At 70.3% G+C, this 57,671-nt stretch carries 38 protein-coding genes and 1 pseudogene (1 of these 39 running past the window's edge); 14 read left to right on the forward strand and 25 right to left on the reverse strand.

Translation table 11 applies throughout. The features are described 5' to 3' along the window. Positions 1–534 precede the first annotated feature (534 nt). Complete coding sequence (locus VF632_RS15215) at positions 535–1,134, reverse strand: TetR/AcrR family transcriptional regulator (RefSeq protein WP_331023768.1); 600 nt, start codon at positions 1,132–1,134, stop codon at positions 535–537. Positions 1,135–1,252: 118 nt separating this feature from the next. Here VF632_RS15215 and VF632_RS15220 point away from each other — a divergent pair, with 118 nt between their 5' ends. Genes VF632_RS15220 through VF632_RS15230 form a run of 3 tightly spaced genes read left to right on the forward strand, consistent with a single transcriptional unit; the run spans position 1,253 to position 5,894 of the window. Further along, the gene (locus VF632_RS15220; RefSeq protein WP_331023769.1) at positions 1,253–4,021 is read left to right on the forward strand and encodes a response regulator; all 2,769 of its coding nucleotides are present in this window, start codon (positions 1,253–1,255) and stop codon (positions 4,019–4,021) included. A 17-nt stretch (positions 4,022–4,038) separates the two neighbouring features. Then, positions 4,039–4,443, forward strand: a complete 405-nt coding sequence (locus VF632_RS15225) for a response regulator (RefSeq protein WP_331023770.1) — start codon at positions 4,039–4,041, stop codon at positions 4,441–4,443. Continuing rightward, complete coding sequence (locus tag VF632_RS15230) at positions 4,440–5,894, forward strand: sensor histidine kinase (RefSeq protein ID WP_331023771.1); 1,455 nt, start codon at positions 4,440–4,442, stop codon at positions 5,892–5,894. Before VF632_RS15225 ends, VF632_RS15230 begins: the two co-directional genes overlap by 4 nt. A gap of 275 nt (positions 5,895–6,169) precedes the next feature. Here the strand turns inward: VF632_RS15230 and VF632_RS15235 are convergent, their stop codons facing one another. Together VF632_RS15235 and VF632_RS15240 are read right to left on the reverse strand one after the other, a co-directional pair. Next, complete coding sequence (locus tag VF632_RS15235) at positions 6,170–8,035, reverse strand: M1 family aminopeptidase (RefSeq protein ID WP_331023772.1); 1,866 nt, start codon at positions 8,033–8,035, stop codon at positions 6,170–6,172. Positions 8,036–8,211: 176 nt separating this feature from the next. After that, entirely contained in the window at positions 8,212–10,143 is a 1,932-nt protein-coding gene (locus tag VF632_RS15240; RefSeq protein ID WP_331023773.1) for a S41 family peptidase, read from the reverse strand. Positions 10,144–10,394: 251 nt separating this feature from the next. Here VF632_RS15240 and VF632_RS15245 point away from each other — a divergent pair, with 251 nt between their 5' ends. Beyond that, complete coding sequence (locus tag VF632_RS15245) at positions 10,395–10,811, forward strand: hypothetical protein (RefSeq protein ID WP_331023774.1); 417 nt, start codon at positions 10,395–10,397, stop codon at positions 10,809–10,811. Here VF632_RS15245 and VF632_RS15250 read toward each other — a convergent pair. From VF632_RS15250 to VF632_RS15270, 5 genes are all read right to left on the reverse strand, one after another. Continuing rightward, a complete protein-coding gene (locus VF632_RS15250) occupies positions 10,808–11,971 on the reverse strand; it encodes a DUF1501 domain-containing protein (RefSeq protein ID WP_331023775.1) in 1,164 nt (387 codons plus the stop codon). The genes VF632_RS15245 and VF632_RS15250 overlap by 4 nt on opposite strands. Before the next feature lie 2 nt (positions 11,972–11,973). After that, complete coding sequence (locus VF632_RS15255) at positions 11,974–13,356, reverse strand: DUF1800 domain-containing protein (RefSeq protein ID WP_331023776.1); 1,383 nt, start codon at positions 13,354–13,356, stop codon at positions 11,974–11,976. Positions 13,357–13,567: 211 nt separating this feature from the next. Next, positions 13,568–20,293, reverse strand: coding sequence for a LamG-like jellyroll fold domain-containing protein (locus tag VF632_RS15260; protein ID WP_331023777.1), 6,726 nt, complete (start codon positions 20,291–20,293; stop codon positions 13,568–13,570). Next, positions 20,290–20,676 (reverse strand): hypothetical protein, encoded by a 387-nt coding sequence (locus VF632_RS15265; protein ID WP_331023778.1) that lies wholly within the window; start codon positions 20,674–20,676, stop codon positions 20,290–20,292. The genes VF632_RS15260 and VF632_RS15265 overlap by 4 nt, the downstream gene beginning before the upstream one ends. Next, the gene (locus VF632_RS15270) at positions 20,676–22,661 is read right to left on the reverse strand and encodes a hypothetical protein (protein ID WP_331023779.1); all 1,986 of its coding nucleotides are present in this window, start codon (positions 22,659–22,661) and stop codon (positions 20,676–20,678) included. Before VF632_RS15270 ends, VF632_RS15265 begins: the two co-directional genes overlap by 1 nt. A gap of 933 nt (positions 22,662–23,594) precedes the next feature. Between VF632_RS15270 and VF632_RS15275 the strand changes: the two genes are divergently transcribed. Then, positions 23,595–24,527 (forward strand): ADP-ribosylglycohydrolase family protein, encoded by a 933-nt coding sequence (locus tag VF632_RS15275; RefSeq protein ID WP_331023780.1) that lies wholly within the window; start codon positions 23,595–23,597, stop codon positions 24,525–24,527. 108 nt (positions 24,528–24,635) lie between these two features. Here VF632_RS15275 and VF632_RS15280 read toward each other — a convergent pair whose 3' ends face one another. The 5 genes and pseudogenes from VF632_RS15280 to VF632_RS15300 all read right to left on the reverse strand — a co-directional run bounded on the left by VF632_RS15280 (position 24,636) and on the right by VF632_RS15300 (position 29,211). Next, a complete protein-coding gene (locus VF632_RS15280) occupies positions 24,636–25,889 on the reverse strand; it encodes a lipase family protein (protein ID WP_331023781.1) in 1,254 nt (417 codons plus the stop codon). Positions 25,890–26,166: 277 nt separating this feature from the next. Continuing rightward, positions 26,167–26,472, reverse strand: a complete 306-nt coding sequence (locus VF632_RS15285; RefSeq protein ID WP_331023782.1) for a P-II family nitrogen regulator — start codon at positions 26,470–26,472, stop codon at positions 26,167–26,169. Next, positions 26,469–26,804 (reverse strand): annotated as a pseudogene (locus VF632_RS15290) (sodium-dependent bicarbonate transport family permease); the annotation flags it as partial. The gene VF632_RS15285 and the pseudogene VF632_RS15290, both read right to left, overlap by 4 nt. A 24-nt stretch (positions 26,805–26,828) precedes the next feature. Next, entirely contained in the window at positions 26,829–27,779 is a 951-nt protein-coding gene (locus VF632_RS15295) for a TerC family protein (protein ID WP_331023784.1), read from the reverse strand. A gap of 451 nt (positions 27,780–28,230) precedes the next feature. Beyond that, entirely contained in the window at positions 28,231–29,211 is a 981-nt protein-coding gene (locus tag VF632_RS15300; RefSeq protein WP_331023785.1) for a LysR family transcriptional regulator, read from the reverse strand. Positions 29,212–29,377: 166 nt separating this feature from the next. Between VF632_RS15300 and VF632_RS15305 the strand changes: the two genes are divergently transcribed. From VF632_RS15305 to VF632_RS15320, 4 genes are all read left to right on the forward strand, one after another. Then, on the forward strand, positions 29,378–30,091 hold the full coding sequence (locus VF632_RS15305) for a carbonic anhydrase (protein ID WP_331023786.1): 714 nt from the start codon (positions 29,378–29,380) through the stop codon (positions 30,089–30,091). A 258-nt stretch (positions 30,092–30,349) separates the two neighbouring features. Next, positions 30,350–30,739: an HIT family protein gene (locus VF632_RS15310; RefSeq protein WP_331023787.1), complete on the forward strand. Its 390-nt coding sequence runs from the start codon at positions 30,350–30,352 to the stop codon at positions 30,737–30,739. Further along, a complete protein-coding gene (locus tag VF632_RS15315) occupies positions 30,736–31,779 on the forward strand; it encodes a hypothetical protein (protein ID WP_331023788.1) in 1,044 nt (347 codons plus the stop codon). Before VF632_RS15310 ends, VF632_RS15315 begins: the two co-directional genes overlap by 4 nt. A 148-nt stretch (positions 31,780–31,927) precedes the next feature. Next, positions 31,928–32,521 carry a hypothetical protein gene (locus VF632_RS15320; RefSeq protein ID WP_331023789.1) on the forward strand — a complete coding sequence of 198 codons (594 nt, stop codon included), beginning with the start codon at positions 31,928–31,930 and terminating at the stop codon, positions 32,519–32,521. A gap of 61 nt (positions 32,522–32,582) precedes the next feature. Here the strand turns inward: VF632_RS15320 and VF632_RS15325 are convergent, their stop codons facing one another. The 4 genes from VF632_RS15325 to VF632_RS15340 all read right to left on the reverse strand — a co-directional run bounded on the left by VF632_RS15325 (position 32,583) and on the right by VF632_RS15340 (position 37,400). Beyond that, positions 32,583–33,347, reverse strand: a complete 765-nt coding sequence (locus tag VF632_RS15325; protein WP_331023790.1) for a LytTR family DNA-binding domain-containing protein — start codon at positions 33,345–33,347, stop codon at positions 32,583–32,585. Beyond that, positions 33,344–34,441: a sensor histidine kinase gene (locus tag VF632_RS15330; RefSeq protein WP_331023791.1), complete on the reverse strand. Its 1,098-nt coding sequence runs from the start codon at positions 34,439–34,441 to the stop codon at positions 33,344–33,346. Before VF632_RS15330 ends, VF632_RS15325 begins: the two co-directional genes overlap by 4 nt. Then, positions 34,438–35,811, reverse strand: coding sequence for an amidohydrolase family protein (locus tag VF632_RS15335; RefSeq protein ID WP_331023792.1), 1,374 nt, complete (start codon positions 35,809–35,811; stop codon positions 34,438–34,440). Before VF632_RS15335 ends, VF632_RS15330 begins: the two co-directional genes overlap by 4 nt. A gap of 254 nt (positions 35,812–36,065) precedes the next feature. After that, a complete protein-coding gene (locus tag VF632_RS15340; protein WP_331023793.1) occupies positions 36,066–37,400 on the reverse strand; it encodes an alpha-amylase C-terminal beta-sheet domain-containing protein in 1,335 nt (444 codons plus the stop codon). Positions 37,401–38,028: 628 nt separating this feature from the next. Between VF632_RS15340 and VF632_RS15345 the strand changes: the two genes are divergently transcribed. The 4 genes from VF632_RS15345 (at position 38,029) to VF632_RS15360 (ending at position 43,152) form a co-directional block, all read left to right on the forward strand. After that, positions 38,029–38,229, forward strand: a complete 201-nt coding sequence (locus VF632_RS15345; RefSeq protein WP_331023794.1) for a hypothetical protein — start codon at positions 38,029–38,031, stop codon at positions 38,227–38,229. Positions 38,230–38,357: 128 nt separating this feature from the next. After that, positions 38,358–39,023 (forward strand): DsbA family protein, encoded by a 666-nt coding sequence (locus tag VF632_RS15350; protein ID WP_331023795.1) that lies wholly within the window; start codon positions 38,358–38,360, stop codon positions 39,021–39,023. A 56-nt stretch (positions 39,024–39,079) separates the two neighbouring features. Beyond that, entirely contained in the window at positions 39,080–39,496 is a 417-nt protein-coding gene (locus VF632_RS15355) for a PDZ domain-containing protein (RefSeq protein WP_331023796.1), read from the forward strand. A gap of 113 nt (positions 39,497–39,609) precedes the next feature. After that, positions 39,610–43,152, forward strand: a complete 3,543-nt coding sequence (locus tag VF632_RS15360) for a carboxypeptidase-like regulatory domain-containing protein (RefSeq protein WP_331023810.1) — start codon at positions 39,610–39,612, stop codon at positions 43,150–43,152. A gap of 377 nt (positions 43,153–43,529) precedes the next feature. On the opposite strand, the gene VF632_RS15365 is transcribed toward VF632_RS15360, so the two are convergent. Then, positions 43,530–44,012: a hypothetical protein gene (locus VF632_RS15365; RefSeq protein ID WP_331023797.1), complete on the reverse strand. Its 483-nt coding sequence runs from the start codon at positions 44,010–44,012 to the stop codon at positions 43,530–43,532. Positions 44,013–45,730: 1,718 nt separating this feature from the next. Further along, positions 45,731–47,032 (reverse strand): hypothetical protein, encoded by a 1,302-nt coding sequence (locus tag VF632_RS15370; RefSeq protein WP_331023798.1) that lies wholly within the window; start codon positions 47,030–47,032, stop codon positions 45,731–45,733. Between the two features lie 292 nt (positions 47,033–47,324). On the opposite strand from VF632_RS15370, the gene VF632_RS15375 reads away from it, so the two are divergent. Continuing rightward, positions 47,325–49,505 (forward strand): carboxypeptidase-like regulatory domain-containing protein, encoded by a 2,181-nt coding sequence (locus tag VF632_RS15375; RefSeq protein WP_331023799.1) that lies wholly within the window; start codon positions 47,325–47,327, stop codon positions 49,503–49,505. A 91-nt stretch (positions 49,506–49,596) separates the two neighbouring features. On the opposite strand, the gene VF632_RS15380 is transcribed toward VF632_RS15375, so the two are convergent. The 6 genes from VF632_RS15380 to VF632_RS15405 form a co-directional block, all read right to left on the reverse strand. Continuing rightward, a complete protein-coding gene (locus tag VF632_RS15380) occupies positions 49,597–50,814 on the reverse strand; it encodes a cytochrome P450 (protein WP_331023800.1) in 1,218 nt (405 codons plus the stop codon). A gap of 138 nt (positions 50,815–50,952) precedes the next feature. Beyond that, complete coding sequence (locus VF632_RS15385; RefSeq protein ID WP_331023801.1) at positions 50,953–52,410, reverse strand: hypothetical protein; 1,458 nt, start codon at positions 52,408–52,410, stop codon at positions 50,953–50,955. A 115-nt stretch (positions 52,411–52,525) separates the two neighbouring features. After that, positions 52,526–53,668: a Gfo/Idh/MocA family protein gene (locus VF632_RS15390; protein ID WP_331023802.1), complete on the reverse strand. Its 1,143-nt coding sequence runs from the start codon at positions 53,666–53,668 to the stop codon at positions 52,526–52,528. A gap of 515 nt (positions 53,669–54,183) precedes the next feature. Next, positions 54,184–55,704, reverse strand: coding sequence for an argininosuccinate lyase (argH, locus tag VF632_RS15395; RefSeq protein WP_331023803.1), 1,521 nt, complete (start codon positions 55,702–55,704; stop codon positions 54,184–54,186). Then, positions 55,701–56,957 carry an ATP-grasp domain-containing protein gene (locus VF632_RS15400; protein WP_331023804.1) on the reverse strand — a complete coding sequence of 419 codons (1,257 nt, stop codon included), beginning with the start codon at positions 56,955–56,957 and terminating at the stop codon, positions 55,701–55,703. Before VF632_RS15400 ends, argH begins: the two co-directional genes overlap by 4 nt. Further along, positions 56,954–57,671: the 3' portion of a cysteine synthase family protein gene (locus VF632_RS15405; RefSeq protein ID WP_331023805.1), read on the reverse strand. 347 nt of this gene lie beyond the right edge of the window; 718 of the gene's 1,065 nt are visible here — the last part of the coding sequence; its start codon lies beyond the right edge, outside the window; it ends in the stop codon at positions 56,954–56,956. The genes VF632_RS15400 and VF632_RS15405 overlap by 4 nt, the downstream gene beginning before the upstream one ends.

Here is a 57,671-nt window from a genome sequence, read left to right on the forward strand (position 1 = left end):
CGACGGGTTTGACGCGGCCTCAAACCTACGCTCCCACGGCATTTTTGCAGACTGCGCCTTGTATTTCGGCCCTGACACCCCTATCAGAGATGTGGGTAATGGGTAGCCCGCTTGCGGGAGAGGGGGCCGGGGGGAGAGGGCAGCCGGGGACTGCGCCGGAACCATCGAAGCGCCCCACACCCGCCATCACCCTCCGCCAGCGCATCGACAGCCATCGAAGCGCGCGGCACTGGCTCCCTTCCCCCGCGCAGTTTGCGGGGGAAGGGCTGGGGATGGGGGGCGCCCGTCGTCCACGCCGAGTCCAGCCAAACCCGCCGAGAAGGCCTGCACGGGCGAATGAATTCGCTGCAACAACCACACGAAGTCCGCCTGCGCGGACTGGCCTGTTCTCGTGTGAGGAGGACCGTGCGGCGCGTCCGGAGTGTGTGGCGGATCCCTCGGTCGCTGCCGAGTACGGCGGATGGGCAGGTCCGATGGGGCCGCTCCGTCGGGATGACAGGGGCCCGCCCCGCTCACCCCCCGCTCATCCCCGGATCACCCCCGCTGGCCCACGATCCCGCGCACGGCCGCCAGGTACTCGCCGGTGTCGAAGTGCTCCGGGTCGATCATGGCCTGCACGGCGCACCCGTGAATCCAGCTCACCGCCATCGCCGCCAGCCCGTCGGCGGTAGCACCCGGGAACGCCGCCGGCTCCGCCCGCAGCAGCGCCTCCATGATGGCGTGGAACGCCCGCCGGTAGCGCTCCAGCTCGGCGCTGATGCGCACCCGGATGGCGTCGTCGCGCGCGCCCATCGCCCAGAACTCCAGGAACAGCCGCGTGTGCCGGGGCTCGCGCGCAAGCCGCTCCATCTCCTGCCGCAGCACCGCGTCCAGCCGGTCCATGGCGTGGGGAAGGTCGGCCACCTCCAGCGGAACGCGAAACACCGGCGTGGTGGCGATCAGCCAGTCGAGCAGCTCGTGAACCAGCCGCTCCTTGCGCTGAAAGTGAAAGAGCACCAGCGCGTGGCTGAGCTCCGCCTCGGCCGCCACCGCCCGGATGGTCAGCCCGCCGATGCCGTCGCGCACCGCCACCTCGAACGCCGCCCGCAGGATCTGCTCGCGCCGCACGTCTTCCGAAGCCCGCTTCCCCGGCATCTCTCCCCCCGTCTGTCCCAGGAATTTTATTGACCGTTTGGTAGATATACGTTAGCTTGAATTTACCGGTTGGTCAATACACTCCGTCCGGTGTTCCGAAACGAGAGAAGAGGGCCGGATGCTGAGACGGAAGCCACGTGGGGCGGAGCTGGAGGCGTACGCGCAGGACATCGTCGACACGGTGCGGGAGCCGCTGCTGATCCTGGACGCCATGCTGCGGGTGCGGAGCGCCAACCGGGCCTTCTACCAGACGTTCCGCGTCTCGGAAGAGGAGACGGAGGACCGGCTGATCTACGAGCTGGGCAACGGCCAGTGGGACATCCCCGACCTGCGCGGGCTACTGGACGACGTGATGAAGACCAGCTCGGTGTTCAACGACTTCGAGCTGGAGCACACCTTTCCCACCATCGGCCGGCGGGTGATGCTGCTGAACGCGCGCAAGCTGCGCGCCGGAAGCCACGCCGAGCTGGTGGTGCTCGCCATGGAAGACGTCACGGAGCGCCGCAGCGCCGAGGCCGACCTGAAGGCCATCGAAACCTATGCCCGCGACATCGTCGACACGGTGCGCGAGCCGCTGCTGATTCTGGATCCCGAGCTTCGCGTGCACAGCGCCAACGGGGCCTTCTACCACACCTTCGAGGTGTCGCCGGAGGAAACCGAGAACCGGCTGATCTACCAGTTGGGCAACGGCCAGTGGGACATCCCCGACCTGCGCACCCTGCTCGACGAGGTGATGGCCACCAGTTCGGTGTTCAACGACTTCGAGCTGGAGCACACCTTTCCCACCATCGGCCGGCGGGTGATGCTGCTGAACGCCCGCAAGCTGCGCGCGTCGAGCCACGCCGAGCTGGTGGTGCTGGCCATGGAGGACGTCACCGAGCGCCGCCGGGCGGAGGCCGACCTGCAGGCCATCGAGACGTACGCCCAGGACATCGTCGACACGGTGCGCAAGCCGCTGCTGATTTTGGACCCCGACCTGCGTGTGCACAGCGCCAACCGCGCCTTCTACCAGACCTTCGAGGTGTCGGCCGACGAGACCGAGACGCGGCTGATCTACGAGCTGGGCAACGGCCAGTGGGACATCCCCGCGCTGCGCACCCTGCTGGAAGACATCATCCCCGCCAGCTCCGTCTTCAACGACTTCGAGCTGGAGCACGACTTTCCCGACATCGGGCGCCGGGTGATGCTGCTGAACGCGCGCCGGCTGCAGGCGGGGCACCACGGCGAGCTCCTCGTGCTGGGGCTGGAAGACGTCACCGAGCGTCGGCGCGCCGAGGAAGAGGTGGGGATGGCGCGCGAGGCGGCCGAGACGGCCAACCGCACCAAGAGCCTGTTCCTGGCCAACATGAGCCACGAGCTGCGCACCCCGCTGAACGCCATCCTGGGCTACTCGGAGATGCTTTTCGAAGAGGCCGAGGAGCGCGAATTGACGGAGTTCGCCGCCGACCTGCAGAAGATCGGCACGGCGGGCAAGCACCTGCTGGCGCTGATCAACGACATCCTGGACCTGTCCAAGATCGAGGCGGGCAAGATGGAGCTGTTCCTGGAAGACTTCGAGGTGGGCGCGCTCATCGAAGAGGTGTCTTCCACCATCCAGCCGCTGGTGCAGGCCAACTCGAACACGCTGAACCTGGCCATCGCCCCGGGGCTGGGCTTCATGCACGCCGACCAGGTGAAGGTGAGGCAGGGGATGTTCAACCTGCTTTCCAACGCGGTGAAGTTCACCCAGTCGGGCACCATCACCGTCGACGCCCGGCGCGAGCGGATGGATGGGCGCGAGTGGATCGTCTGCCGGGTGACGGACACGGGGATCGGCATGACGTCGGAGCAGATCGTGAAGCTGTTCCAGGACTTCACCCAGGCCGACGCCAGCACCACGCGCAAGTTCGGCGGCACGGGGCTGGGGCTGGCGCTCACCCGGCGCTACAGCCAGATGATGGGCGGCGACGTCACCGTCAGCAGCGAGCCCGGCGTGGGAAGCGTGTTCACCATCAAGCTTCCCGCCCTGGTCATCGGCGCCGACCCCGGCCCGGTGGCCGCGCCCGCGCTGGGCTCGGTGGACGGCGCCGGGCCGGCCATCCTGGATTCGCTCCCCGCCGACGCCAGCTGCGTGCTGGTGATCGACGACGACGCGGTGCAGCGCGACCTGATGCAGCAGTTCCTGGGCAAGGAAGGCTACCGCGTTTTGGTGGCCAGCGATGGCGAGGAGGGACTGCGGCTGGCCCGCGAGATGCAGCCGGCGGCCATCACCCTGGACGTGATGATGCCCGGGATGGACGGCTGGAGCGTGCTCACCGCGCTGAAGTCCGAGCCGGCGCTGCGCCACATCCCCGTGGTGATGCTGACCATGGTCGACGACCCCAACCGGGGCTTTTCGCTGGGCGCCGCCGAGTTCGCCACCAAGCCGGTGGACCGCCGGCGGCTTTCGCGCCTGCTGAAGAAGTACACCTGCACCGATGGCCCCTGCGCCGTGCTGGTGGTGGACAACGACGAGGCCACCCGCGCCCTGATGAGGGGCATGCTACAGGCGGAGGGGTGGAAGGTGACGGAGGCGGCCAACGGGCGCGAGGCGCTGGTGGTGATGGAAGAGGCGCGTCCCCGGCTGATCCTGCTGGACCTGATGATGCCGGAGATGGACGGCTTCGAGTTCACCGAAGAGGTGCGCAGCCGCCCGGAGTGGCGCGGGGTTCCCATCGTGGTCGTGACGTCGCACGACCTGAGCAACGGCGAGCGGCAGCGGCTGAACGGCTACGTGCAGACCATCGTCCAGAAGGTGGGCGACGAGCCCCAGGGGCTGCTGCACCGCGTTCGCGACCTGCTGGGCGACAACGGCGCCCAGCGCCCCATGATCACGAGAAAGGAAGAGCGGCGCGCGGTTCCCGCGTGAGCGCTCTTGACGATGCTATGACCAAGATCCTCCTGGTGGAAGACAACGAGATGAACCGCGACATGCTGTCGCGGCGGCTGGAGCGCAAGGGCTACCTCGTGGTGCTGGCGGTGGACGGGGAAAGCGGGGTGGAGATGGCCCGCACCCAAGGCCCCGACCTGGTGCTGATGGACATGAGCCTTCCCGTGATGGACGGCTGGGAGGCCACCCGCCGGCTGAAGGCCGATGCAGCCACGCGCGGGATTCCCGTGATCGCCCTGACCGCCCACGCCATGTCCAGCGACCGCGGCAAGGCCATGGAGGCCGGCTGCGACGACTACGACACCAAGCCGGTGGAGCTGCCGCGGCTGCTGGGGAAGATCGAGGCGCTGCTGGGCAGGGCGGGCGCGCTGGCGCCTTCGGGAGCGGAGCCGCGGGCGTGACGGCCCCCGCCCGCCGCGCCGACGACGCGCCCCGGCACGCGCTGCCGCCCGGGCTGATCCACGACCTGCGCACGCCGCTGGGCCAGATCATCGGCTACGCCGAGCTGCTGGTGGAGCGCGCGGAGGATGGCGAGGGGAAGAGCCTGGCGCCCGACCTTCAGAAGGTGAAGGCGGCGGGCTACCGCATGCTGCGGCTGATCGAGGACAACTTCTTCGGGGTCCGCCCGGCCGCGCCCGTCGCCGAAGCCGATCCCGCCGCCGAGTCCACGGAGCCCATCGAGGCCAAAAAAACCGCCGAGCCAGGTTCCGGCGCGGTGCGCGTGCCGCTGGCGCGGTTCATCCTCGACAACACCGAGTCCATCCTGGCCGAGTGGGAGGCGTTCGCACGCACGTGCACGCCGGCCAGCGGCGGGATGGACATCGTGGCGCTGCGCGACCACGCCGCCGAGATGCTGAAGGTGATCGCCGCCGACCTGGGCACGGAGCAGGGCGGGGACGAGCAGTCGGAAAAGTCCAAGGGGAATGCGCCCGCGGCCGAGGCCTCGGCGGCCACCGCGGCCGAGGAGCACGGCGCCGACCGGGCCGGGAGCGGGTTCACCATCGAGCAGATGGTTTCCGAGTACCGCGCACTGCGCGCCAGCGTCATCCGGCTGTGGACCAAGGCCCACGGCGAGCTCACCCCCGCCGACGTGGACGACCTCACGCGGTTCAACGAGGCGGTGGACCAGTCGCTGGCGGAGTCAGTCTCGCGCTACACCGAGGAGCTCGACAACTCCAAGGAGATGTTCCTGGCCATCCTGGGGCACGACCTGCGCACGCCGCTGGGGGTGGTGTTCACCTCCGCCCGCTTCATGCTCGACACGGGCGAGCTCGCCGAGCCCCACCTGACGCTCATGGGGCGCATCGCCAGCAGCTCCACCCGCATGGTGCACATGGTGGGCGACCTGCTGGACTTTACGCGGAGCCGGCTGGGCGGGGGAATTCCCATCGTCCGCGGCGACGTGAGCATGGGCAAGGTGGTGCACGAAGTGGTGGACGAGCTTGCCGCGCTTCACCCGGAGCGGCCCATCGAGGTGCACGCACGCGGCGAGGAGCGGGGCGAGTGGGACGCGGCGCGGATCGCCCAGGTGCTGGGCAACCTGGTGGGCAACGCGCTGGAGCACGGCTCCGAGGGCACGCCCGTCACCGTCACCGTAGGCGGGCGGGACGAGGAGATCACCGTGGCGGTGCACAACCGCGGGCCCGCCATCCCCCCCGAGCAGCTGAAGAACATCTTTCACCCCATGAAGCCGCGCGAATCCACGTCCAGCGCCGCCAGCGGCCCGTCCGGCAGCCTGGGGCTGGGGCTGTACATCGCCGAGCGCATCGTGCACGCCCACGCGGGGACCATCGAGGTGGCTTCGGACGCGGGCGGCACCACGTTCACCGTGCACCTTCCCCGCACCGGCTGAGCGCGGGTCAGCGCAGGTCGCAGCGGCCCCGCACCCCCTGTTGGACGGACGCGAGGCGGGATAGGGCGTTTCGACTGTTCCCGGCGCAGGCCCCCGACCGCCCTCTCTCCCCGACCCTCTCCCCCGCAAGCGGGGGAGAGGGAGGATTCGAGCGCGCTTCGGTACGTTCGGCGTGGGTGCAGGTGAAGCCCCGAATGGACTGCGCCAGCGGCCCGGGTCGGGGCTTTCCGCTGTTCCAGCCGCGGGTTCACCTTTCCGGCGCCGATGCCGCGCGCCTACCGCCCCCCCGGGCGTTCCGCGAGCCACCGTGCGGCGAGCTGCCGCACCGCGGGCGCCGGGTCGTCACGCGCGGCGCGCTGAACCGCGGGAACGGCCTCGGCGCATTCCGGGTCCACGCTCGCTGGCGCGCATTGACCGGAGAGCGCCGCCAACGCTTCGGCGCGGCCGGGTGCGTCGGGCTCGCGGGCCAGCTGGTGCACCAGCATCGGCACCGACCGAGGGTGAACGGGCCGCCGTGGCAGCGCGAAGTCCTCGTCCACCCGCACCGAGGTCACTTCGCCCGGGATCGCGAAGTCCACGGCCTGCTCGCGCGGGCCGGCCTTCACCCGCCGACGCGTGCGGGTGCCGCCCGACTCCACCGCCACGACGACCGTGACGGCCGCATCGCTCCGCAGAAAGACGCGAACGCGGCCATCCCCCACCTCGTGCCGCGCTACGACCGGTGGCGGGTCGGGCGAGTCCAGCCAGGCCGCGAAAAGGGCGCCGAGGCTGCGGCCGCCGTGGCGCTCCATGGCGCGCTGAAGGTCTTCGGTCCGCACCACTCCCGTCGCGAGCCCCGCCCGCGTGTAGTCGCGGAACCCGCGCCAGAACGCGTCGTCGCCCAGTTCCGACCGCAGCAGGTGCATGAACAGGGCGCCGCCGCTGTAGGTGATGGGGCCGCCTGCGTCGGAGGGCACCGTCCACCCGGCGTGGCGCACGGCACGGCGGCCGGCCTGCAGTGCCCGCTCGTACCGGCCGCGGGCCAGGATGATCTCCCGCTCGTACGCGTCTCGCCCCCACCTGCGTTCCTTGTACGCGGCCACCATGAAGGTGGTGATCCCCTCGTTGAGCCAGAAATCCGTCCAGTCTCCGGCCGTCAGCGCGTTGCCCCACCAGGCGTGGGCAAGCTCGTGCGCAACGAGGTGGTCCTCCGTGGAATCCCGGAGCACCGCGCGGCCGTAGGCGGTGTCCATGATGGACATCTCCACCAGTTCCTGGGCGCCCGCGCCGGGCATCAGCACCTGCAGGTAGCGGCTGCCGGGATAAGGGGCGCCGGCGGCCCGGGTGAAGAACGCCAGGGCCGGGCCCGTCGCCTGGAACACCCGGTCCAGCTCCGCCGGAGTGAATCCCACGCCGTAGTAGCCCAGCGCCACCGGGTGCCCCTCCGCACGGCTTTCCGCGAACCGGGCGGCGGCGAACCCGAAGAGGTAGCTGCTCATGGGCGATGCCTGCTCCCACACGTAGCGGTGCAGCCCGCCCGCCAGCTCGTCACGCCGGAGCAGCCGGCCGCCGGACACGGCCTGGAGTTCGGACGGCAGGGTCACCTCCAGGCGGAGCGCCGCCTTGTCTCCCGGCCACGGATTGGAAACCATCCATGATCCCGTATTGAACGCGGTGTGTACGCGTCCCGGTCCGAACACCATCCCCCGCTCCGGCCGGCCATCGTAGGTGATCCGCACGGGGAAAGCCCCCCGGCCCGCGGCAGCCGGAACGGCCACGTGCAGCTCTGGTCCTTCGTGGACGTACTCCGCCGGCGAGCCGGCCGCCAGCACCTGTGTGATCCGGAGGCCTCGCGCCTCGAGCGTGATCCTGCGGACAGCGGGATCGCGTGTCCGCAGCAGGATCTCCACCTCTCCGGCAATCGAGCGCTCGCCTGGAAACACCCGGAGCGAGGCATCGTATCGCTCCACGTCGTACGGAGGTACCCGGTCCGACCGCGCCGCGACCAGTTCACCGGGCGCCGCGGGCGGCTCGTCGGCCCTCCCGCCGTGAACGCATCCAGCGATGCCGAGGGCTGCCCACAGCGAGAGCACGCGGGCGAGCACCCGAGGACTGCGCGCCTGGTGGAGCGGTGGTATGTGAAGGTTGTAATGCAAGGTCACCGGGTCTTACGCCGAAAGGAATGCCGCTGCCGACGCGCATGCCGGACCGTGGCCAGGCAGCATTCCCACCCGCACCACGCGGGCCGTCAGGGAGACCGCGGCCCGGCCCTCTCGGCAAGCCGCGCGTAGCGGGGTATACGTCGGGGCGGTTGGGATGGACACGTGTTCTGCGTCGCTCATGACGGACCGGCACGGTCGTTCAGGGCGCGCAGGGCGGCCCGCGCGTCGGCGTGTTCCGGCTCCAGGCGGAGTGCCGATTCGTATTCGCCCCGCGCGGCGGCGAAGTCGCCGCTCGCCTCCATGATCATTCCCAAGCGCCAGTGGGCCGCGGCGTGGGAGGGGAGATCGGCGCGGCGAGGGCGGGCGAGGTAGGCGCGCAGAGCTCGTGCGCCGCTCTCGAGACGCTGGCCGGAGAGCGCGGCCATCCGCCCCACGTGGTAGAGCGCGGCGACGTCTCCGGAGTCGCGCGCAAGCATCCGGTCCCCCACCGTGAACGCCGCGTCCCACCGCTGTCCCGCCCCGTGCACGAAGGCAAGGCCGCGCAGCGGAGCCACGCTGTCCGGCGCCAGCCGCGATGCCTCTCCGAACCACCGCTCCGCCTCGGGAAGCCGGTTCGCCTCCTGGTGCGCCGTGCCCAGCAGCAGGGCCCCCGCGTATGGCTGCTCCGCCCGGATGCGCTCCGCGACGGTGGTGAGCGCGCGGTCGGAAGCAACCGCGACGTGCGGCCTCACCCCGTTCCCCTCCAGCCGCGTGCCGTCCGCGGCAAAGTAGTCCGCCTCCGGAAAGATCATCACCCACCCGTCTCCCACGGGGTGCGGGGGCGCCGAGAGCATGCCACCCCCGGTCCGCTCTCCCACCAGCGTGGCCCGCCCGGTCGTCTTCAGGAGGTGTGCCAGGGGCTCGGAGGCACTCCCGGAGGTCTCATCCACCAGCAGGAACACGCGGCCGCCGAAGTGCGGCGACCGGGGCGGCACCACGCCCCGTAGCGCCCCGTGCTGGCGAACCCCGTAGGTCACCGACCGGGCGTCTCCACCCGAGAGGACGGGAATGGCCGCGAGTTCGGCAGGGGTGGGACGCCCGCGGTGGGTGCGGTACCAGCCCGGTCCCAGGAACACCCCCCCGTCCACGCGATCGCGCACCAGGTGCGCCAGGGGAGACATGGAGCTCACGTCGCCGCCCCGGTTGCCACGGATGTCCAGGATCAGCGTGTGCGGGGCGGCCGAGTCGATGCGCACGAAAGCCCGGTCCACCGCCGCCGTCACCCCGGACCACCTCGTTACGCGCAGCCGCGCCACCCCGGGCGCGGGAAAGGAGAGGCTGACCAGCGCGTCGGGGTTGCGGTTCTCGGTGAGCAGCGAGTCGAGCGGGGTGGCGGCGATGCGCGGGTCGCGGAACAGCTCCAGATGCGACATGTGAAGCCGCGGCAGCAGCGCGTAGAACACCGCCATCGCGTGCACGTCGTCGGGCACCGATGCGAAGCGCGCGTCCAGTTCGCGGAAGAAGGAGCGCCACTCGGGCCGGTTGAGCAGCTCGGGATCGTAAATCCCCGCCGCGATGGCGCTGCGCATGCGCGCCGCAAGCGCGGGGTAGTCGCGCACCGGGCGCAGGTCGGCGGCGGGAACGGCCTCGAACGTCCCCGCCGGCGAGCCCGAGGTGCGCCGCAGCTCGCCGCGCATGCGCCCGTCGGCCAGAACGCCGGAAAGGGTACGCTCTCCAAGGCTGAGCGCGACCATTCTCCCCGTCACCATCACCTGCCCACCCCGCGAAGTGGCGGTTCCACTCTCCACCCGCACCAGGGCGCCGCGCGGCGGGAGCTTTCCCAGAAGGCGCCCCACGGTCGCGCGGGGCCACCCCGCCAGCTCGCCCGCAGCGCCGGGACGTGAGAATGCCTGCCAGCCTCCCGTGCCCGCCGGCTCCACCGCCAGCCTCACCACCATCTCGCCTCCACCGGCCGGGCGAAGCGTGAACAGCCACGACCCGGCCGGGATCGATGCCGCGGCGGAGGGGGTCCCCGCCCGCACGGTGGATGAACATGCGGCTGTGGCGGTCGCCAGCGCGCACGTGGCCAGGAGCAGCGGAATCAGAGGGCGACGGAGAAGGTTGATCATTCGCTCGAATGGGGTGCAGGGCAACAGCCAGGTGCGCCAACTGTGGCGTGCCCTCGCGCCGCGCGCAATTCCCGGTCGCCCAACCGGCCATCCGCGCCCCCGACCGGGCCGCACGGTCGCCGGATGGCGGGCCCGAGACCCAAGGCCAAAGCGGCGTTAAATGGACAGGGATTGCACGGCACCACATTTCGGCCGTAGCGTGAGGCGGCGGCGGACGGCCGCGTGATGAAGCCCGTCAACGGTACGCGTGGATGATCAGGAATTCGGAACACCTCCGCCCCGGCGATACGCAGGAGCGGAACGGCCAGCGCTGGGTGGTGGAGGCGGCCGAAATGCAGGACGGGATGATGCAGGTCCTTTGGCGTTGCGGAGAGGAGCGGCGCTGGGACGAGTTTCCGCCGGGTGTGGCCGTCGTGGTGAGCCCGGCGGATTCGGCCGAGCGCGTCCGGCGCGTAAAGCAGGCGTCCGATCTGGTTGAAGGGGACCGCCTGGTGGGCCCGGGCTGGCCGCCCTACGAAGCCGCCGCGGTGGAGCGCGCACCCACCCGCATCGTGGTGGAGTGGACCAACGGCTCGGCCCTGCGGGTGAAGGAATACGATCCCAGCGAGGGCGTGCTCGTAGAAACGCTGGCGATCCGGCCCGGAACGGGCAGCCGTCCGGCGGGCTAGCGCATCAGCTCGTAGCGGCCCCGCACCCCTTCCGATCCCGGAAAGATGCGGTCGGCCTGCGCGGCCGTGAGGTCGAAGGTGCCGGCGACGGCGGCCTTGAGCACCGCGCGGGTGTCGAGCGTGGGGCGCAGGTCGCGTCCCTCGTACAGGGCCGTGTCGCCCAGCCCCGGCCAGTCGGCGAGGACGGCGGAGCGCGCAACCTTGGGTCCGATCAGGAATCCCGCCCCCGCCGTCCCATGGTCCGTTCCGCGCGAGCCATTGGGACGCGCCGTGCGGCCGAACTCCGTCATCACCACCACGGTCGTGTCCGCCCAGGCGTCCTGCATCTCGGCGCGGAACGCCACCAGCCCCTCCGCCAGCTGCCCGAGCAGGCGGTCCAGCGCCCCGCCCGCCAGCCCCTGGTTGGCGTGCGTGTCCCACCCGCTGAACTCCACCGCCGCCACGTTGGGCCCCGTGCTCTGCCGCAGGATGCGCGCGGCCGACCGCAGCAGCGGCGTCACGCCCCCGCGCCGCGCGCCGGCGCCGGCCATCTCCTCCTCGCCCACCAGCTCCTGCTGCTGAAGCGCCGCCTCGAAGCGGTTGTGCAGCGTGCCGTCCGCGCGGTACAGCACTGCCAGGCGGTCCAGGTACTCGTCGGTCACCGCGCCCAGCTGCGTGGGCGACCAGGTCTGCACCTCGTGCGCGCCGGCCATGGACCGCGGCATTCCCGAGGCGATGGCGATCCCCGAGCGCTCCCCCGGCATGATCTGCAGCAGCCGGTTGAGCCAGCCGTCCGACGCGCCCACCGGCCGGTCGAGCCCCGTTTCGAGGATGGCCTGCCCGTCGAAGTGGCTGCGGGTGCGGTAGGGGATGGCGATGGCGTGAAGCGCCACCATCTCGCCCCGGTCCCAGAACTCGCGCAGCGGCGCCAGCCCCGGCGCCAGGCCGAACACGGGCGTCAGCGGCACCAGGTCGCCGTCCTGAAAGGCCAGCGGCCCCCGCAGCCCCTCGTACGCCGGGTCGCCGTAGGGGACGACGGCGGCCAGCCCGTCGAACCCGCCGCGCAGCAGCACGAACACCAGCCTGCCGCTCTGCCGCACCTGCGCGAAGCTCACCACGGGAAAGCCGAACGTGGCGATCCCGCCGGAGCACATGGTTTTCAGGAACTCGCGACGGTCCATCGCTACCTCCACTGGAACGCGGGCGCCGCGATGGCGAGCGCGATTCGCTCGGCCGGGGCGATGCGATTGTCTGCAAGCATGGCGCGCATGGCGTTGGCGGCGGGGGCCTCCACCACCTCCGCCAGTGCGCGCGGGTCCGGCCCGGCGCCGGCCATGCGGCGGCCGAGGGTGCGCGCCAGCTCGGCGCGGTTGAGGAGCGCGTCGGGATCCGCCCAGTCCTGCATGGTGTCGCCGAACCCCTTGGGCGCCGCGGGCGACCAGAGCGGGTGCCGCAGCTGCCGCAGCGCGCCCGCCAGGTTCTCGCCGGCTCCGGGCGCGCCGAGCGCGCGCAGGGCCGCCACCAGCCAGTCCTGCGGCGTGCGGAACTTGCGCGTGCCCTCGCTCCACGCCTCGGGCAGCTCCACCAGCGCCGTGGAGACGGCGCGCAGGTCGCCTTCGCTGTCGCGGAACACGCCGGCGACGCGCTCCACCGCGGACGGGGGCGGCTGGTCGGCGACGAAGTGTGCGACCAGCTTGGTGGCGACGAAGGTCGCCGTGGACGGGTGGCGGCAGAGGGCGCGGATGGCCTGCTCTCCCTCGTTCACACCGGCTTCGGGGTAGCGCCGGCCCAGCAGCGTCTTGGGGCCGGGCTCGTGCTGCGCGGGACGGAACGCGAAGCGCAGCGGGCCGGGCGCGTCGCCGTCGCGGCCCGGGCGCCGGGTTCCCGGGCCGTACAGCCCCGCGACCGTCCACCCGGTGAGGATGCGCGCGAGCTCCACCACGTCCGCCTGTGCGTATCCGCCGTCCACCCCCAGCGTGTGGAGCTCCAGCAGCTCGCGGGCGTAGTTCTCGTTCAGCCCGCGCCGCGCGCCGCGCCGGGCCCGTCCGCCCGCGGGCGATGACGGGCCGATGGACTGGTGGTTGTCGAGGTAGAAGAGCATGGCGGGATGCCGCGCCGAGGCCAGCACCATGTCCTCGAAGCGGCCCAGGACGTGGGGGCGCACCGCCTGGCGCTCGTAGCCTCCCGCCAGCGGCGCCACCACCCGCTTGGCCCCGGCGGACACGCACAGGTGGTTGGACCAGAACGCCACCAGCCGCTCAACGAACGGGCGCTCGCTCGCAACGCGCTGCGTGAGCGCGGCCCGGCTCTCGTCCTCGGCGATGCCCACCAGCCGGCGGCGCGCCTGCTGCCGGACCTCCTCGCTGTAGACGGCGCGCATCCCCACGGTGCGCAGCGCGGCCGCGATGTCGGCGGGCACGGCGCTGGCGGGCGCGGGCAGCTCCGGCGGCGCGCCCTGCAGCTGCGCGCGGAGCCATCCCCGCGCGTCGCCGATGCGCGCCCGTTCCCCCACCCGCGCGCCGAGCCCGAAGCGGTTCAGGGCCCGAAGTGCCGCGTCGCTCGCCATCTGCCTCGTCCACCGCGGGTTCGGAAGGGTCGCTCGTACGCCGACCTGCCTGTATCGGAATATACACCCGGCGGGGACGATGCGTTGGAGATTAGAGGGAGAGCGCCCCGCGTGCACGAACGAGCGGGGCCATCCCCTGCCTGGGACGGCCCCGCTCGTCGCAAAATCAGATCAGTCGCGGCCAACGCCTCGCGGCGTTCACCGCCACAGGTCAGGGCTTCTGGCCGAAGTGGTACACCGAACCCACGTGGGTGCCCAGGGAAATGACTTGTGCGCTGCCCCGCGCAACGGTTGCCGCGTAATAGAGCGCCTGCGCGGCACCCGGCGCCCTGCGGATGAAGGCGGCGCCGGTTTCGGTGAACATGAACCACGGCAGGCGGGCGACCAGCATGCTGATGTCACGGACCCCAAAGAGCTTTACCTGGATCACGAGGTTCTCGTTGGCGCCCGCGTCTTCAAGCGTCTTGACCATGTCGTCCATCATCGCGGCCCGCTTCGTAATGCCGAGGATGAACACGAAGATGGCGCCCACCGCGACACCGGCCTCCACCTTGTCGATCCCGCCCGCGGTGGCCCTGGAGGGCTCCCACACCTGCTTGAATCCCCCCCCGAAGGTGATCAGGTCGCCCAGGCTCTGCACTACCAGGATGGTGTTGGCCATCCAGGGTTCGGGCTTCAACTTTTCCCACACCTCGGGGGTCACGCCGCTCTCCAGCCGGTCGTCCCACGCCGGTGTGGACAGGAAGCGCAGCAGAAAGGACGTCGCGATTCCGGTGGAGCCCTTGATCATCTTGGCCAGGCCCCGCGTGCGCGCCTGACCGCTTTCGAACGCGCCTCCGCTCATCATCTCGGTGAAAATGACATCCGACGCCACTCCGGCCGCGATGTTGATGGCACGCAGCACGATGATCAGCGGCTCCACCGTCGTGTCCATGCGCTTGGGGATGCGAGCGGCGCCCCGCAGGACCACGCCTTCGCGCACGTCGTCCAGGCGCGCGGCGGGGGACGGGGCGAGCGCCTGGAGCCGCGGCATCGTCGCGCGCTGCTCGGCGGACTTCAGGCGCTCGTCCAGGTCGTGGTTGTCGTCGGCGAACGTGCGCATGGTGACGGCGAGGTGGGCCAGGTGCACCGGAACCGCCAGCGCCAGGCAGATGACGTCCAGCAGGGTAAGCCGCGACCCCGTGATCCACTCGTACAGCTCGCTTACGAACGGAATGTGGATCTCCGCCCGCAGCAGCTTCATCGCCGCGTCCACCAGCTCCACCACCGCGGCGCTCATGGCGGCCATCTCGCGGATGCACGTCCGGATGCCGGCGTCCATCGCGTCCTTTACCGCATCCAGCAGGCGGTTCACCATGTCGGCGGGCGAAAGGCCCACCAGCCCGGAAACCAGTGAGGGAATCCTGCCGGCCAGGTCACCGAACGTCACGTCGCCCGCCGCGGCCTCGGGCAGCTGGGCCTCCGCGGTGGTGATGCCGCCTTCGCGGGACTTCTGCATCACCATCTGCCCCTGCACGCCCTTCGCTTCGTCCAGCGCGGGAGAGTTGGGCTCGCCGGCCGCGGCGCTGGTGGCCGCGATGCTCTGCCCTCCCGGCCGTGGCCGTACGGAACCCGCGCCCACCAGCGGCAGCAGCGCCGCCTCGATCCGCGCGGGCGACATGGCCCTCTTTGCGCTGTCGATGCTCACCAGGAACACCTTTTGGATGATGTCCTTGGCGCGCAGGATGGCCTTCCAGTTGAAGAGCGCGCGCAGGAACTCGATGGCCTTCATGATCAGCACGCCCAACTGCTCGAAGAAGCCCGCGATGGCGTTCACGGCCTCGGTAACGCTGGTCACCACGATGTGGGCGATGTTGACTACGCCCTCCACCAGCGTATGGATGGCTACCTCGATCTGGTCCGCCACGGCGATGACGATCTTCGTGGCGCCGTCGTAGACGTCGACCGCCACGTCCTCGATCACGTCCCAGACGTCGTTCCACCAGGCGCGCAGCACCAGCGGCTCCGGTGTCGCCACGCCACGCTCGTCCTCTACCTGCGCCCGCGTTTTCAGCATTTCGAAGCGAACCGCCGGCGTCCCGTGCGCGTCCGTCACCGTCTCGAAAACGAAGCCCGCGTTCCGCGCGAGGGCGACGCGCACCCCGGCCGGGTTCACGGGCACCACGGCCGGCGCCCGCCCCATGGTGCGCAGCAGCACCACGCGGTCGCCTCCGGGCTCGCGCGCCGGCTGGCGCATGGGCTCGGGGTCTACCTCGGCGGTGAGCAGCCGCCGCCCGGACTGCCCGCGCGCCTGCGCACGCAGCAGAGGCGCCCCGCCGCGAGGCGCCGCCTGCGCGTCCGCCTCCGCGGGCTTGGCGGCGGCCATCACCGTGCCGATGGCGTCGGCCACCTTGTCGGCGTGCGCGGCGTAGTCGCCCGCCAGCAGCGGCTCGCCCTCGCCCTCGCCCTCCTCCATGCCCGGCGTCCACCGCGTGACCCTGTTTTCGGTAAGGTCGGCGCCGCTGACGGTGGACAGCGTGCGGTGAAGGTCCTGGTCGGGCGCAATCACCACGCGGTCGTTGCGGTGCATGAAGCCGGCGCGCACCATCAGCGAGGGGGCGGTCAGCGCGCTCGCGTCGAACACGATGGCCACTTCGCCCTGGCTGTCGGTAACCAGCTCGGCGGCGTTTTCGGGATTGATGGCGTACGAGCGCCCGGCGACGTCTACCGTGCACTGCTCGGCGCACCACACCGAGAGCGGCTCGCCCACGCGCAGCGACCCGTCGCCGTTCAGCGCGCTGATCACCGTGCGCCAGGTGGAACGGTCACGGTCGGCGTTGATGGTTCCGCCGCTGGAATACGCGTAGTCCTGCACCAGCTTGCTCTGCGCCACCAGCGCCGGGGGGATGGGCGCCACCAGCACCTGCTTGTCGAGCAGCACGTTCACGTGAAAGCGCTCGTTGCGCGGCATGAAGCCGGCGCGCAGGTCGATGGCGGGCGCGTGCCCCTGGTCCAGGGGCGTCACCAGCAGCGTGGCGCTGCCGTCGGCGCCGGTGGTCAGCGAGTGCACGCGCCGCCGGCCGTCGGGCGAGGGGGCGCCGGGCTCCGGCTGCGCGACGGCGACCACGCCGGTGATGGGCTCACCGTCCAACATCGTCTCCACCGGGTCGTCGTCGCGGCGGCGGACGTACCACAGGTCCAGCGGATGCCCGGGGATGCCGGATCCGTCCGCCCGGTGCACCGTGAACTCCACCTGGTACATGGGAGGCTGCCCGGCCCCTTGCGCCAGGACCGTTCCCACGGTGGTGATGAACGGGTACTGCGGCCTCTCGAACGCCAGGTCCGTCAGCCACCAGACGGGCTGCTCGCCCGTATCCACGAGCTCGCCGTGGTGGTGCTCGGGTCCCTCGTCGTCGATGTGCCGGCGGTCGAAGTTCCAGTACGCCAGCAGGTCGGGCTCGCTGCCGCGCAGCTTCACGTGCATGCGCGACGCGATTTCCGCCGGCTCCAGGAAGGTGTCCCACACCCGCACCTCGGCGATCATGCCGCAGAACGGAGCCACCGACTCCAGCTCCGCTCCCGCCCCGGCGCCCAGGTACGCGCGGATGCCCTCCACCGTCTTCGCGGGCGCATCCTCGGCCCGGGTGGTGAGCACGTCCGACAGGGGCTGCCCGTCGACGTAGACGATCACGTGGTCGTCGCCGTCGCGCGAAACCGCCACGTGGTGCCAGCGGCCGTCTGCCAGGGTGGTGGGCGCCTCGGCGCGCAGCGCCGTCCACACCCCCCGCTGCAGCGAGCGGGCGCCGTAGCGCAGCGTGCCGTCGGCGTCGATGGAAAGGTTCAGGTCGAAGCCGCCCGCCAGGGTGGGGCAGAGGGCCAGCACGCCGCCGCCGGGCGCGCGGGGAGAGCCGGGGACGGCGGGCGGAAGGTTCACCCACGCCTCCACGCAGCTGCGGGCGGGGTTCATCAGGTGAAGGGTGTGCCGGTCGATGTCCACCGTGCCGATCTCCACCCGTGCGTACGGCGTTTCGGCCGAGGGGCGGCCGGCCGCGTCCAGCCCCAGCCGCAGCACCGTCGTTTCGCCAAACACCACGCTGTGGAGCGCGCCGTCCAGCGACGCCCCGGGGTCGTCGGCCTCGGCGCAGCCGTAGTACGCGGTTCCCGCGCCGAGCACCGGCGGCGTGACCGCCGGCTGGGCGGAGCGGTAGAGCCCCTCGAGCGCGCCGGTCGCGGGATGGAGCACCGCGACCGTTCCCGACGCCGTCGTGCAGCAGATGCGGCCGGCGGCATCGAACGTGGGCGGCCGGGCGGCGTTCGATCCGGGCGCGTGCCCCTGGGGGAGCGCGGCCGTCCAGCGCGGCGCCAGGTCGGTGATGCCGAAGCCGTGGACGGCGCCCCGGTCCGTCGCCACCACGAGCAGGTCCTGGTCTAGCGCCGCGGCCATTCCGGTGATGGTGCCGGGAACGGCCTCGGCCGCCTGCACCTGCGCGGCGGCCACGTTGGAGTGCGTGAGCCGCGTGGGCCTTCCGTCGCGGACGCAGAAGAGCCACTCGCGGGCCGCCGCGAAGGCTTCGCCGCCCACGTGAAAGAGCGTGCGCCGCGCGTCGTCGGGGTCGATCACGGCGATCCGCGGCGCGTCGTCGGCACCGCACAGCACGAACAGCCGGTCCCCCTCGAAGGCCAGCTCGCGCACGGGCGCGGGGACGGTGGCTTCTCGAAGGCCGGCCGCGGCGCCCTGGCGATCGACGATCCTCACCACGCCGTGGGGCGCGCCGGCGGCGATGTACCCGGGAGACACGGCGGGCGCCGCGAGCTGGCCGCCGCCGCCCTTCATCAACCCGGCGAAGGCGTCCACGCGCGCGCTCTCGCCCGTCATCGCGTTCACCTCCAGCACGCCGTCCTCCGCCGTCAGCACCAGGAAGCGCCATCCGTCGGCTACCGGCGCCGAAACGCCGCGCGACAGGTCCATCTGCCACAGCCTGCGCCCGTCGGCCCGGCGCACGCCGTACAGCGCGTTGCCGGTGGCGAACGCAATCGCGTTGTTCGTGCTGGCCGGGGCGGTGCTCACCGGCTGCTCGCCGCGCGCGGCCCAGGTGCCGGCGTACGGCCACTGGGCCGCTTCCTCGTGAAGCAGGTAGGGAAACCCGGATCGGTCCAGCGACAGGTCGGCCGGGGTGGACGCCGCGCCCACGAAGGATGACCGCGCGCCGTGCCGCACGACGGCGTTCCTGACCGCGGCCATGCGCGGCTTCTTGGGATCCGGCTTGGCGAGGGGGGGGTGAACTTCGGCGAGCGACCACAGCCCCTTCAGCCGCGGCTCGGTGCCCGTAAGCTGCACGTGGCGGTTGTTCTGCACCGTGGCCACGTCGAGCGCACGGTCCCAGATGCGCAGCTCGCGGATCAAGCCCTGGAAGTGGTGCTTCGCTTCCCGTCCCGGGGCGGGGCGGTATGCGCCGATGGTGAGCGCGCTGCTCCCGCCGATGGCCAGCCCCGCCTGCGAATCGTCGCGAAAGAATACGTCCAGCGACTTGCCGTCGAGCAGGGCCAGGAGGGCGCCCGCGCGGCGGATCAGGGCCACGTGGTGCCATTCGCCGTCGTTTGCGCGCGTTCTCCGGGTGCGGCCCGCGTGCACGCGCCTGGCGTCGGCGCTGACGATGGCCACGCGCAGCTCGCCGTTCTCGCCCAGGTTCAGCCGAAAGCCGTGCGAGCCGGAGTTCGCCTCGGTGGGGTGGCTGGAAACGATCTCGCCGCCCTCGCTGGAGCGGATCCACGCTTCCACGGTGAAGTCGTCCCCGCCGAAGTCGAACTGCCGCTCCTCGGCCTGCACCTCGATCCGCGACGTGCGGCCGTCGAAGTACGCGGCGTGCTGCCGGGCGAAGGCGCGCGCCTCGATGGAGCCGCGGGCGTCGGGGATGAACACCGTCTCGTTGGTCACCACCGGCGCAAGCCCGCGGGCGGGCTCGGGAAGCTGCATCCGCCGCTCCACCTCGCCGTCCGCCAGGGAAAGCGTGGCCATCATCCGTCCGCCGTCGGTGATCACCACCACGTGCCCGGGAAGCAGGGCCGGCTCGCGCGGGCCGGCGAGGGCGGTGCGCCACGCGACCGAACCGTCCCGCGTGTTCACCGCCACCACCTCGCCGCTGTTGCTGGCGATCAGCAGCTCGCCCTTTCGCGCCACCACGGGTGTGCTCCACATCCACCCGGGTGTGGCCGGCGGGATCGGCGCGAACACCACCGCGCCCGTCCTGACGTCGAAAAGGTGAAGCGCGGTCCCGGCGGCGGCCACCACCTCGCCGGCGATCCTGGGATGGACGGCCGGGTCCAGCCGTTCGCCGGCCACGCCGCCGTTCGTCCGCTCGAAGCGCCGGTCGCCGAAGTCGACGTTCACCGCGTGAAGCCGCCCGTCGGCCACGAAGAACACGGCCCCGTCGCCGTACCCGATGCCGCCGGGGCTCAGGTCGCTGATGGCGATGGGCCCGAACGCGCGCTCGCCGTTCACCGCGACGAAGCCGGACGCCATCGTGGCGCCGGTATCGGCCAGGTGCACGGCCACCACCCGGTCGCCCGCCGCCAGCAGCCCGCTCACCTCCTGGAGGATGGGCGGCTTCCAGGGGCTCCAGGCCCGCGCCTTGTCCCGCACCTGCAGCGGCAGTCCGTCGCTCAGGCGCAGGGCGATCAGCTCGTCGCCGTCCATGAAGTACACCACCCCCGCCGCCGCGGTGACGTACGGATCGCCACCGACCTGGAAGCTGTAGGGAAAGCCCTGCACCTGCACCTGGGCGTCGGGCACGGGCTCGTCGCCGCGGAAGATGTCGACGGCGAAGAGGGTGCTGCCGGCCACGCCCAGAAGGCGGTCGCCGGCGGCGATCAGCGGCTGCTGCGAGGCGAGCGGGCCATAGCCCGAAAAGCGCCAGAACTCCTGCAGGCGCTCCGGCGTAGGAAGGGGGCGAGTATTCATTTGTCCTGCACCGTAAGGCGCTGCTTCAGGACGTTCTCACCCGTGGGCGCGAGCACGCACTCGGGGGCATCGAATTCCAAAAAGGGTTCCACCAGCGGATCCATCACCACCCGCTCACCCGCCGTTTCGGCCGGCAGGAAAACCCATCCGTTCCCGTCGGTGCGCGTCGTCACCACTCCGCCGCCCCCGAACCGCAGGATCACCGTCGTGGAGGGGAGCGGCAGCATCAGCGCGGGGCGCACCTGGTCCGATTCGGTTTTCCTGATGATCTGCGAGTAGATGCGCAGGCGCACCGGGTTCGCGGGGCCGGCATGCGCTTCCGCGGCGTGGCTGGCGTTTGCGGGCTCGTGGCTGGTATCGGAGCCGAGGGAATGAGTATTCATCAGATACGCACCTTGACGCGTTGTTTGAGGACGTTCTCGCCGGTGCGCGTGAGCACGCACTCGGTGGCCTGGACCTCGAAGTTCGGCTCCACGACCGGATCCATCACCACCCGCTCACCCGCCGTCTCCGCGCGCAGGTAGACCCAGCCGTTGTCGTCGGTACGCGTCGTCACCTGTCCGCCGCCTCCGAAACGCAGGGTCACCGTCGTGGACTTGAGCGGCAGCATTAGCAGATAGGGATGCTTGTCGACGTACTGCTGGCCCCGCTCGTTGTACCTGAGCAGATTGAAGAAGATTCGCAGGCGCACGGGGTTGGCCAGGTCGCGCAGCTCCTGGACGACCTGGTTGGCCCGTTCGGCGTCGTGGCTGGTCAACGATGCACCGAGGGGATAGCAGTACAGGGCGTCGCTTCCGGCGAGCGGTGGCAGGGCCAGGTCGCCCAGGGCGGCGCCGGCCTGCTCGATCCCGCCGTACTGGCGCGTGATCGCCTCGCGGTACTCCGCCCACGAGTCGGGCAGCGCCGCGATCTGCTGGCGGCCGGTGCGGTCGCGCGCCACCACGTAGGCATCCTGCCGCGACACCGAGGGCTGGGTGCGTACGAGCGCCGGCGCGGCTCTCTGGCCCCACCCCTCCAGCACGCCTTCCACCAGCACGGCGGGCGGCGGCGGAAAGAACTCCGACCGGTACGGCGAGTCGACCGTGTTGGCCACCAGCAGCCGGTACGCGACCCCGGTGGATTGCGCCTCGCGATCCACCTCCACCACCAGCAGGGGCCGGGGAGGCGTGCCATCGGCCTGCGGAAGGAAGGTGGCGAAGTACGGGGCCCGCGGCGGGCGCTGCGGCCAGCGGTCTACGATCGTGACGCCCTTTCCATACGCCATCAGCCGCGCGCCCCCGCCCCCCGATACCAGCGCGAGGTTGTAATCGGGCCGCAGCTCCAGCCACTGCCAACCCCCGTCCAGCGGCAGCGTCACGCGCGACGCCTCGCCCGGCGGGTCGAAGGGGAGCGCGAAGATGCCACTGCCCAGGGCGGCGCTCCCCCACACCAGCCCCGACTCCAGCCGGGGCCGTACCCCTGGCTCCGCCGAGGCCGGCCCGCGGCCCGGCCACTCGGCCAGGGACTTCGGGGGCAGCGCGTCGCCGTCGATCAGGCGGACGGTGCCGTCCTCCGTCACGTAGAACAGGCGGCACGCGTACTCGTCGCCATGCGCGTCCGTTTCCAGCTCGGCCATGGCCAGCGACGGCCGCACGGCGCGGTCCATCCGGGCCGTGCGCATGCTGGTGAGCGTGCTGTCGAGCGGATGGAGCGTCCCGTCGCGCCCCAGGGCAAACACCAGCGCGGCTCCCTTGGCGCCCACCTGCTCCGAGCGGACGACGGGTGGCGAAAAGATCAGTCCGGCGGCCGCCCTGGCGCACTCGGCAAGTTCACCCCGCGCCCGGTCGCGCCGCGCGCCCACCAGCTCCTTCAGGTCCGCCACCATCTGCTGGAGCCGCGCGGTTTCGTCCGCGGAACGAGGCCCGGGCGATCCGCCGGCCGCCAGCTCCGCTTCGGCGCCCTCGAGCAGCTGCACCCACTCCAGCACCCGGCGCGCGCGCCGCAGGGCATCCTGCTGCCCGCGCGCCTGTTCAGGGAGGGTGTGCAGCCAGGCCCAGTCCGGCTCGCCCCGGCCGGCCGCCCACCGGCGGCTGGGGTCCACCAGGTTGATGGCGGCGATCGCACGCCCGGTCTTCAGGCTCCACCCACTGAGCACGGGGCCATCCTGCACGTACACCTCGTCGCCGTGCGCCGCGAACCCGGCAATGTGCACCTGGGCCTCGATGGTGTTCAGCAGGTACGGAACCTGGACGACCTTCACCAGGAACAGGGCGGAGGGCCCGCCGGCGACGACCACGGCGTTTTCCTTGACCATCAGGGGCTGAAAGGGAGCCTGTCCGTACGGAGCGCACTCGCTGGAAAAGGCCATCGGCTGCCACTTCAGTTTCATTTGCTGCGCGGGAACGGGGTGGATGGGGCGATCGGGAGAGCGCGTTTGGATAGCGACTGCACGGTGGCCGATTTGTAGCGGCGGTGCGTGCCGGGCGAGAGCGGGATCAGGTCCGGGTCAGGGGTGGGCAGGGAAATGATGGGCAAGTCCGCCGGGACGGCTGACGAACCGCACGGAAGTTCAGGGAAACGGTCCGGAAGCGGGGGAGATGGTGGAGGAGCATGGGAGGGGCGAGGCATCTTACCGCGTACACGGCCGGCCGGCAACACGAGTGCAGGGGCTCCGTGTAACGAAAGCGGGGCCATCCCTTGCTTGGACGGCCCCGTTTCGAGAACAGATCACCTCAGTCGTAGCCCGGCTATCTTCGCGCTACGGTTGACGAGTCGTCTCGCGTCGGGACTGAGTATCGGCACCAAGGGTCTTGTGATCACCCGTGTCGATGCCCGTCCGGATGGGGGTGTGGACCACCTCGTACGCGGCACGCCGGGCGCGCATCCGAGCGCGATCCGCCGCGAATCCGCCAAACATCTGCTCGATGTCCTCTGGCGCGGGCCGGTAGTCACCCGGGCGAAGCATCTCATCCGACATCGTACACCTTCCGTTCGGCGGAATATACCTTCTGTTCGGCGCACGCGAGGCGGGGTGAGGGGCGTTTCGACGGTTCCCGGCGCATGCCTCTGGCAGCCCTCTCTCCCCGGCCCTCTCCCCCGCAAGCGGGGGAAAGGGAGAATTCGATCGCGCTTCGGTACGTGTCGGGGCTTTCCGTTGTCCCAGCCGCGGGTTCACCCGCCGCTGGACGGCGTACGGATCCGGATCGAGCCGTTACGCCTTCGAATCTCGGACGCCAGCTGATAATGACCTCCGCTGGGAGCAGAATCAACGGGCATGGCGCAGCCCGCGCCCTCTGCGGGACCTCTCTTTCTGGTGCTGAAGATGATGCACACTAGTGAGCTGACCGACCGGTTCCGCGGCTGTCTCGTCGGCCTTGCCGTGGGCGACGCGGTGGGAACGACGGTGGAGTTCATGCCGCCGGGTTCGTTCGCTCCCGTCACCGACATGGTAGGGGGCGGACCGTTCGACCTGGCGCCCGGGCAATGGACCGACGATACGTCGATGGCGCTGTGCCTGGCCGAGAGCCTGATCGAGTGCCGGGGCTTCGATCCGGGCGACCAGATGCGGCGCTACGTGCGGTGGCACCGGGATGGCCACCTCAGCAGCACCGGGCGCTGCTTCGACATCGGGATGACGGTGGCCGAGGCCCTGCACCGCTTTGCGTCGACCGGGGAACCGGTCAGCGGTTCCACGGATCCCATGAAGGCGGGGAACGGATCGCTGATGCGCCTGGCGCCGGTGCCCATGTTCTATCGGCGGAACGTGGAACTCGCCGTTCAGCGGGCGGGAGACAGCTCGCGGACCACCCACCAGGCGCGCACCGCGGTGGATGCCTGCCGCTACTTCTGTGCGCTGCTCGTTGGGGCGATCGACGGACGTACGAAGGACGACCTGCTGTCCCCCGGGTACTGGACCGGGGGTCCGCTGGCGCCTGAGATCGAGGAGATCGCGGCGGGGAGCTTCAAGCGCCGCAATCCGCCCGAGATCGCCGGAACGGGATATGTCGTGCATTCGCTGGAAGCGGCGCTGTGGGCGTTCCATCGTGCCCAATCCTTCCGCGAGGGCTGCCTGCTCGCCGTCAACCTGGGGGACGACGCAGACACGACGGCGGCCATCTACGGCCAGCTCGCCGGCGCCTACTATGGCGCGAGCGGCATCCCGCCGGAGTGGGTGGCCCGGCTGGCAAAACGCGAGTTGATCGAGTCGTACGCCGAGGCCCTGCTCGAACGATCCGAGGCGCCGCACGGCCGCTGACGGAGGCGGCATCGCCCACGGCGGGAAGCAGCGCCGGGATGCATGAAAGCCGATCGCCCCCGCGAGGCACCATGCCTCGCGGGGGCGATTCGTTGCCGGGACCGATCGTCAGCCAGCGGTGCCGGCGGGCGAATTCGCCAGGCGTTGCGGATCGACGGGAATCGAGACCTGCTGCTGCTGTTCGGGGGTCCCGGCCCTGCGGAGGTCCGCCAGCACCTGGCCGGCGATGTCGGCCGAGCCCGGGTCGGAGCCGGACGGAATGACGGTGGGCGTGCCGCCGACCGGTGCCGTGACGGTTCGTGCCGCGCCCGTGGCCGTGCCCGCCGCGGATGCCGCCGCCGCGAAGGAGGTCTGGAACCGGCCGGCCCAGCCCTCCAGCTCCGACGATTTCACGCCGAAGTACCGGAGGTATGCCGTGGTGTGCTGCCAGGCGAGCTGCAGCGAGAAGTTCACCAGGGGCGGGGCGAATTCGTGGATGATCGCCTTGTTCACCTGGAACGGGAACCACCCGGTGTCGTTCACGATCTGCGTGTAGTCTCCGTTCGCGGAGAGCTTCTGGGCGCCCGCCACCAGGTCGTTGATGGTGGCGTCGGGCTCGATGTTCGGGGCGTACAGCGTGGGGATTTCGGCCAGGTCCGACGCCTGCCACGCATGCGGCACCACGTCGATGGCGTTGGCGAAGCGCGTCGCCGAGATCCTGGAATTGGAGTACGCGGCGAATGCGGCGTTGCCCGCGGTGGGGCCGGCCGTGGGCATGGTGGAGAGCGTGACGGCGCTGAACGGGTCCCACAGGATGCGGATGTCCTGCAGCCACAGCGTGAGCGTGGGCGAGAGCGCGCCCGCCAGGCTGTGCCCGCTGACGATCAGGTTCGTTCCCTTCTTGCCTCCGAGCCCCTGCACGAACTGCAGCAGGGTGGTGCCGCTGCCCGGGATGCCGGTGCCCGGGGTGGCGTTCTGCAGAATGACGAGCCCGATGCCCGTGGCCAGCGAGATCCTGGCGTCGGGCGCCTCGAACAGCCCGTAGATCCACGGAAGCTGCACCGACACCAGCCCGTCCTCCAGCAGCCAGTCGGCCAGCGAGTCGGGATTGGTGCCCGCGATCCCCACGACGTACGTCCCCGGCTGGTCTTCGCTCTGGGCCACGTACATGGCGTTCAGGGCGTACGACGTGGTGTCGAACGGCACCACGATGGGGCCCCACGCCACCGACCAGCGGCCGATGTCGGCTTCCGCGTTCTTCAGCGCGGCCTGGATGTCGGCGTACAGGTCGGCTTCCAGGTTGGGGCCCTTCTGGTTGTCGACCAGGGCCGAGTACATGGATACCTGGTAGATGATGGATTGCTGCTTGGTGGGCGCGGTCACGGCGTGCCTTCCTTTCAAGAGATTGGGGGGGCCCGCGCGCGGGAGGGGGAGCGGCGCGGGCGAGCGGCGGGACGGCGCGGGAAGGTCCCGGCGCTCTTCACGGAAGGAGTGCGCATCCTGTCGCATTCCGTTCCGTGAAGAGCGAAGGGTAATGGCGCCGCGCAGGTTGCAACAGGAAACGTTTGCCGCCTGCGGTGCGGAGGGGATGGACTGCGGACGGCCAGCGGCGAGGCACGGCGATGCCTGCGTCGCTCATGGAATCATCCTCCCGGGCCGGCTACGCCGTGTACTTGCCTCCGCGGACCACGCGCACGTCCGTCAGGTAGGCCACCACGGCATAATGCTCGAAGTAGTGTTCCGCCACGTGCCCCAGGATGCGGTCGGCCGTCGCGGCGTCCACCAGCACCTCCACCATCACGTTGTGGCCCTCCCACTCGCTCGCGCGCACCCCGCGCGAGCCCTCGCCCCGCGCCTGCACGGTGGTGTAGCCCCGGGCGCCCAGCTCCTTCACCATCCGCAGGATCTCCGGCTCCAGGACCGCCTCGGAGATGATGGTGACCTTCTTCAGCGGAACGGTGTTCATCCGGCGCCTCCCGCGTGCATCCACCGCGCGATGGCAAAGTACACGGGGATGCCCGCCACCAGGTTGAAGGGAAAGGTGATGGCCAGCGCCGCCGTCAGGTAGTATCCCGGGTTGGCCTCGGGAAGGGCGATGCGCACCGCCGCGGGCGCGGCGATGTACGACGCGCTGGCCGCCATCACGCCCATCACCGTGCAGCCGCCCAGCGAGAGCCCGGCCAGGCTTCCCAGCACCACGCCCACGGTTCCGTGCAGCAGGGGCATGACGATGGCGAAGCCCACGAGAAAGGCGCCGCCGGTGCGCAGGTCGCGAAACCGGCGCGCCGCCACCATCCCATGGGCTACGCCGTCCCCGCGCGCTCAGTGGGGGGCCGGCGCCGGTGCCGCCGCACCCGCGGCACGGCCGCGGGCCGTCCACAGCGAGGCCGCGATGGAGCCGCCGATGAGGGTGGCGATCACGCCCAGCGACACCGCCGTGGGCACCTTCACCACGTCCAGCAGCATCATCTTGCCGCCCACGAACACCAGCACCATCGACAGGCCGTACTTCAGGTACACGAACTTGTGCACCACGCCGGCCAGCAGAAAGTACATGCTGCGCAGCCCCAGGATGGCGAACACGTTGGACGTGTAGACCAGGAACGGGTCCTTGGTGATGGCGAAGATGGCCGGAATGCTGTCGATGGCGAACACCAGGTCCGTCACCTCCACCAGCAGCAGCACCAGGAAGAGCGGCGTGGCCATCCGCTTTCCGTTCTCCACCGTCCAGAACTTCTGCCCGTCGTACCGCGAGCTGATGGGAAGCCAGCGGCGCGCCGTCTTCACCACCACGTTGTTCTCCAGGTCCACCGCCTCGTCCTTGCGCACGGCCATCTTGATGCCGGTGAGCAGCAGGATGCCGCCGAAGACGTAGATCACCCAGTGCCAGCGCTCCAGCGCGTACGCCCCCGCGCCGATGAACGCGCCGCGCATGACCAGCGCGCCCAGGATGCCCCAGAACAGCACCCGGTGCTGGTAGATGGACGGCACGGCGAAGTACGAGAAGATCATGGCGATGACGAAGATGTTGTCTACCGCCAGCGACTTCTCCACCAGGTAGCCCGTCAGGAACTCCAGCCCGGCCTGCGGGCCGGCGTACAGGTAGATGGCGACGTTGAACAACATCGCCACCGTCACCCACACAGCGCTCCACGCGGCCGCCTCCTTGAGCTTCACCTCGTGCGCGCGGCGGTGGAACACCCCCAGGTCCAGCGCCAGCATCAGCAGCACGAACGCGTTGAAGCCCACCCAGAACCAGATGCTCGTCGCCACAGATCCCTCGTTGCCGTGGGGCCGCCATGCGGCCCGGTGCCCTTCTCAGGTGGTCTTGCCCAGGACGGATTTCGTTCGTCCCCGCCGGCCGGGGGCGCATGGGCGCCCCGGGGTGGCGGCCGGCGGCTCCGGCGCGGCGTCGCGCGGCCGGAGGGCTACTCCCCACGTCAGCGAATCTGTCGGGAATCCCCTACGCCATCAACCTCCGTAACCAGTGTCCGTTCGTGTTGATGCCCCATCGCCCTCTTGTCCGAAATCGACGCAAATGATGGATGTGCAACAATTTGACTGGATGCAGCAATCGCGTACTCATAAGCAAAAGCTATGGATCGTGGTAGAAACGTGCATGATCCGCCGCGGGCGCCGGAAGGGGTCGAGAGATGTGGATGCGAAGAGGCCCCCCGGCACGGGCCGGAGGGCCTCCTTCGAACAGGAGCGACGCAAGCCGCCGTTACGCCTCCACGACCTCTTCGACCGCCACGCCGTCCGGCGCCGCGGGCTCGTCCTGCTTTCGGTCGCGGGGCCGGCGCCGGGCGGTGAACAGGCTTTCGCGCGCGGCCTGCGAGATGGCCAGCACGGCGGGGTGCTTCAGCCGCCGCTCCACCGAGATGGCATAGAACCGTTCGCGGACCTCGTCCGCGCGCCCGACGACGGACACCGCGTACTGCCGCCGGATCTCGGGCTCGATGGCGGACGGCCCCGCGAACAGGCCGATCCCCGCCTGCCCGAACGTCTTCAGCAGCGCGCTGTCGCCCACCTCGGCCACCACGCGCGGGCGAACGCCGGCGTCGTCGAACCACTGCGCCAGCGAGCGGCGCAGCGTGGTGCCCTCCGTCGGCAGCAGCATGGGCGCGCCATCCAGCGACCGCGGAAAGTCCGGCGCATATGCTTCCGCCAGCGACGGCGCGCCGAAGAAGGTGATCCCGCACTCGCCCAGCAGGTGGTTGAAGGCGCGCACCGGCGCCGTCGCCGGCAGCGGCGAGTCGGTGAGCACCATGTCTATCTCGTGGATGCTGAGCTCCGCGAACAGGCGCTCGGGACGGTCGTCGTGCACCACCAGCTGCGTGGGCGGCTCCATGTTGAGCGCGGGCGCCAGCAGGCGATACGCCAGCAGCTTGGGAAAGGCGTCCGTCACCCCGACGGTGAGCCGCATGGGCTTGCCGGTGGGGCGGCCGCGCAGCGTCTCGGCCAGCTCGTGCCCCAGCCCGAAGATCTCGTCCGCGTACTTCTGCGCGGTGCGGCCGGCCTCCGTGAGCGCCAGCCCGCGGCCGGCACGCACGAACAGGGGCTCGCCCAGCTGCTGCTCCAGCTTCTGAAGCTGCGCGCTGATGGCGGGCTGGGTGACGTGCAGCACCTTTGCGGCGCGCGCGATGCTCCCCTCGCGCGCCACGGTCCAGAAGTACTGCAGGTGGCGGTAGTTGAGCGAGGGCACGGGTGAACGGGGAACGGGTGGCGGCGCGGCGGAGCGCCATCCATCAGCGAAAGCGATGGATCCGCTAACGATTATGCATTTGTGCTCGGCTGTCAAAGGTGTGATCATGGTTGGCGTCCGGCGGCCCTATGCGCCAGTCATCCACCCCGAACCGCACCGATATCGCATGAACGCCACCGATCCGCTGGCCGAGCCCGTCTCCCGCCGCCGCGCGCTGGGCCTCCTTTCGCTTTCGGGCGCCGCCGTGGCCGCGGGTGGCGCTCTGCCCATGCCGCTGCTCGCCGCCGCCGACGACGCGCTTCCGCCCATCCGCAATCCGGCCCAGGCGATGGCCGAGCTGATGGCGGGCAACCGGCGCTTCGTCGAGGGGCGCGCCGTGGGGCCCAACCGCAACATGGCCCGCGTGCGCGAGGTGTCCACCGGCCAGGCGCCGTTCGCCGCCGTGCTCTCGTGCGCCGACTCGCGCGTGCCACCGGAAATCGTGTTCGACCAGGGCTTCGGCGACGTGTTCGTGTGCCGCGCGGCAGGGAACATCGTCACCCCGGAGCTGATCGGCAGCCTGGAGTTCGGCACGCTGGTGCTGGGGGCCAAGGCGCTGGTGGTGCTGGGCCACACGCACTGCGGCGCCGTGAAGGCCACCATCGCCGGCCAGGCGGTGCCCGGGCAGATCAGCACGCTGTACCGCCACATCCGCCCGGCGGTGGACCGCTCGGCCACGCGCGAGCTGGAGGACGTGGCGCGCCACAACGTACGGATCCAGGCGGAGCTGCTGCGCACGTCGTCGCCCGTGATCGCGCAGCTGATCGCGGAGGAAAAGCTGGTGGTGGCGGGCGGCGTCTACGACCTGGAGACGGGCCGGGTTACCCTGCTGGAGGGGTGACCGGCAGGCGCAGGCGTCCCCGGACGCGTGAAGGAGACGAACCCGCCGGCGTCGCTGCCGGCGGGTTCGCTTTTTCATACGTCCATGGCGGGTGATGTGGCCCGGGGAAACCTGTAGGATGAGTCGGGTTGTGGATTCAGCTTGGGAAATGTATCCTGCGGCGTGCCGTCCCGCGTCGCGCCCGTGGCTGATTCTGGTTGGCCTGATGGGCAGAATGCGGTGTGATGATCCCACCTGATTGCTGCAGAGTCTCCCGTCATGAGTGCCTGTCCGTTCTGTGATCCGCGGCCGGATGGCATCGTCGAGCAGGATCGGCATTCCGTGGCGCTGCGAGACCGCTATCCCGTCGCAGAGGGACATACTCTCGTGATCCCCCGCCGGCACGTCGAGAGTGCCTTCGAGCTGGATGCGGACGAACTGGCCTCACTCTGGGGGCTCGTGGCACGCGTCCGCGGCGCCTTGGCGGCGGAGCTGACGGCCGACGCTTTTACGGTGGGACTGAACGACGGCATCGCGGCGGGCCAGACCGTCATGCACGCGCACGTGCACGTCATTCCTCGCCGGGCCGGCGACGTGGACGATCCACGCGGCGGAATCCGGTGGGTGATCCCCGCCAGGGCGGCGTACTGGAACGATCCCGCCCGATGAGCCTTCCGCCACCGACCGCCGCGGAGCAGGTCCGATTTCTCCAGCAGCTTCAGCGCATCCTGTCGGACGGAGGGTTCGTCGCGACGTACAAGTTCGCGCTTTTGCACGCGCTGGCTGATCTGGCCGTGATGCGGGGGAGTGACACCGGCGATGAACTTCCGCTCGAAACCCGCGACATCAGCGAGCAGCTGATCGAGCTGTACTGGCGACAGGCGGCCCCGTTCCCCTCGGAAAGTCCCGCGATTCTCCAGCAGAACACCGGCAGACAGGCCGCGATCGTCTCCAGCATCACGACGGCTCGCGCGCTGTACGGCGACCAACTCGGAATGCTCAAGCAGAACCGCCGGGGATGGGAAGCACTCGTCCGCAAGGTAGACGGCACGTTGCGGGAGATGCCGCTGTGGAGGCTGCAGACGGTGGGACAGGAGAAGCTCGATTTTCTGTACGAGAACGTCGGCGGCGGCGATCGGATCGTGCTGAACCCCGGCGTAGCCTATTGTTTTCGAGCGTTCTACGACCTGATCCTGGATCTGGTTCGGGGAGCGTGGCTGCGGTTCGTGCGGTCGAAGAACCTGCGCGTTCTGGGAAGCACGGTGGACCTTTCCGCCTTCCTGTTCGGAACCGAGCGTTCGAACCTTGCCCTGTATCACCCAATCCTGACGGAAGTACAACGGGGAGAATGCTTCTATTGCGGCAATCGACTTAATGGTGGAGCGGCCGTGGACCACTTCATTCCATGGTCGCGATACCCTGTAGACCTTGGGCACAACTTCGTGCTCGCGCATGGACCGTGCAATTCGAGCAAAGCGGACCACCTCGCGGCGGAGGCTCATCTCCATCGCTGGCTCTTTCGCAACGAGACGCTCGGGGATGAGCTGGCGTCGTCCTTCAAGAGTGTGGGCGCGTTACATGACTGGAGTGCATCTCGCGAGGTTGCGTTCTGGGCATATGGCAACGCAGATCGCCTGGACAGCCTGGTGTGGCGTGGGGGCAAAGTGCTGGAGCGGCTCTCGCCTCAGTGGAGGAACCTGTTCGCATAGCCATAGCTGAACTACGTCACCGCGAGGATGCCTTGCGGGGCAGTCAGCAACCGCCCGTCAGGCCGCGTCAGCGAGAGGGGAGGCGTGGAACATGCCTCCGGCGTCCTTCGCCACACCGCCACCACGTCTACGTCAGCACCCATCCGCCATGCGTCGTCTCACTCACGCGCTCCCGCTCCCGCTCCTGGTCCTGGCTGCCTGCACGGCCGCCCAGCCGCCGGCGCAGCCCTCGCCGCTCCCGCCGCCGCCCGTCCACGCGCCGGCCGATCCGGCTCCCGCTCCGGCGCCGCCGGTCGAGGAGGCGCTTGCGCCGGCTCCCTGGGACCAGCCGCCGCTCTCATCCGCGGAGGCGCCCGGGGTGCTCCTGGTGCAGTGGCGGCAGGCGGAGAACCGCGCAACCTGCGCTCCGCTCGCTCCTGTTTCGCTGGAGCCGCACACGGGTGCCCGGGTGCGTGCCGCGCAGTTCAGCGGCGGGTGGGCGATCGCCTACGACCTGCCGGGGCAGCGCAGCGCGTTCGGCATCGCGGGCACGGGCTCCAGCGCCCGGACGATTCCTACTCCGATTGGCCTCATCTGCTGCGCTGGCTCGATGGAAGCACGGCTGGCTACGGCCCGGAGGGCGGAACGGGTCCCAACCAGCTCGCTTATCTGCGCATCCCCGGCCAGCAGTGCCTATACAACGTGTGGTCCAACCTGGGACCCGAGCACCTCGTCCAACTGCTGGAACGGCTCCGGTTCGTGAATGTGGCGGGGCAGGGCACCGCCGCACGTCCGTAGCCGGGATCGGGGCGCGACTCGACGCGTCAGGCCAGACCGAGCGCGGCGCGAACGCGGTCGCGGTAGGTGCGCCCGGTGGTCACCTTGGCGCCGTCCGCCAGGATGAGCACGTAGTCGCCGTTGAACCAGGGCTCCACCTGGCGCACGCTCGCCAGGTTGACCACGGTGGAGCGGCTCACCCGCACGAAGCGCCCGGGCGGAAGGCGCGCCTCGAACGCCGTCAGCGTCTCGCGGAACTCCACCCGCTCGCGCCCGGCGTAAAGGGTCAGCGTGTTGCCGTCCGCCTCCACGCGGTCGATGGTGGCCGGGTCCAGCAGCAGCACCCGGGTGCCGGTGCGCACCGCCACCCGTGCCGGCGCGCCCGCGCCCATGCCCCGGAGAACGGCGTGGAGTTGAGCCTGGATCTCGGATGCGGACCGCGTCGACAGCCGCTCCCGCGCGCGGGCGAGCGTCGCGGCCAAGCGCTCGCGCTGCACGGGCTTCAGCAGGTAGTCCAGCGCGTTCACCTCGAAGGCGCGGATGGCGTGCTCGTCGTACGCGGTGACGAAGATCACAAGCGGGCACTCGTCACCCAGCGCGGCCACCAGCTCGAAGCCCGTCATCTCGGGCATCTGGATGTCGAGGAACAGCAGGTCCGGCCGCTCTCGCTCGATGGCGGGAACGGCCTCCCGCGGATCATCGTACGTACCCACCAGCCGTACCCCGGGCACCTCCGCCAGCAGCGACGACAGGCGCTTGAGCGCGGGTGGCTCGTCGTCGACGGCGATGGCGCGCCACACCGTATCCGTCATCCGTGCTCCCCCGCAGCGGCGTTCTCCTGGAGCGGAACCGAAACCGTCACCCGGAACTCGTTCTCCCCCTCCACCAGTTCCACCCCCTGCCGGTCGCCGAACATCTGGCTGAGCCGCGCCCGTGTGTTGGAAAGGCCGATGCCGGAGCCCGCGTCGTGCTGCCGCCCCGCGCCGCGTCCGCGGCTGTTCGCCACGCTCACCACCAGCATGCCGTCGCGCGCGGCCGCATCCACCGAAATCCACCCTGGTCCCCCGTGCCGCGCCACCCCGTAGGCCACCGCGTTCTCCACCAGGGGCTGCAGGAGCATGGAGGGCACCAGCGCCGCCTCCACCTCCGGTGGCACCGCGTAATGCACCGTCAGCCGCCCGCCGTAGCGCACTTCGTGGATGGCCAGGTAGTGGCGCACCATCTCCATCTCGCGGAGGAGGGCCACCTGGTGCTCGGGCCCGCGGTGAAGCACCAGGCGAAGCAGCTCGCTCAGCCGCACCACCATGGCCTCGGCCACGTCGGGCTCGTCGCGCACGTGGGCGGCGATGGCGTTGAGCGTGTTGAACAGAAAGTGCGGCTGCACCTGCATCTTCAGGGCGCGCAGCTCCGCCTCGGCCAGCTGCGCCGCCAGGTGCGAGGCGGCAACCTCGCGGTCGCGCAGGGTGCGGTGGTACAGCAGCGCATGGCACGCCGCGACGCCCATGCAGAAGGCGAGCAGGTTCACCGCCGCGCGGTTCAGCAGCAGGTGCTCGAAGGCGATCCACAGCGGGCGGCGGTCCCCCGGCGGGTCGCCCAGCCACACGATGGGCGCGGCGATCAGCAGGGTGTGCGCGAGGGTGAGGAGGATGGCCGCGCCCCCGTACACCGCCAGCGCGCGGCCCCAGCGGTCCGCGCGGATGGGCATGCGCGCGCAGAGCCGCACGATGGCGGGCGCCAGCAGGGCCCATCCGTACCAGGGAACAAGGTGCAGGGCCAGCGTCGCCAGGACGGGCGGATCCTGGTCTCGCACCAGGTGCTGCACCACCCCCTGCGTGGCGAACACCACGCCGATGAAGGTGGCGGCCAGGAACGCGGCCGCCCACACCCGGGCGAGCGGCAGGCTCACGGGCGGGCGCGCGGCGCGCGGGCCTGCGGCGGAACGAGCACGGGCCGCGTGCGCGTGTGCATCCGCCCGGCGCGGAGGACGGACACCACCGTCAGCGTGTTGGCGATGTCGTGCGTGGGATCGGCCGCGAGCACCACCAGGTCCGCGAGCTTGCCGGGTTCGATGGTGCCGAGCGAGTCGGCACCGAGGGCGTGGGCGCCGTTCCGGGTGGCGGCGGTGATGGCTTCCAGCGGCGACAGCCCCGCGCTGTCCACCAGGAGCTGCAGCTCGGCGTGAAGGTTGGGTGACGAGCCGCCGATGGCGTCGGTGCCGGCCGCGATCATCACGCCGCGGCGGTGCGCCTCGCGCGTCATTCCCGCGGCGAAGTGGAAGAGCGTGGCCGCTCGCGGCGGCACCTGTCCCGTGCTGTCGGGGCCGGGAAGCATGATCAGCAGGGTGGGTTCCAGGATGGTTCCCCGGCGGCGCATCTGCTCCAGCAGGCTCACGAGCGGGGGCGCATCCAGCGGGGTGGATAGGAACGTCCGGTGGCGCAGGGCGCGGCGCTCCTCGTCCGTGGCGCCGGCCGCGAGCGGGGGCATCACCTGCGCGATGAACATGTCGCCGTGCGATACCACGTCAACCCCCGCCGCCAGCACGTCGCTCGGGCGCCCGGGATCCACGGCCAGGTGGCTCCACACGCGCAGCCCCTGCCGGTGCGCCTCGGCGGACAGCCGCAGAATCAGGCCGGGCGGCACCGCGCCGTAGATCTTGATGCCCGCCGCCCCGGCCTCCCGCGCGTCGCGGACCACGCGCTCCACGTCCACGGCTTCATCGACGCGGCGGACCATCGGCGCCTGCCCCGGGGCGGAGCGTCCCGCCATCAGCCGGCCGCGCTCGCCATCGAACCATCCCCCCGGACCCGCCATGATGGCGCCGGTGTAGATCCGCGGCGTTGCGCCTGAGTCGGGGCGGGACGCAGCCGCGAGCGGGGCGACGATGGTCGCGGTGCCGCCCATGTCGCGAACCGTGGTGACGCCGCCCATGAACGCCTCGTGAAGGATCTCGGCCATCATTCCCGGAGGGCGCTCGCGGGTGCCCAGGTGAACGTGGGTGTCGATCATCCCCGGGATCAGGTAGCGTCCACGGAGGTCGGTGACCGCCGCGCCGTTGGGGAGGGGCCGGCTGCCGGAGGGGAACACCTCGGCGATCCGCCCGTCGCGGATCACCACGTCCATGTCGGCCTGGCGCGCGCGCCCGGTGCCGTCGATCACCGTCACGTGGGTGAGGGCGATCAGGGAGTGCGCGTCGCCGGTGCGCTCGCCCGGCGCGCTCCGGGCGAGACAGGCGGCGCAGGCGGTGATCAGCAGGAGTGCGGCTTTGCGGGCTGGCATCGGGGCGGCCTCGGATAGTGGGTGTGCATCGGATCGCCGGGAATGATGCGCACCGGTGCCATGCCGCGTAACGATTCCGAAGCGGACGCACGCTGCCGCGTGACGAACGACTGGTGTGGTGCAACGAGCGAGTGCCTGCGCCCGTGCCCGAATCCCCCCGCCCGATGTCGGACGACCGATCCAGATGAAGCGCGAAGGCCCTGCATCGGCGTGCGATGCAGGGCCTTTCGTCCCCGGTCGACCGTGCGCGGTGGCTACTTCGTCCAGACCGCCCAGTCGTTGCCGGAGGCGGCGAGGGTCCACCCGCTCCCCGGCGACCAGCTTCCCGGGCCGATCTTCATCGCCAGGTTCCCGTTGACGATGGCCGCGTAGCGGTATGCGTCCGCCGCCTGCACGGAGATGGTGCTGGTGGACGTTACCCCCTGCTGCTTCCGGATCTTGATGAGCGTGCCGATCTTGCCGCGCAGGTCCGCGCCCCAGTCGAAGTAGTGGGGCCAGTACACCGTCGGCGTGCCGGGATGGGTGAGGATGTAGGCGTAGCCCTGCTCCACCTTGGCGCCTGGGAACGGCCAGTGGTTCTGCCCGCCGTCCGGCGAGGGGCCGGTGTCGTGGTTGTCGACGAAGGTGACGCTCATCGCTGGCCACCAGCCCAGCGCGCCGGGAATGCACCCCATCCGCCAGTACTCGGTGCGTTCGACCGCCAGCTGCAGCTGCCACTTGGTGGTGAAATCGAACGCGGCGGAGCGGGCGCCCGTCGCGTCGATCCAGTCCATGATCTTCTGCCGGTGGTAGTTGGCGTTGGAGCACGAGGCGTAGTAGTCGCCCACGATGTCCGGCCACAGCTCGCCCACCGAAAAGTACGGCGCGGTCGCCGAGTTGTACCCGCCCACGTACGACGCCGAGAAGCCCTTCACGTAGTCGTACCGCCACCCGTCGAACCCCGCGGCGCTGGTGCCTTTCATCCAGTTCATCCAGCTGGTGATCTCGGTCTGCACGGAGGAGTAGGTGTGGTCCAGGTCGCGCGCGGCGCCGTAGCCGTCGCCCGTGTCGTAGTTGCCCGTGCCCAGCCCCCACTCGTCGTTGCGCGTGACCGCCTGCGCGTTGCTGGCGAACGCGGGGCTGGTGAAGTCGGCCCAATTGGTGGTGCCCACGCGGTGGTTCACCACCACGTCGCCGATCACGCGAACGCCGCGGCCGCGCAGCGCGCTGATGGCCGAGCGGAGCTGCGCGCCGGTGCCGTACATGGAGGCGTCGAGGTTGCGCCACTCGTTGGGCAGGTACCCGGCCGAGTCGGCGGCGCGCGAGGCGGGCGGAAGCCAGGCCATCGTGAACCCGGCGGCCTGGATGTCGGGCGCCTTGGCCGCGACGATGTTCCACCAGTCCCAGCGGTGCGAGTTCCAGTGGAAGGCCTGCAGCAGCACGTCGTTCCCGCCGCCGGCGAACTGTGCATAGTGCGGGGCGGACGGCGCGGCCGCCACCGGGGGCGTGGGGCCGTCCAGCCGCGCGGCATCGCAGCCAGCAGCGGCGAGGGAGGCCCCGAGGAACAGGGCCAGGGGCAGGATGCGTGTCCTGAAGGGATGCGTGCTCATCGTCGTCGGGCGGAGGGATGAAGAGGCGTGTCGCGGACCGGGAGACCAGGCTCCGGGGCCACGGGGATGCGCGTCTCGGCAGCAGGTTCTGCGCCGTTCGTAAGCCGCCGTCGCGTATTAGTTTGCAAATCGGCCGAATTCGCGGTGCACCAGAAGAGGGCGGATTTACTGAACATTCTGGTTCGCGGCGGCGGGTTCAAACGCGCGAGGACAACATCCTGACACGCTCCTGGTGCAGCGATTGTCTGTGTTGAGAATATAGGCGGACGATGATCCACCGCCTGGTGACCGCAGCGCTAACTCTGGCGGGATGCGGAGCAATCAAGATGATTGACGCCTTGATTGTCCAGGCGTACTATTCGGGACAATGTCTTGCGGGGGTATGATCCCGTGGATGCTTCCCTTTACACTCCAGAGTTCGCGACTGAGACGCTGGTATACGTGGTCCGTTCCTGCTGCATGACAGACCGCTACTCAATGGAGCAGGGTGAGGCCGCCCGGCCCGCCGGTCATTTGAGGACCACGGCTTCGCCACCGGAGGTCGGTGGCAACGTTCCGCGACGGAAATGCCGCCGCGGATAATGCCTTACTCAGGAGTCAATCTATGACGCGGAACAGGAAGATCTCGATGGCATCCCTCTTCGTCATTCTCGGAGGCGGGATGTTCCTGACGAGCCCGGCGGAGGCCGCCGCGGGTGCAGGAACGTTCGACTGCCGCGAATCGGTTCGCGCGTACTGCCAGTACGTTGCGGACAGCTACTGCAGCGAGGGCGCAACCTGCTGGTACAACACGCAGACCTGCCAAGTAACGAACGCCGAGTGCTGGTAATCCTGGGCTAAGCCGCACGGCGGCAGGCGCACGCTCCTGCGCGCCTGCCGCCGTGCGAGGCTGGGGGAAGTCTTCCAAGCGGGCTCGGCAAGAGCCGGCATTTCTCCGTCTGAACCAGTGCGGACGCCGTGAAAGCCATCTTGAGCAACCTGGGTGCGGGTGTAATGGTCTTGTGCGCCGTTACGGTGACCGGCCTCGTCGTACGTCGGGAAGTGTTCTCTCCGCCACCGGCCGCCGCCGCGGCCGAGGTCGAAAGCCGCACGGTTCCCGACTGGCGCAGCTACACCGAGGGCCAGCGGATCGGGCCAGCGGACGCGAGCGTCACGATTGTCGAGTTCTCCGATTTCGAATGTCCCTTCTGCCGTGTGACCGCCGACCGGCTCCGGGCGATCCGGGCAAGGTATCCGCGTGACGTGGCACTGGTTTACCGCCACTACCCTCTTTCCTACCACAAGAACGCGGTGCCCGCCGCGAAGGCGAGCATCTGTGCCGCTCGGCAGGGCCGGTTCGAGGGTTATCACGACGCCCTGTTCGCGCAGCAGGACTCGCTGGGCTTGATCCCGTGGACCCGCCTCGCGAGGATCGCGGGAGTCCCCAACGAAGCGGAGTTCGAAGCGTGCATGCAGAGTTCTGCCCCGGACGCGGAGATCGAGCGGGACCTGCAGGCGGGAACGCGGCTGGGCGTGCGTGGCACGCCGGCGATGCTCGTCAATGAGCGGTTCATTTCTGGCGCGCCACCCGGGGTGCTAGAGGATCTCGTCGAGCGCGCCGTACGCGGTGCCGCGATCGAATGACCGAACAGGGGCGGCGATACGCGTGGCGAATTCTACGATCTGAAGGAGGTGAGGAGATGAAGTGGGAAATCGCTATCGTCCTGGCTGCGACGGTCGTGTGGGCATCGGACGCCAGCGGGCAGCGGGCGCAGCCGCCTGCACAACAGGGGAGCGTGGGAAGCGAGTCGCGCAACGCAGGAAAGACCGCCTTCACGGGGCTCAGGGTGCGGGGGCGCCCGAGCCCCGCTCCGGACGGCACGCCGCGGTGGGCCGACTACCCCGTCGTCTACGCTGTGGCGGAGGGCTCACCGGCTGCGCGGGTGGGGATTCTTCCCGGCGACGTGCTCCTGCTCGTGAACGGAACGGACGCGCGTGATCCCCGAACGCTCTTCGGTGAGCCCGGAAGGGTATTTACGATCCGCATCCGGCGGGGGGCGGCGGTCCGCGAGTTCGTTCTTGCGAGCGTTCGCCGCCCCGCCGCACCCGCAATGTGACCGTGCCCGCGCAGGCCCCGCTTCGGGCGCGTCGCCAGTTCGCGGAACCCGGCCGTGCGCGGTTTTCGGCAGCACTGCGCCGGGTCTGCATCGTGGCGGGCGCCGTGCTCGCGGTGCTCGGGCCTCACAGCCTGCCTGGCCAGACGCGGGACTGTCGTCTGGCAGGGCGCGTAACCAGGCCGGACGGAGCACCCATCGCGAGTGCGACGCTGCAGGCCACCGCCACCGAGTTCGGCGCGACCGCTCGCGCGACTCCGGCGTCCGACGGCCGGTACTGTCTCGCGCTGCCGCGGGCCGGCGAGTACGTCCTCCAGGTGGACGCGGAAGGATTCGTCGGCCGCTCCCTCCTCGTCACGATTCCCGACGAGGGCCCCGCACAGACGCTCGACCTTCAGCTCACGCCTGCAACGGGCGCCTCCGTTCAGCTGGATCCGGTCGTCGCCCACGCCCCCCCGCGCGCTCCGCAGCCCACGCGGCGGGGCGCGGCCCCCGGGAGCGAGACCACGTCGCGGGCCGCGGTTTCCATCGGCCTGTTTCCAGGCGCGCCGGGAGACCTTGCTTCGTCCGCGGGCGTGTCGGGACAGTACGTGCCGGTCGCGGGCGGCGACCTTTCCATCGAAGGACAGCCGCCCACGGGCAACCGCACCACGCTGGACGGGGCGGGCTTCGACGCGCGCGACGTGCCGGCGGAGGGCCTGGCGGCGGCCGGCGTGTTCCCTCATCCGTACGACGTCTCACGCGGCCAGTTCACGGGAGGAGAGATTGCCGGCCGGACGATGGGGGGCACCAACGTCTGGGGCGGCGCGATGCGGTTGGCGGTCGAGACGCAGTGGCGCGCGTCCGGCGACGTCCCGGACGCCGGGCGGAGCGCCCCGCCCGGCCAACTGTTCTTCAGCGGCGGCGGCGGGGGACCGTTGCTGCCCGGGCGGCTCTTCGTATACGGTGCGGCCCAGGCGGACCAGCGGCGGGTGGAGCCGCTCGGACTGGATCCCGCGGGGCCGGGCTCCGCTCTCCCCGCCGACTCGCTCGCCCGCTTCCGCCACATCGTGGAGCGCCTGGGATTTGGTTCTTCGATCGGCGCCACGGCGGGCCATACCCGTTCCGCGAGCGCGATCGCACGCCTGGACTACATCCCGGACGGGCGGCACGAGGCCATGCTCCGCCTGGATGCACGCGGCCGTGAATCGAGCCGCGCCGCCGGACCGGCCCAGGGGCTGCTCGCGCAGGCGCGCGAGCAGAGCTTCGGCGGCGGCGCGCTCGTGCAGCTCACGTCGCGCCTGGACCGAGCCGAAAACGAGCTCAGCCTCCGCGGCTCCATCTCGGGTCAACGCGTTCCCGGCGCAGGGGCGGGTCCCGCCGGGGAGGTCTGGATCACCTCCGGGGGAAGCGGCGGCCCATGGTCCGGGGGACAGCTGGCCTTCGGCGGGGAACCACTCGGACTTCCGGCCGAGGAGCGTACGGTCTTCGAGGTGGGGGACCGCCTGGTTTTGATGCTCAGGGACGGGAAGCACCAGCTGCAGGTGGGGGGCGCCTGGCAGACCGAGCAGGTCTGGCGCGCGAGCCGCGCCAATCGGCTGGGGACCTTCACCTTTGCGAGCCTGGGAGACCTGGAAGCCGGGCGCCCGGTGCGGTTCACGCGAGCCCTGGGGGACCGTGCCTCCGAAGTGACGGCCGGGTACATGGCGGCGTACGCGGCCCACGTGTGGAAGCCCGGCCCCGATCTCCGGGTTCTCGCCGGCGTCCGCGGCGAGCGATACTCCTTCGCGAGCCCCACGCGATCCTGGATCGGCGCGGACTCCACCTTCGGAATGCTGCCGATTCCCGCGGACTCGCGCTGGCGGATGAGTCCGCGCGCCGGGTTCACGTGGTACCGGTCCGGGCCGACGTCGACCTTCAGCGTTCTCGGGGGCACGGGGCTCTTCCGGGGCGGGGCGCCCACACGCCTGCTCGCGGCTCTGCTGGGAGGCGAAAGCGGCCGGACAGCGAACCTCTTCTGCGTAGGATCGGCCGTGCCCGCGCCGCACTGGGAGGAGTACATCGAGAATCCGGCGGCCATTCCCACCGAGTGCGCAGGCGGTGCCGCGGGATCGCCCTCCCCGGCGATGGTGAGCGTTACCGGCTTCTCCGCCGACTATTCGCCGCCCAAGGTCTGGCACTCCTCGCTGGGTGCGACCTGGCTGCACCGGCCGTCGGGGTTCGGGGCCGAACTGCGTTTCGGCTACGCTCGCGGGCGTGCCGTCGCGCTCGCGACCGATCGCAACCTCGCTTCTGAGCCCGTGTTCTTTCTGGACACGGAGCGGGGGCGTCCGGTGTTCGTTGCGCCCGTCTCGATCGACCCGGCTTCTGGCCAGCTCTCGCCCGAGAGTTCGCGGCGCGACCCGCGCTTCGGCGTGGTGCGCGAGGTGAACGGCCGCGGCGCGTCAACCTCCCGCACCCTTGGCCTGGTGCTGCACCGGCTCACGGGGCGCGGTTTGACGGAACTGCACTACACCCTCACCTGGGCGCGCGACCAGAGCACCGGGTTTGCGGGCCCCGCCGGCGGCTGGGCCACCACCGCGGCCGATCCTCGCATGGCGGAGTGGGCCGCGAGCGACTTCGAGCAGCGGCACGCGGTTCAGCTGTCGATGGTGCGGTACCTCCGGAGATGGGCGACCGGAACCGTGGTCTGGCGGTTCCTGTCGGGGACGCCCTTTACGCCCGTCGTCGACGGAGACATCAACGGCGACGGGCTGGCGAACGACAGGGCCTTCGTCTTCGATGCCGGCGCCGGCGATCCCCGGCTGTCGGCGGACATGGCCGCCCTGCTGGACCGGGTCCCCACGGCGACCCGTTCCTGCCTGCAGCGGCAGGCGGGCAGGATCGCGGCGAGGAACAGCTGCCGCACTCCGTGGAATTCGTTCCTCGATCTGCAGCTGAACCTCTTTCCGGGCGGGCCCCGGAACAAGCGGGTGGTGCTCAACGTGTCGGGGGAGAACGTGTCATCGGCGCTGGATCATCTCTTCCATGGGCCGAGGGGCCTGCGCGGCTGGGGGCAGTACCCGTCGGCGGATCCGGTCCTGCTCCGCTCGGTAAGATTCGACGCGGAGAAGCGGGAGTTCCGCTACCAGGTGAACCCCGGCTTCGGCCCCGACGCGGGGCGCTGGCGGGGCGTGCCGTTCTCCCTGCGCATCCAGGCGCGGGTGATGGTGGGAGCAGATCCCGCCACGCAGGCGCTGGTGGCGCAGGCGGTGTTGAACCAGGACCGGACCGACCCCGACGTGTTGCGGGCCGACATGCTGCGGTCGTGGCGGATCGTGCCCGCCGACGTGCTCCAGCACGATCTCACGCATGCCCTTGGGCTCGCTCCCGCGCAGATTGCCGCGCTCCGGGCGGCGGCGGACACGGTGCGGGCGGAGTCCGAGCGGATCGCCGGGGCGCTGGCCGAGGGGGTTCTGGACCTCGGCGGCTCGGACGCGGCACGCGTGCGGTCCGCCGCGGAGCGCCAGCGCGAACTGCTCCGTGAGGCACAGGGCGTTCTGGACCGGGGCCTCACCACCACGTGCTCGATTCTCACACCGGAGCAGTGGTCGCGGCTTCCGCGCCGGCTCCGGGCGGAAGTTCGCGCGACATTGCCCATGTCCGCTCACTCGGGAGTAAAGCTGCTGCCGGATTTTTGAACCGGGCCGGCTCCGGACGCTCCGGCCCGGTGAGATCGGGAAGTTGCAGAACTTGACGTACGAGACTCACCCGCGGTCGCCGCTGGGCTGGACGGCGGTTCCGCCTCACCATCTACAAGGGTCTGGAGAGTGCGCGATCGGAAGATCTGCGGCAAGTCGAGCAGGTCGACGCGCAACTCGGCGTGCCATAGCGATCCACTCAATGCCGACCGTCTCGGTGATTGTCGGCGGAACCCGCCAGCGGCAGGCTGCGACCGGGGAGGTGGTATGCCCAGCGACTCAGGTTCGCCGCTCCTTCTCGACTTTCGGCGCGGAATGCTGCGTCGGGTGCCCCCAATAACTGTCCCTTCTTCAGCTACGGCCTGTGGCAGAGTCCATCAGGGCGTGCAGGTACCGGCCTCCATGCAGATTCCCGTTCGGATGACCTCGTCCCGTACTCGAAGCCGGCCGATCTCGAAGGCCGCGATGTTGGCGAGCAGGGTGTGAAGGTTCTCCGTCGCGGCACCCGCGGGCGTGAACAGCCGCAGATCGGCGCGGATGTCGTCGCTGATCCCGCGGGCAACCTGGGCCGCATACGTCGCTGTCGGGTTCTTGCCGTGTCGGCAGCTTCCATCCGGCCGCCGGTTCCGCTCACCTCCCACGCAATCGTCCGGTGGAGCATACACAGACATGATATCCCAGGCGGTTTTCCTGCCGCGCTTGGTGTACGCGGTGCGCAGGTTGCGGGCTGCCGCGCGTGCGCCGTAAACACCGCTGCGGAAGGCAGCGTGTCCATCATCATCCACACCCAGGCCGCCGTCCCAACCCGCCGTTCCGTTCGCCCCTACGCCCTTCAGGCACCAGTAGTTGTTCAGCTTCATACACCGGCTGCCCCGGGCCGCGAGCTCAGCCTCGGTGACGTGCACGTTCTTGAGTGCTTCCGCTCTCCAGTTCGATACCTCGTAAGTAGAGGTAGAGAATGTAGGTTCCTGCGGCCTGCTTGAACCTGCCACCGCCGCCGCGGCGGTTCCACAGACCACGGTACCCAAGACGGCACTGACTAGCGCGTTCATGGAATCCTCCTTCGCTCCAGATCAGGGACGGTCATGGAATCGCAACGCTGCTAGGGCGGTCCTGCGGCATGGCCGGTCCCCGCGGGATGGTCGAAACCAGCTGGCTGCGCGGCCGGCAGGCGGGCGTTCTTCTCCGGAACGAAGAAGCTCATCCCGCTTAACACCGCCCGAGAATACCTCTACGATAGATGGACCGGGCACTACGATTTCCGGGTGAAATGGCTTGGTTCTGCTCTCCGAGCAGGACTACCGTGATCCTAGGCTCAGGTCAGATGAAATATCTCGTAGCTTGCCCGCATTTCGCACAACTCCGGACCAACGCTCCCCCGGCCGTTGGTTTGCCAAGCGGAACGCGGTCCTGGGTAATCGGCCCGGCCTGAACACAATCCCAGCCGAGCGCCACGTTCCCGCTACGGTGCCCCCGGTCTGTTGCACACTGTGCAGTCTGGCAGTGCACGGCGATGCCTAAGGGATCGTACTCCGCTTTGCTCAGGAAATCGAGGGGAGCGGTGTTCAGCCGGGTAAAACGCACGTTTGAACCGTTTCCCGGTGCGGGATGGGTGCTTCCCCACCCACTTGCCTCGTAAGCTGCGATGGCGTCCGGGCTCGGGTGACCGTACGGATGCTCACCTGCCTTCGAATCAGTCAGGCGGGTGCCATAAGAGTAGACGATGTGCTCACAATTCGGTGCGCCGGGACGCGGAATATGAGCTTGAGCGCCCTCCTGCAGCCACGTATGCGCTCCATGATGTGCTGCCGCTTGCCCAATCACGACCAAGCCCGGAGGAACCTCTGGATGATGCTGCAGGCCGGCGTCACCCGGCAACAGGACGAACCTGTCATCCTCACAGACGGCCGGAGCATTGGACATGGAGGACACAGGTGCCGGCCGCGCGTCGCTCAACGGCCACCCGGGGCGAACCGGACTCTCGAACTCCCAGTATGCTCCGAGGTCAGCGCCCCACACCGGCAGCCACGTTGCGGGATCGCTCTTGGGATTGCGGAGAACCGGATCGAAGGCGTCGGCTTGTATGGGAGCTGTTCGTGGATCCCACAGCGAGCGCGGTGTGGGTGAGAGCGCGACCGTCCCGTCCGGCCCGAAATCCATAATCAGCCCCCCGTTCGCGACGAAGTCGGCTGGTGAAATGGCCCACCCCGCACCCCCCCAGGACGGCACATAGACGCTGCCATTCCGTCGGCGCGCCCCCGCGGCACCGACGTAGCGGGCTTTCACGTCGTTCACCAGAACTGCCTTCGCCCCGGTTTCCGGCGCAGAGGCTGGGTCCGGGAAAGCATCGTTCGGCTCGACGACGATATCCGTCGGCTTGAACGGCTTGGAAATGCCCGGGCCGATGGGCTCTCCCCGCAATCCAGACGGTCGGACCAAAGGTCCACGATGACATTGCTCCACAACTGCGAACGATGCCGGCGCGGCCCTCGCGGGCCACTCGGAAGGTGCGCGAGACGACCCTCTCGAATCCACACACCCGTCCCCGGCACGAACGTACGTCACCAGCCCATCGTCGTTAGGAGCTGAACCGGTCGCGCGAACGATGAAGCCAAAATCCGTATGAACAAGGCCCATACGGGCCTGCTCCCACAGGTATAGTTCCCCCCCCGTTGGCACTCTCGCGCAGGAGGTTGATGTATACTTCGCGCATGCTTGCGCTCCCGATGACCTGTTGAGGAGCGATCCAGCGGCGGCGGAATGCCTCCCGAACGTATCTGGCCATCGAAAGATGGTCGTAATCCCAATGGCTCAGAACTATCAGCGGGTCTGAGCATACGCAGGGATACGGGGTTCCAGCCGGGTACGTGTTGCGGTTCCAGGCCAGGGGATATCCGAAATCCACGTAGGCAGCCACAGTGCCGGCGTCGTTCCATACGGAGATCGTGTTCGCCGAACCGACCGCATGCGCGCCCACGAAGCGCTGATACGTGGGCACAGGCGTCTGTCCCGGGCGCGGACGTGATGCTGCGGTGGCCGATGGGAGCGGCGCCGGTGCCGCTGGCTGAGCCATGCCGTGAACGCCACCTCTACCGACCCGGACGACCACCTCCGTTTCTACTTCCACCACCTTCGTAGAGTACTTCCGCCACTTGTGGATTTCTTCTACAGGACGCTGAATCGGGGACGTCACGGTCCCGACATGCACGTATGCAGGCGTTTCACCCGGAGGCGTATGTGGCGGAGCACCGGGATCTTCCTCGTTCGTGGCCTCCACCTGCGGGAAATGGAGGGCGCTTAGAATCGGCCCAAGGCTTTCGCGTGGCCCGGCCCCGGGCCATCCAAAACCCTCGATTCGGTGCAGTGTCGGAAGTGCATCGGTAGCGGGAGTAAGCCCGAGTTCCGAGAAAATCGCCTCGTCCTCTTCTGTCACGTTGCGCAGTGGCTTGAGGAGTTTTCCGGGTCCAAGCTTCACCTGGACCCAGGCCCCCTCGCCCAAGCCGCCGGTGGTATCGCTGACCATCACCTCGAGCAGGGCGACCCGCGCGAGGTCGCCTTGCACGTTCATGTAGGCGGTGAATTGCTTGTGCAGGCGGCGGATGGCGGAACGGCGGTCGGGAGGCAGCTTTGCATATGCCGTCGCGAAATCCACCATGGCCAAATTCGGGGCAAGCCTTTCCAGTTCCCGCCGATCTGGATCGTCGACCAGCGATGCCCAGAAGCCGTCGAACCAACCAGCCTCCACCAGTTCCAGCTTTAGAAGACGCGGCCCTGGCACGTCCTCACTACTCTCGTCCTGGTACACGAATCCATACCATCTCCCCTCCCCGGACAGCGTCATGATCTGCTCCTCACTTGTCGGTTCATCGCCATCGATCATTATTGAACTCCGTCTCTAAATGAAGTGCTGTCGGCAGGGGGCCGTCAATAAGGGGGGCTAGGAGCAGGCTCGGTCGCTCGTGGCGCGGGTCGGCCACCGGGTGCCGCCACGGCTCTACTGCGCCGCCGCCGCCCCTTGCCGGTTGCAGCCCATATCTTCATCATGTGACCGGGTCCGGACACTCGGCAGCCCGGCACAATTCCCGGGTCGCACCCCTTCGCAACTGAGCGTCCCCGGGCCGCGTACCGCCGCCCTGCGGAGCGCGGCCGAAACATCATCCAGGAGCAGACGGATGAAAACGACCAAGGCACTCCTGGCGGGCGCGGCGGTGGCGGCGTGCGCGCTGCTCTGGGCCGCCTGCACGCACGGCGCGCAGCTCGCCTCCGCCGGCACGGCGATCGATCCCGACGACATCGCGGGGGTGGTGACGGGGGCGAGCGGCCCCGAGGCGGGGGTGTGGGTGATCGCCGAGACCACGGACCTTCCGACGAAGTTCGCCAAGATCGTGGTGACCGACGACCAGGGGCGCTACCTGCTCCCCGACCTTCCGCCGGCGAGCTACGACGTCTGGGTGCGCGGGTACAGGCTGGTCGACTCACCCAGGCAGCGGGCCGCGCCCGGGACGACGCTGAACCTGCGGGCGAGCCCCGCCCCCAATGCGCGCGCCGCGGCGGAGTACTACCCGGCCGGGTACTGGTTCTCGCTGATCCGCGTTCCGGCCGAGAGCGAGTTTCCCGGCACCGGCCCGGAGGGGAACGGGATCAACCCCGCGTTCAAGAGCCAGGCGGAGTACGTGCGGATGCTCAAGAACGGCGCCTGCATGGGGTGCCACCAGATGGGGAGCAAAGGCACGCGCGAGCTGCACCCGGCGCTCGGCACCTTCGACTCGTCCGCCATGGCGTGGGAGCACCGGCTGCGGGCAGGCCAGGCGGGCGGGGCGATGATGGGGACGGTGGGCTACATGGGCGCTCCGCGCACGCTGCGGATGTTCGCCGACTGGACCGACCGGATCGCGGCGGGCGAGGTTCCGCCCGCGCCGCCCCGCCCGCAGGGGATCGAGCGGAACGTCGTCATCACCCTGTGGGACTGGGCCGACCCCAAGGCGTACCTGCACGACCTGGTTTCCACCGACCGCCGCAATCCCACCGTCAACGCCGGCGGCCCGGTGTACGCCGTGCTCGAAGCGAGCGCCGACTACCTGCCGGTGCTCGACCCGAACACCCATACGGCCACGCGGGTGCCGGTGACGCTCCGAGACCCGAACACCCCGCGCGCGGCGCCGCCCCAGGTGGCGGGCCCCTCGCCGTACTGGGGGACCGAGGCGATCTGGACCAGCCGGGCGAACGTGCACAACCCCATGCTCGACGAGAAGGGGCGCGTCTGGATCACCTCTACGGTGCGTCCGCCCCCCAACCCGGACTTCTGCAAGGCGGGGTCGAGCCATCCGTCTGCCCGGCTCTTCCCGCTCAACGCCTCGAACCGCCACGTGGCTGTGTACGACCCGGCGACGCGGGAGATGAAGCACGTCTCCACCTGCTTCGGCACGCACCACCTGATGTTCGCCGAGGACGCCGACCGCACCCTGTGGCTGAGCGGCGGCGGGCCGGTGATCGGGTGGGTGAACACCCGGCTGTGGGACCAGACGGGCGACGAGGAGCGGGCGCAGGGATGGACCGCGCTGGTCCTGGACAGCAACGGAAACGGCCGCCGCGACGAGTACGTAGAGCCGAACGCGCCCGTGGATCCCACGAAGGACAAGCGCATCGGCACCGGGCAGTACGGAGGCGGGGTGTACGCGCTGGCGCCGGCGCCGGACGGATCGGTGTGGGGAACCACGTTCGGCTTTCCCGGCGCGCTGATCCGGCTGAGCCCCGGCGCGAACCCGCCGCACACCGCGCTCACCGAGGTGTTCGAGGTGCCGTGGAACAACCCGGCCGTCGCCAACCAGGGCTTCTCGCCGCGCGGCGGCGACGTGGACCGCAACGGCGTGTACTGGGCCGCCCTGGCCAGCGGGCACATGGCCAGCTTCGACCGCCGCAAGTGCCGCGGCCCGCTGAACGGGCCCACCGCCACCGGTCAGCACTGCCCGGAGGGGTGGAGCTTCTACGCCGAGCCCCTCCCGCAGCTGGGCAACGTCACCAGCGCGGGGAGCGGCGAAGGGAGCTACTACACCTGGGTAGACCAGTTCAACACGCTGGGGCTGGGCGAGAACGTGCCCATCAACACCGGCAACCAGTCCGAGGGGCTCCTCGTCCTCAAGGACGGCAAGTGGGTGGTCCTGCGCGTTCCCTACCCGATGGGGTTCTACACCAAGTGGATGGACGGCCGCATCGACGACCCGGCCGCCGGCTGGAAGGGGCGCGGCCTCTGGGCCGCCATCAGCACCCGCGCCCCCTTCCACATGGAGGGCGGAAAGGGGGCCACCAGCAAGGCGATCCGCTTCCAGCTCCGGCCGGACCCCCTGGCCCGCTAGGCCGAAGGTCCGCGCCGATCGCGCCCCCGCTTCTCGTGACCAGGGCCTCGCCGGCGCACCGGCGAGGCCCTGGTTCATGAAGCGCCCGGTTTCAGCTGCACAGGACCGGGTACGACCGGTAGCCCCCGAGGTTGGGGTTCGGATCCCACTCCGGCGGTGCGGACGGATTCGGAGCGAGCGTCTCGAAGGTCGCGAGCAGCGTCTCCAGCGCGATCTGGATCTCCGCGCGCGCGATGCTCGCCCCCGGACAGCGATGCGCGCCGTGGCCGAACGCCAGGTGCGGGTTCGGCTGCCGCTCGCCCTTCAGCTCATGCGGCTCGGGGAAGCGGGCGGGATCGCGGTTGGCGGCCTCCAGGAACAGGATGACCCGCTGCCCCGTGCGGATCAGGTGGCCGGGACCCCACTCCTCCGAAAGGTCCACGTCTTCGGTGGCGTGCCGCCCCAGGTAGCGGGTGGGCGTCACGATCCGCAGCATCTCCTCGGCCAGCCGCCGGCTCGTCCCCGGGTTCGCCGTCACCATCTCCCGCCAGGCGGCCCACTGCGGAAACAGCAGCGGCACGCCGTCGCCGAGCAGCTTCTGCGTGGTCATCCTGCCGGCGGCGAAGGTGCCCATGCAGTTGATGACGAGGTCGTCTTCGCTCTCGAAGGTATCCGCCTTCAGGAACGAGCTGACCAGGTCGTCGGACGGCGAGGTGCGGCGCACCGCCACCATCTTGCGGAAGAAGTCCGCGAACAGCGTGACGTCCTGGATCCGCACGTTCAGGTGGCCGCTGGTGAGGTCTGCCAGGACGGTGGACCATTGCGCCAGCTCGGCCATCCGGACCGGGTCGTCGCTCGGGATGCCGAACACCTTGCAGATGGTCTGCAGCGCGTACGGAAGGGAAAAATCGGCCACCAGGTCGAACTGGCCCCGCGCCGGCAGCGGCTCCAGCAATCCGGCCGCGAGCTCCCGGATCCAGGGGGACAGCTCCTGCATCTTGCGCGCGGCCTCCTGCAGGATCACCCGCTGGGCACTGTTCTGCTCGGGTCCGTCCGAAAAGATGATCTGCCTCTGGACCGCGACCTGGATGAACGGCCGCCGGCCCGGCGCGGCCTTCCCCCCGCCCGCGAAGCGCAGGTCGGAGGTGAACCGCCGGTCCTCGAGGATGGTCCGGACGGCCCGGTGGTCGGTGACCACCCAGCACTTGGCGACCGGGTCGAACGCGATCCCGTCGTGGGCTCTCGCCTGGTCGTAGAGCGCGTGGGGAGCCTGGTAGGCGCCCACCAGGGCGGCCATGCCCGGGTGAGCGGAATGATCGGAGTTGGACACGGGTGCTCCGCGGTAGTGGATCGGGAAAATGGATCGGGTGAATCGAGCCTGGCAAGCGCCTCACGAAGGCGCGGAATCCAGGGGAGCCGCCGGGTCTCGCCGCCGAACGCGCGGGACCCTCTTCGGAATCCGCCCGGATCAGCGCCTGGGTTCCAGCGGCCAGGTGCGCACCCCCGGGTACACGCCGCCGCCCACGTGCTGCTCCGCTTCTACGTACACCCCCCAGGGAAGCCTCTCGCCGTCGTCGACGGTGAGGCCGTAGTGAACGATGCGGTCCCGGGACTCTGCGCCCTGCGATCCCGGCGTACCCCCCACGTGCGAATGGCCATGGTACAGCGTGGCCGACCAGCTTCCCCCGATGTACGAGGCGTCGCGGCCCCGGTGGGCGGCGAGGTCGACGCCGCCGCCGAACGCCACCCCGCAGGAAAGGTCCACCCCCGCGCCCTTGCCCCAGATGGTGCCCGCCGGCAGGAACACGTAGCTGGGCCAGTCGAGCTGGTCGCCGTCCGGGCCGTACCCGTGGTCGATGAAGAACGGCCTCGCGTCCAGCCCCGCGTTGGCGGCCTGCCCCATTCCCAGCACCTGCCGGAAGAAGGCCGTGATCGTCCGGCGCGAACGCTGGTCGCTGGACGAGTTTTCCGGCGCCGCGATCAGCCACCGGAACAGTTCCTGGAGGGTCAGGCCGTCGACGAGCACCTGGTGGCGGTTGACCACGTAGTCGGCGAGCTCGCTGGCCCGGCTGGGAAGGCGCGCCGCGATGAACGCCTCGAACTCGGGGGAGGAGAGGACCCCGGACCGCACCGCGGCCAGTGCCGCACGGCCTTCCCCGGCGCGCGCGGCGATGGACCGCGCACGTTCGCTGGGCCGCACGCGGAGCACGGCATCCGCGAGCCGGGCCCCGAAGACGAAGGCCCGTTCCTGTGCCTTCACGCTGGCGGCACGCCCGAGGACGTCCAGGAAGGGGCGGTCCGGATAGGCCACGTGGGGGTCGATGGTGTCGTGCGTATCCATCACCTGCAGTGCGAGCGCACGCTCATGGCAGGGGCGGAACCGCGATACGATCTCTTCCACCCCCAGCAGGTGCGGCTCGACGTCCAGCGACGGAAGCTCGTCGAGACACTCGGCGATGCAGTCCAGGCACTGCCCGCGCACGTCGAGCGTGACCATGGAAGATTCGGAAACGATCGTGCCCACGGCTTCGCGGAGGGCGGCCTCGCCCAGCGGGGTGCCGGCGTTCTCGCGGCACACCCGTCCGAGCAGGTCGATCAGCCGGTGGCACGGCCGCTGCTTCTCGGTATTCAGCCACGAGGTCGGGTGGACGTCCGACCGCAGCACCCGGCCGAGATCCGCCAGGACGCCGGCTCCGTCCGGCCGCGAGCTCACCGCGTCGTACAGGCGGTCGAGAATCACCTCCCGCACGCCGGGAACGCCGGTCCGGGCGGCCAGCCAGTTCATCCCGAACCCGCTGATGCCGTACAGCAGGTCCAGCATCTCCGGACCGTGGAGGAACGGGTTCGCGCCGGTGCGCAGCGCGGCCGCAAGCGCTTCGAGGCGTTCCGTGATCGCCGCGGAATCCCGGGCCGGTGGTTCGTCCATGGTGTCGTTCAGCCGCGGATGGCGATACGTCGACGGGGCTCACCGGCCGGATCATCCGGCCGTGAGCGTGGAATATGAACCGGCCGCGGCCGGGAGCACCAGTTCGCCACCGGCCCTACCTTCGAATGCGTGCGAACGCCTTCGCCTTGTCCATCACGTCGATCACCTTCCGGTTGAAGGTGAGGTCGCTCAGTTGCGGAGAATCGGTGGCGAACCGCGAGTACATGTCGAAGAGGCACCGCGCGAGCATGTCGTCGGGAAGCTTCTCGACCCGTGTCTGCTCGGTAGACCCGTCGGTATTGCGGCCGGAGTACTCCATGATCACGCTGATGTGGTCGTCTCCCGTAACCGGCAGGAACGCTTCGATGTGTTCCGTGTTCGGAAAGCGCAGCTTCAGCACCCGCGTGCGCGTCAGCGCATCGAGCGAGGAGACGAGGACCGCGACGCACTCGTCCAGCTCCAGGACGACGACGCCGATTCCCATGTTCGGGACGACCTGGCACGGCTCGGTATCCATCTCCCGGTAGTGCATGTGCCGCACTTCGGCGCGAAGAAGCCTGTAGCTCGACGCGCCGGTAAGGTGAAGCGCGGTGGCGATCTGATGGGGCAGCTCCACGTCCATCACGGATTCCGGCTTCGAGCGCCCCGCCAGCGTAGGAGTGATCCGCGGCTTCGACATCTCGAATTCCAGGTAGTGCGGCGGCCGCCCCACTTCCTGGATCTTGTCCCTGCAGCGCGCGACGGAGCGGCTGTACAGGTACGGATTGACGACGCCGATGCTGGCGCCCGTGCGGTCGGCGATCCGCCGCATCTCGTCGACCTCGGCCGTGTTGGCGGCGCAAGGCTTCTCGACGATGATCCGCCGGAATCCGGCGTCGGTCGCGGCGCGCAGCGTGGACGCGTGATCGTCAGCCGGCGTGCAGATGTGCACGACCGCCTGGTTCGGATCGACGCCCGTCAGCTCGGCCAGCGAGGTCGCGAAGCGGATCGGCCGTGGGTCGTATCCGTATTCGTATTCCAGGCGATGCAGCGCGCGGCCGATTCCCCCTCCCACGGGGTCGACGAGACCGACGACAGCCCCGAAGGGTGAATCCGCGCTCCTGTTACGGAGAATCTTCTCCAGGACGGGAATGTGCAGACCCAACCCTGCTCGTCCCAGGCCGACGATCACTGCACCCAGTCCCTGAGCAGGCACGGTCGCATTCGACATGTGGAGGTCGGCTGGCAGCGGCGGGGCCGTGGTCGTCGTGTCAGTCACTTCGTCGCTCGGTTCGAGGGGGAACACCGCCCAGCCGCGATGCGTCCTGTCGGCGCCGGATCAGATCTTCACCCGACGCGTTTGTAGAAACTGCCTCACCCCGGAGCACCGGGTCTCCGCGGCACACGAACGCCTTGCTCGCGTCACGCCGCCACCCGGTACGCATCGTTTGAGGCCAGCGCAGGACAGGACCTCGTTGAACGGGCGGGTGGAGACCTCAACCGGAAAATCGAGGCAACCCCAGATGTTTTCAACCAAGTATATAGGAACCCGCCATTTTGTTGCAACCCTTCTATCCGACAAGAAGTCACAAACGGCCATTACGATTTCGCGATAGATGGCGGGGATTGCCGGCCGAAGACAAGTACCTGGTCGTCGCTCTCTCTCGCCACTTTTTGGACACCGCGTGGACCATCCCGTGGAGGGCTGCGGACGTACTACGAGCCGGAGGCCGGATCGCCCCCGTCGCGAGCCGCGGCGGGGGCGACCTGGCGTGTAGTTCTCCCGCGGTCCGCTCAGCGGCTCCGCGTCTCCGCCGCGGGCACCGCCGGCGCGTCGTCGGTCGAAGCCCCGCCGGCCAGCACCCCGGCCGCCGCGGCGTCGAGCGCGCGGTCGCCCTCGCGCCACCGCTCGCGGCGCGCGTGGAGCCGGCGGGCGGCGGCCGCCCACTCGCGCCGCAGCTCGGCCACGGCGCGGCGCAGCTCGCTTTCGGCCGGCCCGCCGCCGTACGCCGCCGCCGCCGCGACCGCGGCGGGGTCCAGCCCGGCCGCGTCCGCGGCGATCCCCAGCTCGCGGAAGAGCGCGCCGGCCGCCTCCGCCAGCGGCTCCCCGCGCACGGCCGCGTCCGTCACCAGCTCGCCCACGCGGTGGTGCGCCTGGCGGAACGACATCCCCGTCTCCACCACCAGCCGGTTGGCCAGCTCGGTGGCGGCGGTGAACCCCTCGTCCGCCCGCTCGCGCATCCGCTCCGGCCGCGGCTCGGCCCCGGCCACGACCAGGCGGGCGAGCACCACCGCCTCCGTCACCCCGTCCAGCGCGCCCCAGAGCGGCCGCACCCCCTCGGTGCCGACGGCGACCGAGTTGCTGAACGGCGTGGCGTGCATGGCCACGGCGGCGGCGGTAAAGGCGCCCAGCGGCGCCCCGGCCCGCCCCTGCACGTGCTCCAGGAGAAAGGCGTTGCGCTTCTGCGGCATCATGGAGCTGGAGCCGACCAGGGTGTCGGGAAAGCCCACCAGGCCGAACTCCGCCGTGCTCCAGAGCTGCAGGTCGGTCGCCAGCCGGCTGAGCGTCACGCCCAGGACCGACGCGGCCGAAAGGAGGCGCAGGACCAGGTCGCGCGAGGCCACCGCGTCGATCGAGTGCAGCACCCCATCGGCGAAGCCCAGGAGCGCCGCCGTCCGCTCCGCGTCGATGGGCACCGTGGTTCCCCCCGCCGCGCCGGCGCCCAGCGGACAGCGGTCCAGCCCGTCGGCCGCGGCCTCCAGCCCGTGCAGGTCGCGCAGGAGCGCCAGCGCCACGCCGGCCAGGTAGTGCCCGAAAGTCACCGGGAGCGCCGCCTGGTAGTGCGTGTAGATGGGCATGGTGGTGCCGGCGTGGCGCTCGGCGCGGCGCACCAGCACGGCCAGCAGGCGAAGCACCTCGCCGGCGAGCCGGCCGTAGGGCTCGCGCAGCCGCATCCGCAGGACGGTGGCGTTGATGTCGTTGCGCGAGCGGGCCAGGTGCACGGCGCCGCCGGTTTCCTCGCCCAACGTCTCCACCAGCCAGCTTTCGTACAGCAGGTACAGCCCGCGCGGCGCCGCGCGCCCCTTGAGCGGCGCGTAGCCGTCGGCGACCAGCCCGTCCATCGCGTCCAGGAGCCGCCGCCCGCGCTCGGAGGGAAGGATGCCGCGCTCCACCAGCATCACCAGGTGCGCGCGGTCGATGCGGACGTACGACGGGAGCTCGTCGCGGATCGCCCGGTCGGCGTCGTCGCCAAAGACGATGCGTCGCGCGCGCGGGTCCAGCGCCCGGCGGATCCGCCCGGTGTCCTCGCTCACGCCGCCCCCTCCCGTGCGCCCGCCAGCGGCGCGGCCGCGGGAAGGTCCACCCGGAGGCGGACCGTGTCCCGCGCGCGCTCCGCTGCCTCGGACGCCGCATCGAACCCGTCCGCGCAGGCCATCACGTGGCCGATCCGGTCGCGAAAGTCCCCGTGGACGACCAGCGGATCTCCCACCGAGCGATACAGGGCGACGTCCACTACGCCCTCGATCCCCCGCGCCCCGTCGATCCCCTCGACCGCGTCCAGCCGCCCGTCCGCCGGGGGGAAGAGGAAGCGGATGGAGGCGTGCCGGTGGCGCACCGGCGTGACCTCCGGCGTCTGGCCGACGACGAGACGAAGGGTCTCGCGGATCAGGTCGATCCCCTGGGCGTGGCGCACCAGCTCGGGGATGAAGCCGCCGGCCAGCCGCGGGTTCACCTCCATCGGCACCGCGCACCCCCCGGCATCCACACGCAGCTCCCAGTGCAGCGGACCCCACCCGAGTCCGAGCAGCTCCGTCCCGCGGGTCGCGGAATCGGCCAGCGCCCGCGCGACGTCCGCCGGGACCGAAGCCGGGTAGTCGTGCCCCGCCTCGACGAAGAAGGGCGGAGTGCCCAGGTGCTTGCGGGTGATCCCGACCACGCGGCCGGAGAACATCTCCACCGAGAACTCGGGTCCCGTCACGAACCCCTCCACCAGGAGGCGCGCGTTCTCGCCGGCCGTGGCCAGGAGCGCCGCCGCGTGGGCCTGCACCTCGCCCTCGCTGGCGCAGGCGCGCACGCCCACGCTGCCGCTGCCGTCCACCGGCTTGAGGACCACGGGAAAGCCGATCTCGCGCGCGGCGGCCACGGCCTCGGGGGCCGAGGAGACGGCGCGGAAGGCGGGGGAGGGAACGCCGCCGGCGGCCAGCACCTGGCGCTGCCACGACTTGTCGCGCGCGGCGCGGACGGAGGCCGCTTCGGGCCCGGGAAGGCCGAAGCGCGCCGCCAGCGCCGCCGCGGTGGCGATGAAGTACTCGGAGCTGGAGGTGATCCCGGCCACCCCGGCGGCTCCGCCCCAGCGCGCGGCCACCAGCGCGTGCAGCTCGTCCTCGTCCACGCGGGGGACGACCACCACCTCCGGTGCGTCCGCTTCGGCGAGGTAGGCGTACTTCTCGGGGCGGGCGGTGATCAGCACGGGGGCGAACCCCATGGTCCGCGCGGTGCGCGCGAAGAGCCGCCCCGTTCCGCTGGTGTTGCTTTCTACGAAGAGCAGCGCCTTTTCCGCGCTCACGCCGGCACCAGCCTGGGCCCGGCGCCGGGCCGGTCCATCACCTCGGCGTACGAGCGGCGGCCCCAGCGGAAGAACGCCCACGGCTCGCCGCCGTCGTGGGGGTGCTCCCACTCCACCGGCTCGCGCGGAAGGACGTCGAGGCGCGCCCCCTGCGCCTCCAGCCAGGCGTCGTCGTACACGGTGTCCTGGTAGCGGTGCCCCTCGTCGGGAAAGATCACGGCGCCCAGCCGGTCGGGGTTCTCGCGCGCCCACGCGTCGGCCACCAGGTACGCCGCGCCGCTGGTGGGGCCCACGTACAGCGCGTGGTCGCCGTGCAGCCGGCGGGTGGCCAGGAAGGCCTCGGCCGCGCCCACCCAGTGCACCAGGTCGAACGCCGTGTGGTCCACGTTGGGCGGCATCAGCGAGTTGCCCAGGCCGCGCAGCAGCCGCCCGCTCCCGGCGTCGGACTGGCCGAAGAGCACGCTGCGGTGCGTGTCGACCCCGATCACCTCGAGCTCGGGAGAGATCTGCCGCAGGGACGACGAGATCCCGCACACGCTTCCGCCCGACCCCACGGTGCCGATCAGGCAGTCGACCGCGCCGGTCGCGTGGGCCAGCTGCTCGGCGCAGGGGGCGTAGCTCCCCGGGTTGTGCGGGTTGCTGTACTGGCGGGGGCAGAAGCTCCCCGGGTTCTCGGCCAGCACCTGTTCGAGAACGGCGAGCCGCGCCTGCTGG

The sequence above is a fragment of the Longimicrobium sp. genome (assembly GCF_036388275.1).
Lineage (GTDB): Bacteria > Gemmatimonadota > Gemmatimonadetes > Longimicrobiales > Longimicrobiaceae > Longimicrobium.

What these genes read in the sequence shown, in the direction of transcription:
- VF632_RS15240 (WP_331023773.1), bottom strand. Translation starts at nt 10,143, where the DNA reads ATGATCAACCTTCTCCGTCGCCCTCTGATTCCGCTGCTCCTGGCCACG.
- VF632_RS15285 (WP_331023782.1), bottom strand. Translation starts at nt 26,472, where the DNA reads ATGAACACCGTTCCGCTGAAGAAGGTCACCATCATCTCCGAGGCGGTC.
- VF632_RS15220 (WP_331023769.1), top strand. Translation starts at nt 1,253, where the DNA reads ATGCTGAGACGGAAGCCACGTGGGGCGGAGCTGGAGGCGTACGCGCAG.
- VF632_RS15250 (WP_331023775.1), bottom strand. Translation starts at nt 11,971, where the DNA reads ATGGACCGTCGCGAGTTCCTGAAAACCATGTGCTCCGGCGGGATCGCC.
- VF632_RS15215 (WP_331023768.1), bottom strand. Translation starts at nt 1,134, where the DNA reads ATGCCGGGGAAGCGGGCTTCGGAAGACGTGCGGCGCGAGCAGATCCTG.
- VF632_RS15265 (WP_331023778.1), bottom strand. Translation starts at nt 20,676, where the DNA reads ATGAATACTCATTCCCTCGGCTCCGATACCAGCCACGAGCCCGCAAAC.
- VF632_RS15355 (WP_331023796.1), top strand. Translation starts at nt 39,080, where the DNA reads ATGAAGTGGGAAATCGCTATCGTCCTGGCTGCGACGGTCGTGTGGGCA.
- VF632_RS15325 (WP_331023790.1), bottom strand. Translation starts at nt 33,347, where the DNA reads ATGACGGATACGGTGTGGCGCGCCATCGCCGTCGACGACGAGCCACCC.
- VF632_RS15320 (WP_331023789.1), top strand. Translation starts at nt 31,928, where the DNA reads ATGCGTCGTCTCACTCACGCGCTCCCGCTCCCGCTCCTGGTCCTGGCT.
- VF632_RS15260 (WP_331023777.1), bottom strand. Translation starts at nt 20,293, where the DNA reads ATGAATACTCGCCCCCTTCCTACGCCGGAGCGCCTGCAGGAGTTCTGG.
- VF632_RS15370 (WP_331023798.1), bottom strand. Translation starts at nt 47,032, where the DNA reads ATGATCGATGGCGATGAACCGACAAGTGAGGAGCAGATCATGACGCTG.
- VF632_RS15225 (WP_331023770.1), top strand. Translation starts at nt 4,039, where the DNA reads ATGACCAAGATCCTCCTGGTGGAAGACAACGAGATGAACCGCGACATG.
- VF632_RS15365 (WP_331023797.1), bottom strand. Translation starts at nt 44,012, where the DNA reads ATGAAGCTGAACAACTACTGGTGCCTGAAGGGCGTAGGGGCGAACGGA.
- VF632_RS15245 (WP_331023774.1), top strand. Translation starts at nt 10,395, where the DNA reads ATGATCAGGAATTCGGAACACCTCCGCCCCGGCGATACGCAGGAGCGG.
- VF632_RS15310 (WP_331023787.1), top strand. Translation starts at nt 30,350, where the DNA reads ATGAGTGCCTGTCCGTTCTGTGATCCGCGGCCGGATGGCATCGTCGAG.
- VF632_RS15305 (WP_331023786.1), top strand. Translation starts at nt 29,378, where the DNA reads ATGAACGCCACCGATCCGCTGGCCGAGCCCGTCTCCCGCCGCCGCGCG.
- VF632_RS15340 (WP_331023793.1), bottom strand. Translation starts at nt 37,400, where the DNA reads ATGAGCACGCATCCCTTCAGGACACGCATCCTGCCCCTGGCCCTGTTC.
- VF632_RS15315 (WP_331023788.1), top strand. Translation starts at nt 30,736, where the DNA reads ATGAGCCTTCCGCCACCGACCGCCGCGGAGCAGGTCCGATTTCTCCAG.
- VF632_RS15270 (WP_331023779.1), bottom strand. Translation starts at nt 22,661, where the DNA reads ATGAAACTGAAGTGGCAGCCGATGGCCTTTTCCAGCGAGTGCGCTCCG.
- VF632_RS15375 (WP_331023799.1), top strand. Translation starts at nt 47,325, where the DNA reads ATGAAAACGACCAAGGCACTCCTGGCGGGCGCGGCGGTGGCGGCGTGC.
- VF632_RS15275 (WP_331023780.1), top strand. Translation starts at nt 23,595, where the DNA reads ATGATGCACACTAGTGAGCTGACCGACCGGTTCCGCGGCTGTCTCGTC.
- VF632_RS15385 (WP_331023801.1), bottom strand. Translation starts at nt 52,410, where the DNA reads ATGGACGAACCACCGGCCCGGGATTCCGCGGCGATCACGGAACGCCTC.
- VF632_RS15255 (WP_331023776.1), bottom strand. Translation starts at nt 13,356, where the DNA reads ATGGCGAGCGACGCGGCACTTCGGGCCCTGAACCGCTTCGGGCTCGGC.
- VF632_RS15335 (WP_331023792.1), bottom strand. Translation starts at nt 35,811, where the DNA reads ATGCCAGCCCGCAAAGCCGCACTCCTGCTGATCACCGCCTGCGCCGCC.
- VF632_RS15345 (WP_331023794.1), top strand. Translation starts at nt 38,029, where the DNA reads ATGGCATCCCTCTTCGTCATTCTCGGAGGCGGGATGTTCCTGACGAGC.